At 73.9% G+C, this 57,671-nt stretch carries 37 protein-coding genes (2 of these 37 running past the window's edge); 24 read left to right on the top strand and 13 right to left on the bottom strand.

Features of this window, described 5'->3' with window-relative positions; all coding sequences use genetic code 11:
• Together AB0J55_RS03530 and AB0J55_RS03525 are read right to left on the bottom strand one after the other, a co-directional pair.
• Positions 1-3,285 carry the 5' portion of a condensation domain-containing protein gene (locus tag AB0J55_RS03530; RefSeq protein WP_364242199.1) on the bottom strand. 2,082 nt of this gene lie to the left of the window's left edge, so the window shows 3,285 of its 5,367 coding nt (coding positions 1-3,285); its start codon is at positions 3,283-3,285; its stop codon lies beyond the left edge, outside the window.
• A 13-nt stretch (positions 3,286-3,298) separates the two neighbouring features.
• A complete protein-coding gene (locus tag AB0J55_RS03525; RefSeq protein ID WP_364242196.1) occupies positions 3,299-11,263 on the bottom strand; it encodes an amino acid adenylation domain-containing protein in 7,965 nt (2,654 codons plus the stop codon).
• Between the two features lie 270 nt (positions 11,264-11,533).
• On the opposite strand from AB0J55_RS03525, the gene AB0J55_RS03520 reads away from it, so the two are divergent.
• From AB0J55_RS03520 to AB0J55_RS03505, 4 genes are read left to right on the top strand one after another with little or no spacing between them, the layout of a single operon-like run.
• Positions 11,534-11,818 carry a phosphopantetheine-binding protein gene (locus AB0J55_RS03520; RefSeq protein ID WP_364242194.1) on the top strand — a complete coding sequence of 95 codons (285 nt, stop codon included), beginning with the start codon at positions 11,534-11,536 and terminating at the stop codon, positions 11,816-11,818.
• Positions 11,815-12,918, top strand: a complete 1,104-nt coding sequence (locus tag AB0J55_RS03515; protein WP_364242192.1) for an acyl-CoA dehydrogenase family protein — start codon at positions 11,815-11,817, stop codon at positions 12,916-12,918. Before AB0J55_RS03520 ends, AB0J55_RS03515 begins: the two co-directional genes overlap by 4 nt.
• Positions 12,915-13,937 carry an HAD-IIIC family phosphatase gene (locus tag AB0J55_RS03510; protein WP_364242191.1) on the top strand — a complete coding sequence of 341 codons (1,023 nt, stop codon included), beginning with the start codon at positions 12,915-12,917 and terminating at the stop codon, positions 13,935-13,937. The genes AB0J55_RS03515 and AB0J55_RS03510 overlap by 4 nt, the downstream gene beginning before the upstream one ends.
• Positions 13,934-14,776, top strand: coding sequence for a 3-hydroxyacyl-CoA dehydrogenase family protein (locus AB0J55_RS03505; protein WP_364242188.1), 843 nt, complete (start codon positions 13,934-13,936; stop codon positions 14,774-14,776). Before AB0J55_RS03510 ends, AB0J55_RS03505 begins: the two co-directional genes overlap by 4 nt.
• On the opposite strand, the gene AB0J55_RS03500 is transcribed toward AB0J55_RS03505, so the two are convergent.
• Complete coding sequence (locus AB0J55_RS03500; RefSeq protein ID WP_364242186.1) at positions 14,761-15,591, bottom strand: PaaX family transcriptional regulator C-terminal domain-containing protein; 831 nt, start codon at positions 15,589-15,591, stop codon at positions 14,761-14,763. The two genes, AB0J55_RS03505 and AB0J55_RS03500, sit on opposite strands and share 16 nt — an antisense overlap.
• A 156-nt stretch (positions 15,592-15,747) precedes the next feature.
• Here AB0J55_RS03500 and AB0J55_RS03495 point away from each other — a divergent pair, with 156 nt between their 5' ends.
• From AB0J55_RS03495 to AB0J55_RS03485, 3 genes are all read left to right on the top strand, one after another.
• Entirely contained in the window at positions 15,748-17,058 is a 1,311-nt protein-coding gene (locus AB0J55_RS03495; RefSeq protein ID WP_364242184.1) for an MFS transporter, read from the top strand.
• A complete protein-coding gene (locus tag AB0J55_RS03490; protein WP_364242181.1) occupies positions 17,055-18,392 on the top strand; it encodes an alpha/beta hydrolase in 1,338 nt (445 codons plus the stop codon). The genes AB0J55_RS03495 and AB0J55_RS03490 overlap by 4 nt, the downstream gene beginning before the upstream one ends.
• A gap of 108 nt (positions 18,393-18,500) precedes the next feature.
• On the top strand, positions 18,501-19,100 hold the full coding sequence (locus tag AB0J55_RS03485; protein ID WP_364242179.1) for an NAD(P)H-binding protein: 600 nt from the start codon (positions 18,501-18,503) through the stop codon (positions 19,098-19,100).
• Here the strand turns inward: AB0J55_RS03485 and AB0J55_RS03480 are convergent.
• Positions 19,097-19,996 (bottom strand): LysR family transcriptional regulator, encoded by a 900-nt coding sequence (locus AB0J55_RS03480; protein WP_364242176.1) that lies wholly within the window; start codon positions 19,994-19,996, stop codon positions 19,097-19,099. The two genes, AB0J55_RS03485 and AB0J55_RS03480, sit on opposite strands and share 4 nt — an antisense overlap.
• Before the next feature lie 27 nt (positions 19,997-20,023).
• On the opposite strand from AB0J55_RS03480, the gene AB0J55_RS03475 reads away from it, so the two are divergent.
• On the top strand, positions 20,024-20,800 hold the full coding sequence (locus AB0J55_RS03475) for an inositol monophosphatase family protein (RefSeq protein ID WP_364242173.1): 777 nt from the start codon (positions 20,024-20,026) through the stop codon (positions 20,798-20,800).
• Positions 20,801-20,932: 132 nt separating this feature from the next.
• Here the strand turns inward: AB0J55_RS03475 and AB0J55_RS03470 are convergent, their stop codons facing one another.
• Complete coding sequence (locus AB0J55_RS03470) at positions 20,933-21,868, bottom strand: PHB depolymerase family esterase (RefSeq protein ID WP_364242170.1); 936 nt, start codon at positions 21,866-21,868, stop codon at positions 20,933-20,935.
• Between the two features lie 215 nt (positions 21,869-22,083).
• Between AB0J55_RS03470 and AB0J55_RS03465 the strand changes: the two genes are divergently transcribed.
• From AB0J55_RS03465 to AB0J55_RS03455, 3 genes are all read left to right on the top strand, one after another.
• A complete protein-coding gene (locus AB0J55_RS03465) occupies positions 22,084-22,905 on the top strand; it encodes a PaaX family transcriptional regulator C-terminal domain-containing protein (RefSeq protein ID WP_364242167.1) in 822 nt (273 codons plus the stop codon).
• Positions 22,906-22,985: 80 nt separating this feature from the next.
• A complete protein-coding gene (locus AB0J55_RS03460) occupies positions 22,986-24,428 on the top strand; it encodes a twin-arginine translocation signal domain-containing protein (protein ID WP_364242164.1) in 1,443 nt (480 codons plus the stop codon).
• 58 nt (positions 24,429-24,486) lie between these two features.
• Positions 24,487-25,506, top strand: coding sequence for an NAD(P)-dependent oxidoreductase (locus AB0J55_RS03455; protein WP_364242161.1), 1,020 nt, complete (start codon positions 24,487-24,489; stop codon positions 25,504-25,506).
• Here the strand turns inward: AB0J55_RS03455 and AB0J55_RS03450 are convergent.
• Genes AB0J55_RS03450 through AB0J55_RS03440 form a run of 3 tightly spaced genes read right to left on the bottom strand, consistent with a single transcriptional unit; the run spans position 25,428 to position 29,820 of the window.
• Complete coding sequence (locus AB0J55_RS03450) at positions 25,428-26,480, bottom strand: tryptophan 7-halogenase (protein ID WP_364242158.1); 1,053 nt, start codon at positions 26,478-26,480, stop codon at positions 25,428-25,430. The genes AB0J55_RS03455 and AB0J55_RS03450 overlap by 79 nt on opposite strands.
• Complete coding sequence (locus AB0J55_RS03445) at positions 26,470-26,604, bottom strand: hypothetical protein (RefSeq protein WP_364242155.1); 135 nt, start codon at positions 26,602-26,604, stop codon at positions 26,470-26,472. Before AB0J55_RS03445 ends, AB0J55_RS03450 begins: the two co-directional genes overlap by 11 nt.
• Before the next feature lie 3 nt (positions 26,605-26,607).
• Positions 26,608-29,820, bottom strand: a complete 3,213-nt coding sequence (locus AB0J55_RS03440) for a LodA/GoxA family CTQ-dependent oxidase (RefSeq protein ID WP_364242152.1) — start codon at positions 29,818-29,820, stop codon at positions 26,608-26,610.
• 333 nt (positions 29,821-30,153) lie between these two features.
• On the opposite strand from AB0J55_RS03440, the gene AB0J55_RS03435 reads away from it, so the two are divergent.
• From AB0J55_RS03435 to AB0J55_RS03420, 4 genes are read left to right on the top strand one after another with little or no spacing between them, the layout of a single operon-like run.
• Positions 30,154-31,746: a S8 family serine peptidase gene (locus tag AB0J55_RS03435; RefSeq protein WP_364242149.1), complete on the top strand. Its 1,593-nt coding sequence runs from the start codon at positions 30,154-30,156 to the stop codon at positions 31,744-31,746.
• Positions 31,743-32,336 (top strand): sigma-70 family RNA polymerase sigma factor, encoded by a 594-nt coding sequence (locus AB0J55_RS03430; protein WP_364242146.1) that lies wholly within the window; start codon positions 31,743-31,745, stop codon positions 32,334-32,336. The genes AB0J55_RS03435 and AB0J55_RS03430 overlap by 4 nt, the downstream gene beginning before the upstream one ends.
• Positions 32,333-32,797, top strand: coding sequence for a hypothetical protein (locus AB0J55_RS03425; protein WP_364242143.1), 465 nt, complete (start codon positions 32,333-32,335; stop codon positions 32,795-32,797). Before AB0J55_RS03430 ends, AB0J55_RS03425 begins: the two co-directional genes overlap by 4 nt.
• Entirely contained in the window at positions 32,794-35,337 is a 2,544-nt protein-coding gene (locus AB0J55_RS03420) for a CHAT domain-containing protein (protein WP_364242141.1), read from the top strand. Before AB0J55_RS03425 ends, AB0J55_RS03420 begins: the two co-directional genes overlap by 4 nt.
• 42 nt (positions 35,338-35,379) lie before the next feature.
• On the opposite strand, the gene AB0J55_RS03415 is transcribed toward AB0J55_RS03420, so the two are convergent.
• Positions 35,380-35,625 (bottom strand): ATP F0F1 synthase subunit C, encoded by a 246-nt coding sequence (locus AB0J55_RS03415; RefSeq protein WP_364242138.1) that lies wholly within the window; start codon positions 35,623-35,625, stop codon positions 35,380-35,382.
• 1,129 nt (positions 35,626-36,754) lie between these two features.
• Here AB0J55_RS03415 and AB0J55_RS03410 point away from each other — a divergent pair.
• From AB0J55_RS03410 to AB0J55_RS03370, 9 genes are all read left to right on the top strand, one after another.
• Entirely contained in the window at positions 36,755-37,441 is a 687-nt protein-coding gene (locus AB0J55_RS03410) for an AfsR/SARP family transcriptional regulator (RefSeq protein ID WP_364242135.1), read from the top strand.
• Between the two features lie 249 nt (positions 37,442-37,690).
• A complete protein-coding gene (locus tag AB0J55_RS03405) occupies positions 37,691-37,942 on the top strand; it encodes an acyl carrier protein (protein ID WP_364242132.1) in 252 nt (83 codons plus the stop codon).
• Between the two features lie 9 nt (positions 37,943-37,951).
• Positions 37,952-39,202: a beta-ketoacyl-[acyl-carrier-protein] synthase family protein gene (locus AB0J55_RS03400; protein ID WP_364242130.1), complete on the top strand. Its 1,251-nt coding sequence runs from the start codon at positions 37,952-37,954 to the stop codon at positions 39,200-39,202.
• A complete protein-coding gene (locus AB0J55_RS03395; RefSeq protein WP_364242127.1) occupies positions 39,199-40,308 on the top strand; it encodes a beta-ketoacyl synthase N-terminal-like domain-containing protein in 1,110 nt (369 codons plus the stop codon). The genes AB0J55_RS03400 and AB0J55_RS03395 overlap by 4 nt, the downstream gene beginning before the upstream one ends.
• Positions 40,305-41,045 carry a 3-oxoacyl-ACP reductase FabG gene (gene fabG, locus AB0J55_RS03390; protein WP_364242124.1) on the top strand — a complete coding sequence of 247 codons (741 nt, stop codon included), beginning with the start codon at positions 40,305-40,307 and terminating at the stop codon, positions 41,043-41,045. The genes AB0J55_RS03395 and fabG overlap by 4 nt, the downstream gene beginning before the upstream one ends.
• A 14-nt stretch (positions 41,046-41,059) precedes the next feature.
• Complete coding sequence (locus AB0J55_RS03385) at positions 41,060-42,433, top strand: hypothetical protein (RefSeq protein WP_364242121.1); 1,374 nt, start codon at positions 41,060-41,062, stop codon at positions 42,431-42,433.
• Positions 42,430-43,467, top strand: a complete 1,038-nt coding sequence (gene sbnB / locus AB0J55_RS03380) for a 2,3-diaminopropionate biosynthesis protein SbnB (RefSeq protein WP_364242118.1) — start codon at positions 42,430-42,432, stop codon at positions 43,465-43,467. Before AB0J55_RS03385 ends, sbnB begins: the two co-directional genes overlap by 4 nt.
• 13 nt (positions 43,468-43,480) lie before the next feature.
• A complete protein-coding gene (gene sbnA, locus AB0J55_RS03375; RefSeq protein WP_364242115.1) occupies positions 43,481-44,446 on the top strand; it encodes a 2,3-diaminopropionate biosynthesis protein SbnA in 966 nt (321 codons plus the stop codon).
• A 143-nt stretch (positions 44,447-44,589) separates the two neighbouring features.
• On the top strand, positions 44,590-45,909 hold the full coding sequence (locus AB0J55_RS03370) for an MMPL family transporter (RefSeq protein WP_364242113.1): 1,320 nt from the start codon (positions 44,590-44,592) through the stop codon (positions 45,907-45,909).
• Here AB0J55_RS03370 and AB0J55_RS03365 read toward each other — a convergent pair.
• The 4 genes from AB0J55_RS03365 to AB0J55_RS03350 form a co-directional block, all read right to left on the bottom strand.
• Positions 45,884-46,849 (bottom strand): ATP-binding cassette domain-containing protein, encoded by a 966-nt coding sequence (locus AB0J55_RS03365; RefSeq protein WP_364242110.1) that lies wholly within the window; start codon positions 46,847-46,849, stop codon positions 45,884-45,886. The genes AB0J55_RS03370 and AB0J55_RS03365 overlap by 26 nt on opposite strands.
• On the bottom strand, positions 46,849-47,052 hold the full coding sequence (locus AB0J55_RS03360; protein ID WP_364242107.1) for an MbtH family protein: 204 nt from the start codon (positions 47,050-47,052) through the stop codon (positions 46,849-46,851). Before AB0J55_RS03360 ends, AB0J55_RS03365 begins: the two co-directional genes overlap by 1 nt.
• A 77-nt stretch (positions 47,053-47,129) precedes the next feature.
• Positions 47,130-47,942: an ABC transporter permease gene (locus AB0J55_RS03355; protein WP_364242105.1), complete on the bottom strand. Its 813-nt coding sequence runs from the start codon at positions 47,940-47,942 to the stop codon at positions 47,130-47,132.
• Positions 47,939-57,671, bottom strand: the 3' portion of a protein-coding gene (locus tag AB0J55_RS03350; protein ID WP_364242102.1) for an amino acid adenylation domain-containing protein. The gene runs 386 nt beyond the window's last position; the window shows 9,733 of its 10,119 coding nt (coding positions 387-10,119); its start codon lies off the right edge, out of view; the stop codon is at positions 47,939-47,941. Before AB0J55_RS03350 ends, AB0J55_RS03355 begins: the two co-directional genes overlap by 4 nt.

Raw genomic sequence — 57,671 nt, 5'->3', positions numbered from 1 at the left:
CATGAGGTCGTGGGTGGCCGGGTGCGTCCGGCCCGAGGTGGCCACCGCGACGACGACGTCGGTGAACCCGGCCCAGCGGTGCAGCAGCGTGTCGACCAGGGCGAGCATGGTGACGAACGTCGTGACGCCGTGTTCGCGGCTGAACGCCCGCGCGGCCTCGGCGGCCGGTTCGGCCACGGTGAACTCGACGAGGTCGCCGTCGAAGATCTGGGCCGGCGGGCGCGGCCGGTCCAGCGGCAGCTGCGCGGTGGGCAGCCCGGCCAGCTGCGTGCGCCAGAACCGCAGGCCGCGCTCGAGGGTCTCCCCCGTCAGGCGCTCCCGTTGCCAGGCGGCGAAGTCGGCGAACTGGAAGGGCAGGTCCGGCAGCCCGGGCGCGCGGCCGGCCAGCCGGGCCTGGTAGAGCTCGGTGAAGTCGCGGAAGAACACCGCCGGGGACCAGCCGTCGAAGACGATGTGGTGGTAGGTCCACAGCAGGACGTGGTCGTCGGCGGCCAGGCGCAGCAGGGTGATCCGCACCAGCGGGCCGGTGGCCAGGTCGAACGGGCGCACGGCTTCGGCGTCGGCCAGCTCGTGCGCGTGCCGCTCGGCGTCGGGCCGCCCGCTCAGGTCGTGCACGACCAGCCGCGGCGGGGTTTCGGCGAGCCGGACGAAGGGGACGCCGTCGTCGTCGGGGATGCAGGTGCGCAGGACCTCGTGCCGGTCGGCGAGGTCCTGCACCGCGGCGGCGAGCGCGGTTTCGTCCAGGGGCCCGGACAGGCGGAGGTCGTGCGGGATGTTGTACAGCGCGGTGCCCGGGTTCAGCCGGTCCAGGAACCACAGCTGTTCCTGGCCGAACGACAGCGGCAGCGGGCCGCCGCGCGGGAGCACCGTGACGGCGGGGACCGCGCCGGACCGGCCACCCTCGGCGCGGGCCGCCTCGATGCGGGCGGCGAAGGCCCGCACGGTCGGGTGGGCGTACAGGTCGGCGAAGGTCAGCTCGACGCCGAAGTCGCGTTCCATGGTGCGCAGCGCGGTGATCGCCGCGATCGACGTCCCGCCGTGGGCGAAGTAGTCCGAGGCCGGGCCGAGCTCGTCTTCGCCGAGCGCGCGGGCCCAGACTTCGGCGACCCGGCGTTCGGTGTCCCCAGCGGCCACGACGACGGGCGGGGGTGCCGGGGCCCGGGTTTCGGCGGGCGGCGCCCCCGGCGGGCGGCACCAGCAGCGGACGCTTTCCAGCGGGTACGCCGGCGCCTCGATCCGCGGCACGGCGGCCCACGCGTAGTGGCGGTCCCAGTCGAGCCGGACGCCGAGCCGGTAGAGCGACGCCAGCTGCCGCAGGACCGCCCGCCGCCCGCCGCCGGCGACCAGGTCGACGCAGCCGAGCTCGGGTGCCAGGCGGCGCATGGTCCGGGACAGCACCCCGCCGGTGCCCAGCTCGACCAGCACCGCCCCGTCCCGGACGAACCCGCGCACCGCTTCGGCCAGCCGGGCGGCGTCGAGGCCGGGACCGACGGCCCGGTCCGCGGCGGCCGCCAGCCCGTCCACCAGGGACATTTCCCCGCGGGCGATCCGCACCGAGAGGTTGCCCGCGCCGGAGCCGACGAGGTGGGTGTCGGGCAGGCCGAGCGACCGGGCCAGCCGGTGGAGGGCGTGCTGCACGGCGACCAGCCGCGGCGCCGGCTCGGCGGGCAGCGGGTCGTCGCCGAGAACCGGCCACGCCGCGCACAGCTCGGCCCAGACCTCCGGCTCGACCCCGCCGTCGCCGGAGAACAGCAGCACCACCGGCGGGTCGTCGGCGACCGGGGTGTCCGGGACGGCGGCCGACCGCAGCGCCGCCGCGAGGCCGGCGGGCTCGCGGGCGACCACGGCGATCCGGAACGGGTGGTCGTCGCGGCCGCGGTTCATGGCGTGTCCGATCGCGCGGACGCCGTACCCGCTCTCCTCGGCGAAGGCGGCGAGCCGGTCGCGGTAGGCGGCGAGGGCCGAAGCCGATTTCGCCGACACCGTGACCAGAAGATCGGGCTCGTCCGGTCCGGCCGGCGCCGGGGCCGGCGGGGCCTGCTCGACGACGGCGTGCACGTTGGTCCCGGTCAGCCCGAACGAGCTCAGGCCCGCGCGCCGCGGCCCTTCGCCGTCCCACGGCCCGAACGCCGGGTTGACCCGCACCGGGCCGCCGAAGTCGATCAGCGGGTTGGGCGTCTCGAAGTGCGCGGTCGGGTAGCGGACGCCGCGCTGCACGCTGAGCAGGACCTTGACCAGCCCGGCGACCCCGGCGGCGTTGTCCAGGTGCCCGATGTTGCCCTTGATCGAGCCGATCGCGCAGTGCGGGGCGGTCACGCCGGCGTCGAGGAACGCCTGGCGCAGGGCTTCGACCTCGACGACGTCGCCGAGCGGGGTGGCCGAGCCGTGGCACTCGACGTACCCGACGGTGGCCGCGTCGACCCCGGCGTCCCGCCAGGCCGCGGTGATCACCTCGGTCTGGGCGGCCCGGCTCGGCGCGCTCATGCTGGCCATCCGGTAGCCGTTGTGGTTGACGGCGATGCCCTTCAGCACCGCGTGCACGTGGTCGCCGTCGGCGAGCGCGGCGGGCAGCGGCTTGAGCACGACGATCCCGCCGCCTTCGCCGCCGACCGCGCCGGTGGCCTTCTCGTCGAAGGGCCGGCACCGGCCCTCGGGCGACTCGACCCCGCGGACCGGGACGTGCCCGGCCTCGCGGATCGGCACCGGCCGCACGCTGATGCCGCCGGCCAGGGCCAGCTCCGCGGCCCCGCTGCGCAGCAGGGCGACGGCGTGGGCGATCGCGACCAGGCTGCCGCTGCAGGCGGTGTCGAGCACGAGCGCCGGCCCGGTGAAGTCGTGGCGGTAGCTGATCCGCGCCGCCAGCGCCGCCCCGATGATGCCCAGGATCTGCTGCGGATCTTCTTCTTCGAAGAGGTCTTCGTAGTCGCTGCGCGAGCTGCCGAGGACGACGGCGGTGCGTGAGCCCCGGAGGGCTTGCGGCGCGTAGCAGGCGTTCTCGAGGGCTTCGTGGGCCAGCTGCAGGATCAGCCGCTGGTGCGGGTCCATCCACGCCGCCTCGGCCGGCGGGACGCCGAAGAACCGGTGGTCGAACCGGTCGATCCGGTCGAGGTACCCCATCGGCAGGTAGCCGGGGCCGTCCGGGAAGCCGTTGTCCCGCAGCCGTTCCGGATCGGGCTGCCCGGTCACGTCCCGGCCCGCGGCGAGCAGGTCGTGCACCGCGTCCAGCCCGTGGGCGCCCGGGAGCAGGGCGGACACCCCGATGATCGCCACGTCGTCGTTGCGCACCGGCTCCGGCCTCCTAGAGCTCGTAGTCCTTCGGCGGGTTCAGGCCGCGGTCCACCGCCCGGCCCAGTGCTTCGACCGTGGGGTGCTCCAGCAGCAGGGCCAGCGCCCCGACCGTGGGGTTGTCGAACAGCGCCCGCGGGGGCAGCGCCGCGCCGAAATCCGCGCGCAGACGGGCGGTGACGCGCAGGCACAGCAGCGAATCGCCGCCGAGGGCGAAGAAGTCGTCGTCGACCCCGACCTGCTCGACGGCGAGCACCTCGGCCCAGATCCGGCTCAGGGTCCGCTCGGTCGCGGTGCGGGGCGCGAGGTAGGCCGGGTCGCCCGCGACCGGATCGGGCACCGGCACCGGCGGGCGATCCCGCGGGGGTGCGGCCTTCCCGGCCGGTTCGCGGAGGAGGTCCACGAGCTCGTCGCCCAGTGCTTCGACGGTGGCGGCGTCGAACAGCGCGGGGTCGTAGCCGAGGGCCGTGGTCAGGGGTTCGTCGTCGCGCGCGCTGCCGTGGGCGATCAGGACCAGGGGGTAGTTGGTGATCTCGACGGCGGCCAGGTCCGCCACGTGCAGCCCGCGTGCGGCCAGTGCGTCGCGGTCGAACGGGTAGTTCTCGAACACGACGATGCCGGCGAAGAGGCCGGTGGCCGCGGGCAGCCCGCTCCAGCGCCGCAGCGCGGCGAGGGAGACGTGCCCGAACCGGCGGGCCTCGGCCTGGTCGGCCTGCAGGCGCCGGAACCAGCCGGGCCGGTCTTCCGCCTCCGCGACGGTGACGCGGACCGGCACGGTGTTGACGAACATGCCGACGATCGCGTCCGCCCCGGGCAGTTCGGGCGGCCGGCCGGAGACGACGGCGCCGAAGCAGACGTCCGGGTCGCCGCCGTGCCGGGCGAGCAGCCGCGCCCACGAGCCCTGCACGACGGCGTTGACGGTCAGCCGGTGCCGCCGGGCGAAGGCGACCACGGCCTTCGTTTCCTCAGTGGACAATCGTCGCTCCACTGTGGACTGGGAGCGGGTCCGGTGGGCCCTGCCGGGTGGGCGGTCGTACGGCAGGCGGGTCGGCGTGAGCCCGGAAAGCACCTTCCGCCAGTGCGTTTCGGCCGCGGTGGCGTCCTGCCGGGTGAGCCACGCGACGTGGTCGGAGAAGGGCCGGCGCGGCCTGGCGGGCTGCCCGGAGAGGTGCGCGAGGACGTCGGTGAGCACCTCGAAGACGCTCCAGCCGTCCAGGATGACGTGGTGGAAGGTCCAGAGCACCCGGATCCGGGCGCCGGGCAGCCGGATCAGCGTCACCCGCAGCAAGGGCGGCACGGCCGGATCCAGACCGGCGTCCCGGTCGGCGGCGAGCAGGGCGGCTTCGCTGCCTTGGTGCGATCGCCAGTCGTGCACGGTCACCGGCAGCGTCACGGCCCGGTGCACCACCTGGACCGGCTCGCGCACCCCGGTCCAGCGGACGGCGGTGCGCAGGGCGGGGATCTCGGCGACGGCCCGCCGCCAGGCGCGTTCGAGGGCCGCGGGGTCGTCGGCGCCGGTCAGGGTGAAGCAGACCTGCTCGAGGTAGGTGCCCGGTTCGGACAGGCTGTGGAACAGCATGCCGGCCTGCATCGGGGTCAGCGGGTAGACGTCCTCGACGTTGCGGCCGTCGCCGAGGAGCCGGTCGAGTTCGGCCTGGTCGGTGGCGGCGAGCGGGAAGTCCGACGGGGTCCCGCCACCGGCAGCGGGGTCGGCGCAGTGGGCGACGATTTCGCCGAGTGCGCCCAGAACATCGGCGGCCAGGCTGGCGATGGTGGGTTCGTCGTGCACGCCCGGGGAGTAGGTCCATTCGAACTCGAGTTCGCCGTCGGCGGTGACGGCCGCGGTGATGTCCAGCCGGGCGGTGCCGGTGCGGTGCGGGGCGCGGGTCAGGCCGATCGCCGAGGGGGCCGAGCGGAACAGTTCGCGTTCCCCGTCGCCGAGGTCGAACCGGCCGAGGTAGTTGAACGCCGCCACCGGTCGCGGCTCCGGGATCTGCGCCTCCCCCAGGTACCGCAGCACCCCGTATCCCAGGCCGCGGTCCGGCGCCGCGCGCAGGGCCTCCTTCACCGCCTTGAGCACCGCGCCCCAGCCGCCCTCGCGCGGGACCTCCACCGGGCACGGGTACAGCGTCGTGAACCAGCCGACCGTCCGGGACAGGTCCACGTCTTCGAAGACGTCCTCGCGGCCGTGGCCTTCCAGCTCCAGCAGCACCCGCTGGTGCCCGGTCCACCCGGCGAGCACGCGGGCGAGGGCGCTCACCAGCAGGTCGTCGACGCGGGTGCGGTAGGCGGCGGGGCTTTCGCGCAGCAACGCCGCCGTCTTCTCCGCGCCGAGCCGGACGGTCACCGCGCGCGGGGGCCGCGGGTCGCCGTCGGGGCCGGCGCCGGGTCCCGAGGCCGCCCGGTTCCAGAACGGGAGCTGGTTCTCGAACGCGGCCGCGTGTCCGGCCAGCCGGCGCGCCCATTCGCCGAACGACGTGGTCCGGGGTGGCAGTTCCACCGGGCGTCCCGCGCGGGCCGCCCGGTACGCCGTGCGCAGGTCCGCCAGCAAGATCCGCCACGAAACGCCGTCCACGACCAGGTGGTGGGCGGCCAGGAGCAGGCGCGAGCCGTCCAGGATCGCCGTGAACAACGCGCCGCCGTCCAGGTCGAAGAAGTCCATTGTGGACATCGGGCCGGTGCGGAGCGACGGCGCCGCGTCCGTGTACTCCTGCCGCCATTCGCCCTCGACGCGCCGGAAGCGCAGCCGGAGCGCGTCGTGGTGGCGGACCAGCGCCTCGACCGCCGTGCGCAGCGCCGTGCGGTCGACGTCCGGGGCGAGCTCGGCCGCGACCCACTGGCTGAAGTGGCCGGGACGCTCGGTGATCGTCTCGAAGAACCAGTGCTGGATCGGCGACAGCGGCACCGGCCCCGGCGGCGGGGCGGCCTCGCGCACCGCCGGTTCCGCCCAGACCCCGGCCGCGGCCAGCTCCGCCGGGGTCTGGCGGAGGAAGACGTCCTTGGCGCTCAGGCGCAGCCCGAGCTGCCGGGCCCGCGCCACCACCTGGATGCCGAGGATCGAATCGCCGCCCAGCTCGAAGAAGTTGTCCGCCGCGCCGACGCGCTCGACGCCGAGGACCTCGGCCCACACCCGGGTCACCAGCTCCTCGGCCGGTCCGCGCGGGGCGGTGTGGGCGCGCGCGGCCCGCGGCGCGGGTAGCGCGCGGCGGTCGACTTTGCCTTGTGGCGTCAGCGGGAACCGGTCGAGCAGCACGAGCGCGCCGGGGACGAGGTGCCCCGGCAGGCTCTTGGCGAGGAACTCCCGCAGCGCGGCGGGCTCGACCGGGCGCCGCGGCACCACGTACCCGGCCAGCCGCTTGTGGCCGGGGGTGTCCTCCCGCGCCACCACGACGGCCTCGCCGACGTCCGGGTGCCGCCGCAGCGCCGCCTCGATCTCGCCCACCTCGATCCGGAAGCCGCGGATCTTGACCTGGTCGTCGGACCGGCCGAGGAAGTCCAGCACCCACTCCTCGCCGGCCCGCCAGCGCACGACGTCACCGGTGCGGTACAGCCGGGTGCCGTGCCCGAACGGGTCGGCCACGAACCGGTCGGCCGTCAGGCCGGGCCGGTCCAGGTACCCGCGGGCCAGGCCGCCGCCGCCGACGTAGAGCTCGCCGGGTACTCCGGCCGGCACCGGATCGAGGTGGCGGTCCAGCACCAGGCAGGTGGTCCCGGTGATCGGCCGCCCGATCGGCACCGGGCGGCCGGCGTCGCGGTCGCGGACGCGGTGGCAGGTGGTGAACGTGGTGTTTTCGGTGGGCCCGTAGCCGTTGACCAGCTCCAGGTCCGGGCACCGCCGCAGGACCCGGGCGCACTGCTGCGGCGAAAGGACGTCACCGCCGGAAACCAGCCGCCGCAGCCCGGCGAACACGCCGGGGTCGGCCGCGGCCACCTCGTGGAACATCCCCGCGGTCAGCCAGAGCGAGGTGACCCCCTCGGCCCGGACGAAGGCGCCGAGGGCGTCGACCGACGGCACGTCGTCGGTGTCGACGGCCAGCCGGGCGCCGGACAGCAGCGCACCCCAGATCTCCAGCGTCGAGGCGTCGAACGACAGCGGTGCGTACTGCGTCGCGACGTCGTCCGGGCCGAGCCGGGCGTGCGGGTCGGCGCACAGGCGGGTCACCGAACGGTGCTCGATCAGCACGCCCTTCGGCCGGCCCGACGACCCGGAGGTGTAGAGCACGCAGGCCAGGTTCTCCGGCCGGGCCCGCCGCGGCGGGGCGCCGCCGGGGCGGCCGGCTTCCCACCCTTCGTCCAGGGTCAGCACGGGGATGCCGCCGGGCACGCGGTCCCGCGCCGCCCGGGTGGTGAGCACGATCGTGGCGCCGGAATCCTCGAGCAGCAGGGCCAGCCGCTCGTCCGGGTACCGCGGGTCCAGCGGGACGTAGGCGGCGCCGGCCTTCAGGACGGCCAGCATGCCGGTGACCGCCTCGATGCCCCGGGGCACGCACAGGCCGATCCGCGCGTCCGGCCGGGCGCCGTGCGCGAGCAGGCCGTGCGCGAGCCGGTTCGCCCGGGTGTCGAGCTCGCGGTAGGTCAGGGCCGTGCCGGCGCAGGTCACCGCGAGGGCGTCCGGGCGCTCGCGGACGCGCTCGGCGAAGACGTCGAGGACGCCGAGACCGGGGCCGTCCGCGGCCGAGCGTCCCGCTTCGAGGAGCGCACGGCGTTGCGCCGGGGCCGGCCACGGCAGCCGGGACAGCGGCCGTCCGGGATCTTCGGCGATGCCTTCGAGCAGGACCAGGAGGTTTTCGGCCAGCCGCCGGATCGTGCCGGCGTCGAACAGTTCGGTGCTGTATTCGAAGGTCGCGCGCAGGCCGTCGGCCCGCGGCTCGAACTCGACCGTGAGGTCGAACTGCGCCGAGCGCCGGGGCAGGTCGAGCTCCTCGACCGCCAGGCCGCTGAGCTCCGGGGTGGCCGACGGCGCGTTCTGCAGCACCACCATGACGTTCACCAGTGGCGACCGGCTCGCGTCGCGGTCCGGGGCGAGCAGTTCGACCAGCCGGCCGAACGGGACGTCGTCGTGGGCCATCGCGTCGAGCACCGTCGAGCGGACTTCGCCGAGGAAGGCGGCGAAGTCCGGGTCGCCGTCGAGGCTGGACCGGAGCACGACTGTGTTGACGAAGAAGCCGATGAGCCCGGCCAGTTCGTCCCAGGAGCGCCCGGCGGTGACCGTGCCGAGCGCGATGTCGCGCTGGCCGGTGTAGCGCGCGAAGAGCACTTGGGTCGCCGCGATCAGCGTCATGAACAGCGTCGCGCCGTGCTCCCGCCCGAGGTCGGCCAGCCGGGCGGTGACGTCCGCGGGCACGGTGGACCGGTGTGTCGCGCCCGCCGTCCCGCGCACCGCGGGCCGGGGCCGGTCGGTGGGCAGCTCCAGCGCCGGCACCCCGGCCAGCTGGCGCTCCCAGTAGGCGATCCGGTCGTCGAGGCCGGACCCGGCGAGCTGTTCGCGTTGCCAGGCGGCGAAGTCGGCGTAGCGCAACGGCAGCGGCGGCAGCGCGGCCGCCGTGCCGCCGGCCGCGGCGGAGTACAGCCGGCCGAGCTCGTCCGCGAGCACGCCCATCGACCAGCCGTCGGTGACGATGTGGTGCAGCACCAGCACGAGCAGGTGGTGGTCCTCCCCCAGCTTCCACAGCGTCGCCCGGAACACCGGGCCGCGGGCGAGGTCGAACGGCCGCTGCACCTCGGCGAGCAGCTCCCGGTCGAGGTCTTCCGGGACGCGGACGTCCGGCCGGACCGCGACCGGCGGCCCGACGACCTGGACACCCCGGCCCCGCACGGCCGGGAACGTCGTCCGCAGCGGCTCGTGGCGCTCGGCCAGCGCGGTCAGGGCGCTGGCCAGCGCGCCGGCGGACAGCGGGCCGCGCAGCCGGAACCCGGCGCTGGTGTTGTACTCCGCGCCGCCCGGGCCGAGCTGGTCGAGGAACCAGAGCCGCTGCTGGCCGGACGACAACGGCAGCGCGGCCGCCGGTGCGGTGCGGGACGGCGCGGCCCCGGCGTGCGCGGCGGGGATGGCCGCCGCGAGCCCGGCGACCGTGCGGTGCTCGAACACGGCCCGGGCGGGCAGCGCCGTGCCCAGGCGCCGGTTGAGCGTGCCGGCCACCCGCATCGCGAGGATGGAGTCGCCGCCGAGCTCGACGAAGTCGTCCTGGACGCCGACGTGCGGCAGGCCGAGCGCTTCACGCCAGATCCCGGCGACCAGTTCCTCGGTGGCGTCCCGCGGCGCGGCGGTCGCCCGGCTGTCCGGTGCGGGCAGCGCATCGCGGTCGACCTTGCCGGCGGCGGTCAACGGCAGCGCGGCCAGTTCGACGAACCGCGCGGGCACGAGGTGGTCCGGCACCCGGTCGCGCAGGAACGCCCGCAGCCGCGCGGGTGGTGGCGCCGGCGCGGTCGCGGGTACGACGTAGGCGACCAGGTGGTCGGTGTCGCGGCCGTCCCGCCGCGCCACGACGGCCGCCGCGGCCAGCCCGGGGTGGCCGGCCAGGACGGACGCGGCTTCGGCGGGATCGACGCGGATGCCGCGGATCTTGACCTGGTCGTCGGCGCGGCCGAGGAAGTCGAGCAGCCCGTCGTCCCGGCGGCGCACCCGGTCGCCGGTGCGGTACATCCGCGAGCCGGGCGGCCCGGCGGGATCGGCGACGAACGCGGCGGCGGTCGCGCCCGGCCGGCCGAGGTAGCCGCGGGTGAGGCCGGCACCGGAAAGCCAGAGCTCCCCCGCCGCCACCGGCCGCAGGCAGTCGTCCAGCACCTGCGCCCGCGTCCCGGCGACGGGCCGCCCGAGCACGGCGTGCCCGTCGGGGACGGCCGGGCACACGAGACTGTCCACAGTGGTCTCGGTGGTGCCGTAGGCGTTGTGGACGGTGACCCCGGCGGCCGCGAGGGCGGCCCCGAGGTCCGCATCGACGGGCTCCCCACCGGTGACGACGACCCGAGGCCGAGCGGGGCCGTCGAGGAGCCCGGCGAGCAGCAGCATCCGCAGGTGCGAAGGGGTTTCGTCGAGCACATCGATCCGCGCGTCGCGGAGGGCGGCGACCGTGGCGCGCGGATCGAGCCGGCCGAGCACGTGCAGTTCGTGCCCGGCCAGCATCCAGAGCAGCGGAACCCAGGAGGCATCGAAGGAAAGCGCGGCGGTGTGCGCGACCCGCAGCCGCCGTCCGGCGGCCTGGGCGGCGGGGTCGAAGATCCGGGCGCGGTGGGAGGCGAAGAGGTGGAGCAGGCCGCGGTGGGTGCCGAGCACGCCCCGGGGCCGGCCGGTGGAGCCGGAGGTGTGGAGGACGTAGGCGAGGTTGTCGGGCCGGATCCGCGGCCGCGGCGGGCCGGGTGCGACGGAGGTGCGGTCAGGATTACCCGTCCCGGCCGGGCCTGGCGTCACGGAGCTGCTGTCGGAATTGTCCGGCCGCGGCGGGGCGTTGCCCCCGGCCACGTGGCCGGGTGTGGTTTCGCCGCCACCGGCCGGACTCGGTCCGGCCGAACCGGCGCCGGCTTTTTCGGGGCCGGGCGGAATGCCGCCATCGTCACCAACGCGGCCCGGCCGGCTCCCGCCACTGTCCCGCCGGGGCGCCGCGACGAACACCGGCTCGCACCCGTCCGGGAGCTCGCCCGCCAGCTCCGGCTGGGTCACCACCAGCGCGGCCCCCGCGTCGGCCAGCAACGCCGCCCGATGCGGGCGCGGGTGGCCGGGATCGAGCGGCACGTACGCGGCCCCCGCCTCGAGCACCGCGAACACCGCCACCACCAGGTCCGCTCCGCGTTCCACCAGCAGGCCGATCCGGCTCTCCGGTCCCGCTCCCCGCTCCGCCAGGCGGGCCGCCAGTTCGCCGGTGCGGGCCGCCAGTTCCGCGTAGCTCAACCGGTCCGGGCCGCTGACCACCGCGGTGGCGCCGGGGGTGCGGGCGGCCTGCTGCGCGAGCAGCTCACCCACTGTTCCCGGCGTGGCAGTCATCCCCAGCAGTCCCCAGTGCTCGATGCGCGATGCCGGAACGGATTTTCCCGCTTTTCCGGCGAGCGATCTTTGGATACTCGCAGCGGCCGACCGGCAGCGGCAAGCCGCCGAACGAGGGATCGCCGACATTATTGCGCGTGACCACAATGAAATTGATCGTCCACAACGGACAGACAAATCCGGCGAGCAAGCGATTACGCCGTTCGGCGCCGTCGGGCGCGCCGCCGGGCGTGTTAGCTTCGGGTGGGGGAATCCGGCGAGGGAGGGTGCGTGGCAGGCCAGCAGCCCGTGGGCGCGGAACCCACGGCCGAAACGATCCTGGCGGAACTGTCCGGTTTCTTCGCCACCGCGACGGCCGGCCACACCCCCGGCCCCGACGAAGACTACTTCGCCCTCGGGCTGGTGAACTCGCTGCTGGCCCTGGAACTGGTGGCGTACGTCGAACGCCGGTACGGGATCGAAGTCGGCGTGGAAGATCTCGACCTCGACAATTTCCGGACCATGAACCGGGTCGCCGGATTCGTGCTGCGGAAACGATCGGCCGGGATTCGGTGACCACAGTGGACTCCGCCGCGTTCGCCGATTCGGTGCGGCCGGACGCGGCGGGCTGGGACGCGCGCGGCGCGGTTCCGGCGGAAGTCGTCAAAGCCGTGGCGCACGCCGGTTTCCTGGCCGCCGACCTGCCCGCGGCCGCCGGCGGTGCCGGCCTCGGCCCGGCCGCGCTCGGCGAACTCTGCGCCGATTTCGGTGGCGTGTGCAGTTCCCTGCGCGCCCTGGTCACCGTCCAGGGCATGGTCGCCGCGGCCGTCCACCGCTGGGGCACCGCCGGCCAGCAGGCGCACTGGCTGCCCGCGCTCGCGCGCGGGGAAGTGCTGGCCGGGTTCGCCGCCACCGAACCCGGCGCCGGGAGCGACCTGTCCGCGGTCACCACGTCCGCGGTGCCCGAGGCCGGGCGGGTGCGCGTCCGCGGGCGCAAGCTCTGGGTCACCTTCGGGCAGGTCGCCGACGTCTTCCTGGTGCTCGCCGCGTGCGCGGGCCGTCCCGTCGCCGTGCTGGTCGAAGCCGGGCGGCCGGGCACCGCCGTCGAACCGGTGCGGGGTCAGCTGGGGATGCGCGCGGCCCGGCTCGCGCACGTCCGGTTCGACGACGTGACCGTCCCGGCGGAGAACCTGCTCGCCCCGCCGGGGTTCGGGCTGTCCCACGTCGTGGCGACGGCACTGGACCACGGGCGGTTCACCGTCGCCTGGGGCTGCGTCGGCCTGGCGGAGACGTGCCTGCGCACCGCCGCCGGCCACGCCGCGGACCGCGTCCAGGGCGGCACGCGGCTCGCCGATCACCAGGCGGTGCGCGCCCTGCTCGGCCGCAGCCTCGCCGACGTCACCGCCGCGCGCGGGCTGTGCGCCCGCGCGGCCGCCTTGCGCGAGAACGGCGATCCGGAAGCCGTCGCCGGGACGGTGCTGGCCAAGTACGTGGCGGCCAACAACGCCGCGGCCGTCGCCGACCGGGCCGGGCAGGTCCTCGGCGCGGCCGGCTGCGCCGAGGACAGCCCGGTGGGCCGGTTTTTCCGCGACGCCAAGGTCATGCGGATCATCGAAGGCGCCGACGAGGTCGCCGAACAGCAGCTCGGCGAGTACGCGTTGCGGTGGCGGCCGTGAAGACGGTCAAGTGCCTGGTCTGGGACCTCGACGACACGCTGTGGGACGGCGTCGTGCTCGAAGGCGACCGGCCACGCCCGTTCCCCGCCGCCCTCGACGCCCTGCACACGCTGGACCGCCGGGGAATCCTGCACGCCGTGGCGGGCCGGGGTGAGCTCGCGCGCGCCACCGGGCACCTCGCCGAACACGGCCTGACCGACCTGTTCTGCGCGTTCGAGGTCGGCTGGGGCGAGAAGTCCGCGTCGATCCGGCGGATCGCCGCGGACCTGAACATCGGCCTGGACACCATCGCCTTCGCCGACAACGACCCGGCCGAGCGCGCCGAGGTCGCCGCCGCGCTGCCGATGGTGCGCTGCTACCCCGCCGAGCGCGTCGGCGAACTCGCCGGGCTGGCCGACTTCCGGCCGGCCCAGGTCACCGACGAGGCACGCCACCGCCGTCACCGGTACCTGGCCGAACGGGACCGCGCCGCAGCGGAACGCGCGTTCCCCGGGCGGGCGGCGGAGTTCCTCGCCTCGCTCGGGCTCACGATGACCGTCCGGGCGGCCACCGAGGCCGACTTCGCCCGCGCGCACGAACTCACCCTCCGCACCCACCAGCTCAACACCACCGGCCGCACCCTCGACGCCGCGCAGCTGCGCGAGCTGTGCACGTCCGAAGACCACGAAGTGCTCGTCGCGGGCGTGACCGACCGGTTCGGCGCGCACGGCACCGTCGGGCTCGCCGTGCTGCGCGAAGCCGGGCAAGACGTCGTCCTGGAGCTGCTGCTGACGTCGTGCCGGGTGCTCAACCGCGGGATCGGCGCCGTCCTGCTCGGTCACCTCGTGCGGGACGTCCTCGCGCGCGGACGCCGGCCGGTCGCCCGGTTCGTCCCGACGGCCGCCAACCGGATCATGCTGGTGACGCTGCGGTTCGCCGGGTTCGAGCCCGGTGACGGGGACAGCCTGGTCTTCGACCCCCGGCGGCCGCTGCCGGCCCCGCCCGCGCACGTCCGGATCGTCGACGGGAGGAACCGGTGAAGATCGGGGTGGTGGGCGCGGGCGTGATGGGCACCGGGGTCGCCCAGTGTTTCGCCGCGGCCGGGCACGACGTCGTGGTCGCCGACCGCGACCCGGGGGCGCTCACCCGCGGCCCGGACCGCGTCCGCGCCGGCCTGCGGATGGCCGCGCTGCTGGGCGGCACCCGCCCGCCGGCCGGGGCCGCGGACCGGATCCGCTGGACCGGCCGGCTCGGCGACCTCGGCGGCAGCGAGTTCGTCGTGGAGTGCGCCGCGGAACGGCTGCCGGTGAAGGAAAGCCTGTTCGCCGAGCTGGACCGGTGCTGTCCGGCCGGGACGGTCCTCGCGTCCTGCACGTCCGCGGTCCCGATCGGCCGGCTCGCCGCCGCGACCGGCCGCGCGGACCGGGTGATCGGCACCCACTTCATGAACCCGGCCCCGCTGAAGGACACGGTGGAGGTGGTCCGCGCGGCGGCGACCGGCGACGAGACCGTCCGCACCACGACGGACCTGCTGGCGGCGATCGGCAAACGGGCGATCGTGGTCGCCGACGGCCCCGGCTTCGTCGCCAACCGGGTGCTGATGGCGACGATCAACGAGGCGATCGCGACGGTCGGCGACGGCATCGCCGATGCCGGCACGGTCGACCGGGTCTTCGAAAACTGCTTCGGCCACGCGATGGGCCCGCTGCGCACGGCCGACCTCATCGGTCTCGACGTCATCCTGGACACGCTGGTGGTGCTGCTGGAATGCACCGGGAACCCGATGTACCGCCCGTGTCCGCTGCTGGCCGAGCTCGTCGGCGCCGGCCGGCTGGGCCGCAAGACCGGCCACGGCCTGCACGCCTACCCGGCGGGCTGAACCGGCAGCAGCTCCAGCGTCCCGGCGGCCAGCGCGGCCGCCCCCTCGCGCAGGTCTTCGTCCAGCTTCCGGAACACCGTCTCGGCCTGGATGGCCGGCCAGTCCCGCGGCAGGTGCTCCGCCGGCAGGTGCGGGTCCCGCCGGACCACGTGCAGCCAGTCCGAATGCAGCACCAGCTGGCGCGTCAGGTCGTCGGGGAACGACGGCGTCCCTGCGTCCCACTTTTCCAGGAAGTCCTGGTAGCGCGAAGCGATCGTCGCCGTGTCGAACGCCTTGCCGACCAGGGCCGCCGCTTCCGTCGGCTCGGCCGGCTGCGCGGAGAAGACCGTGACGTGGCCGTCCAGGCCGAGCTGCTCGACGATCGCCGTGACGTCCCGGGTGCCGGGGGCGACCCACAACCCGTTCTGCAGCAGGCCGAACCCCGCCCAGGTCAGCTGGCGGCGGAGGTCGTGGCGGTCGCCGCGGCGGGTGTCGGGCAGGGAGAACGCGACCAGGGTCCAGCCGCCGTCGGCGGACCGGTTGACCGCTCCGGTCTCCCAGATGCGCCGGCGGCCGTCCTCGAGGACCGCGGCGAGGCGCTCGCTCAGGCCGAAGTAGACCTTCCGCCCGTGCCGGTGCCGGGTCAGCAACCCGGTGCCGGCCATGCGGGTCAGCGTCGACCGGACCGCCTCCTCCGAGACGCCGACCCTGGCGAACACGTCGATCACGCTGCCCGAGTAGATCGCCGCCGGGCGGCCGAGCAGGTGGATGCCCAGGAAGGTGAGCATGACGGACTTCGGGCGGGGCCCGGAGCCGGTCTCGTCGAGGTGCGCCACGAGCGTCAGCGTAACCCCGGCGGCGCCCACCTGATGTTGTGCAGAATATTGACGGCCGTCATGGCTCTGACTAACGTTGGGGCCCGTTCCCCCGTCGTCCGCCCCCGGACGAACCTGTTCCCCGCCGCAACGCCCCCATCGACGAGGGTGAGCCCCATGAGCACTCAGCTCCGCAGAGCGGTCGCGTCCAGCTTCCTCGGCAGCCTGATCGAGTACTACGACTTCCTCCTCTACGCCACGGCCAGTGCAGTGGTCTTCGGCAAGGTCTTCTTCGCCGACCTCGATCCGGCGCTGGCCACGGTGGCCAGTTTCGGCACGTTCACCACCGGCTACCTCGCCCGCCCGCTCGGCGGTCTGCTCTTCGGCCACTTCGGCGACCGCCTGGGCCGCAAGCGGATGCTCGTGCTGACCATGACCCTGATGGGTGTCGCGAGCTTCCTCATCGGCCTGCTCCCCGGCTACGACCGGATCGGTGCGGTCGCCCCGGTCGGCCTGGTCCTGCTCCGCGTCGTCCAGGGCATCGCGGTCGGCGGCGAGTGGGGCGGCGCCGTGCTGATGTCCGCCGAACACGCGCGGACGCGCCGCGGCCTGTGGGCCGGCTTCACCAACGCCGGCGCGCCGAGCGGCATGGTCCTCTCGACGCTCGTCATGTCCGGTACCGCCGCGGTCACCTCCGAGGCCGACTTCCTGGCGTGGGGCTGGCGGATCCCGTTCCTGCTCAGCATCGTCCTGCTCGCGGTCGGCCTGTTCGTGCGGTCGCGCGTCGAGGAAACCCCCGCGTTCCTGGCCGCCCGGACGGAACAACGACGGCGGATCCCGCTCTTCACCGTGCTGCGCGACCACCCGCGGGTGCTGCTGCTCGGCGTCGGCGTCGGGTTCGCCGCGTTCGTCGTCCAGGCCACGCTGACCACGTTCGTGCTCGCCTACGGCGTCCAGCACGGGCACCCGCGGCAGGAGGTGCTGAACGCGCTCACCCTGTCGTCGGCCTGCGCGGTGGCGGGCATCCTCCTGTGGTCCGCGCTGTCCGACCGGATCGGCCGCCGCCCGGTCGTGCTGGCGGGCGTGGTGGCGATGGCGGTGTTCGGGTTCGCGCTGTTCCCCATGGTGCGCAACGGAAGCGGGCTCCTGCTCGTGCTCGCGCTGGTGATCGGCCAGGGCGTCATCCACCCGATGATGTACGGCCCGCTCGCCGCGCTGTACTCGGAGCTGTTCGACACCGGGAACCGGTACACCGGCGCGTCGCTGGGTTACCAGCTCGCCGGGCTCGGCGCCGGGTTCGCCCCGCTGATCTTCGCCGAACTCCAGCGCGCCAACGGCCCGTCGACCACCCCCGTGTCCTGGACCATCGCCGCGTTCTGCCTGCTGTCCGCGGTCTGCGTCCTGGCACTGCGGGAAACCCACCGCCGCGAGCTCACCCCGGAGGCGACGGCCCCCGAACCCGTGCGACAGGAAGGAAACCGGGCATGAGGCTCCGCCGCCTCGGCGCACTCTTCGCGGCCACGCTGACCGCGTTCGGCCTCACCACCGCCGGCCCGGCGCACGCCGCCACCCCCACGCACTACACCGGGCAGCTGCCGGACGGTGCGAGCTGGGTGGCGGACGTGCCGCCGGCGTGGAACGGGACCGTCATCCTCTACAGCCACGGCTTCGGGCCGCTCGTGGCGCAGAACGCGCCGGACGCCGCGACCGGGCAGGCGCTGCTCGACGCCGGTTACGCGCTGGTCGGCTCGTCCTACAGCGGCCCGTCGTGGTGGGCCGTCGGCCCGGCCGTGCGGGACCAGTTCGCCTCGCTCGGCGAGCTCGTGCGGCGGATCGGCGAGCCCCGCCGCACCATCGCGTGGGGCACCTCGATGGGCGGGCTGGTCAGCGCGCTCGAAGCCGAGTCCGGCAACCGGCGGCTCGACGGCGTGCTCACCACGTGCGGCCTCGTCGCCGGTGCGCTGAACCTGAACGACTACCAGCTCGACGGCGAATACGCGCTCTCCCGCCTGCTCGCGCCCGCGCAGCCGGTGAAGCTCGTCCGGTACGCGAGCGCCGACGAGGCGAACGCGGCGGGCGCGGCGCTGACGAAGATCGTCGCCGACGCCCAGGGCACCGCGGCCGGCCGCGCCCGGACCGCCCTGGGAGCCGCGCTGATGAACACGCCGGCGTGGCTGACCGGTGCCGCCCCGCCCGGTCCCGCCGACTACGCGGGCCAGGAGCAGCAACAGCAGCTGGCGCTGACGCAGTTCGTGCTCGGCTTCGTCCTGTCCGGCCGCTACCAGATCGAGCTCGCCGCCGGCGGGAACAGCGCGGCCAACGCGGGCGTCGACTACCGCACGCTGCTGGCCGGCAGCCCGCTGGCCCGCCAGGTCCGGGCGCTGTACCGCGCGGCCGGTCTCGACCTCGACGCGGACCTCGCCCAGCTGACCCGCCACGCGGACGTCAAGGCCGATCCCGGCGCTGTCGCCACCCTCGCCCGCACTTCGACGGCGAACGGGCGGCTCCGCGTGCCCGAGCTGACCATCCACACGATCGCGGATCACCTGGTCCCGGTCGAACAGGAGAACTGGTACGCCCACCGGGTGCGCGCCGCGGGCCGGGAATCCCTGCTGCGCCAGGCTTTCGTGGACGCGGCCGGGCACTGCGCGTTCCGGCCGTCGGAAACCGTGGCCGCCCTGCACGCCCTCGAATCCCGCATCGAAACCGGCCACTGGCCCGACCTCCGGCCCGAGCGGCTCAACGCGGCCGCGGCCGCCCTCGGCGACCCCGGGCGCTACCTCCGGTACACCCCGGCGCCGCTGACCGGCGCCCGCCGCTGATCATGGGGCCGCGGTGCCCGGCACCGCGGCCCCACTTGCGTTTCGGTAAACCATTCGTTGACGACTCGGCATTTGAAGTAAACCGGCGGCGTCCCTAGCGTGGCCGGTATGCACCTCACGATCCTCGCGGCGACCGGCCGGACCGGACTCGCCCTCACCCGGGAAGCGGTGCGGCGCGGGCACACCGTGACCGCGATCGCCCGCGATCCCGCGCGCATCGCCGTTCCCGGAACGGCCGGGCTGCAGAAGGTGGCGGGAGACGTCGAAGACCCCGCGAACCTCGCGGCCGTCATCGGCCCGGACTCGGTGGTCCTGTCCGCGCTCGGCACGGACCGGGCCGGCGTCCTGTCGGCCGGCGCCAAGGCCGTCGTCGCGGCCGGACCGCGGCGGATCATCTGGCTCGGGGCCTACGGGACGGGCCCATCCGCGAGCCCGGCCTCCGAAGTGCTCGCGAAGGTACTGGGCGACCGGCTGGGCGACAAGGTCGAAGCCGACCGCACCGTCCTCGCGGCCGGCGGCACGGTGTTCCACGCCGGAATGCTCGCCGACGGCCCGGAAAGCCCGCATCGGCGCACGGTGGGCCTCGACGCGGCACCGCCCTTCGACCTCACCGCGACGATCAGCCGCGACACCGTCGCGGCAGCCATGCTCGACGAAGCCGAGACGCCCCGCTTCACCGGCACGGTGGCCGTGCCGGTGGCCGGTTAACCGGCGGTCACCTCGTCGAAGGCGGCCCTGACCTGCTCGCGGAGCCAGGCGTGCGCGGGGTCGGAGTCGTAACGCTGGTGCCAGGTGCAGCAGATCTCCGCCGCCGGCGACGCGGCCGGCAGCGGCCGGGTGATCAGGCCGAAACTGTCGACGAGCGGGCGGCCGAGGACTTCCGTGCAGCTGACCAGCACGTCGCTGCGGGCCGCCAGCTGCAGGGCGGCGGCGACGGTCGCCACCGCCGCGACCACCCGGCGGCGCAGGCCCTCGGCGGCCAGCACGTCGTCGATCGGCGCGGTGAGCCGGCCGCGGCGGGAGACCAGGACGTGCGGCGCTGCGGCGTAGGACCGCAGGTCGAGCCCGGCGGCGCACGGGTGCCCCGGCCGCATGGCCACCACGAGCGGATCGTGCCCGAGCACCGCCGACCGGAACTCGGGCAGGTCCGGCCGGCTCCCGCCGAGTTCCAGGTCGACGCGGCCCTGCCGCAGGTCGTCGGTGTCGGCGGAGTGCTCCGCCAGTACCCGCAGCTGCGCACCGGGCGCCTGGTCCTGGAGCCGGCCGACCAGCACCGGGACGACCGACGCGGTGAGGGCGTCGTGGCACTGGATCGTGAAGGTGCGGTCCAGTTCGGCGAGGTCCAGCTCGCGGGCCGGCCGCAGCACCGCGCGGGCCTGCCGCACCAGCCGGTGGACGTCCTCGCGCACCGAAAGGGCGTACGGCGTCGGGACCATCGTGTGCCCGGTGCGGACCAGGATGTCGTCCCCGGTCACCGCGCGCAGCCGGCCCAGGGTGCGGCTGACCGCGGGTGAGGACAGGTGCAGCCGCTCGGCCGCGCCCATCACGCTGCCCTCCTCCAGGAGGGCGTCGAGCACGGTGAGCAGGTTCAGGTCGAGTTGCACGAACGCAAGACAACCACAGGAGGATTCATGAGCCAGGAGCTGCTCGCCGCCACGACCGCCGCCGTCCGCGACGCCGGCGCCCGGATGCTGGCGCGCTACTCCCCCGCGTCCCGCCAGCCGGGTCTGCCGGAGTTGCTGGACAGCCTGCACGCCAACGACACGGCCGTCGCCGAGGGGCTGCGCCCGGCGCTGGCCGCGATCCGCCCGCAGGCGCGCTGGCTCGACGACGAGCACGGCTCGGGCCCGCTGCCGCCGGGTGAATGGTGGCTGGTCGACCCGGTCGGCGGCAACGTCAACGCCGTGCACGGGATGCCGGACTGGAACGTCGGGGTGAGCCTCGTCCGCGACGGGCGCCCGGTGCTGGCGGTGCTGTACTTCCCCGTGCTCGGCGAAATGTTCACGGCCCGCGAAGGCGGCGGGGCGTTCCTCGGCGGCGAGCGGCTGCAGGTGTCCGCCAAGACGTCGCTGGCCGGCGCGTTGACCGGCACCGGCCAGGCCCAGCCCGGCCACGACCCCGGGCTGCTGGAGCGGATGGGCACGTCGTTCACCGCGATGGCGGCGGTGGCCCTCCAGGTGCGGATTTCGGTGCCGGTGAGCCACCAGCTCGCCCAGGTCGCGGCGGGCCGGATGGACCTGCACTGGCAGTTCGACAACGTCCGGTCGCACGCGTCGGGGGTGCTGCTGGTGCAGGAGGCGGGCGGCGTCGTCACCGGGCTCGACGGCGAGCCGTGGGATCTCGCGGGCGGGAGCTACCTCGCCGCCGCCCCCGGGGTGCACGCGGCCGCGCTGGACGTCCTCGGCTGAGAGCGGACCGGGTTCCCGGCGGTGCCGGCGCGGCCACCACCGGGAACTGCCGAGCGGCGAACACCGTTCGATCGATTTCCCCGGTATTTCGGGAGCAATACTCGAAAGCGCTTTCTCCCGTCCAGTGTCCGGTCAGGACAGCCCGAAGAAAGCGATGGCCACGGCGGCCATCCCGGCCGCGGGCAGGCTGTGCCCGGCACCCTGGATGCTGTAGGCCTCGACCCGGACGCTGCCGGAGCCGTCGGCGTAGCGGCGCCGGTTCCAGCCGGCCTGCGGGGTGTCCTGGGACGTCGGCGTCTGGCTCAGCCCGGCCACGTTGGTCCACTGCTCGATTTCCTCCTGCAGCAGCGAATAGGGCACGAGCGTGTCCGCCGTGCCGTGCCACAGCTGGACGCGCGGGCGGGGACCGGTGTAGCCGGGGTAGGCCTGCCGGACCGCGTCACCCCACTGCTGGGGCGTGCGGTTCGCGCCACCGCTGCCGGTGCACTTGCTCGACCACGGCGGGAAGTCCGCGGCATTCGCGAAGCAGCTGAAGGGAACGCCCATGAACGCCGCGCCCGCCTTGAACACGTCGGGGTAGAGGGCCAGCATTTCGTTGGTCATCATGCCGCCGGAGGAGGAACCGGTGGCGAAGACGCGGTCCGGGTCGCCGCCGTACCGCTGCTCGGCGTAGGTCACCATCGACGCGATCGACACCGGATCGCTGCCGCCGCCGCGGCGCTTGGCCGCGTCGGACCACGTGTCGAAGCAGTTGCCGAACCCGGCCTGCTGCTGGGCGCTGGGATAGATGACGAGGAAGCCGTAGCGGTCGGCCAGCGAGGCGAACTCGCTGCCGGAGTAGAAGCCCGGCCCCGAACCACCGCAACCGTGCATGGCGACCACGATCGCGGGATGGGCCGGCCGGGTGTCCGGCACGTAGACGTGCATGCGCATCCCGCCCGGGTTGTTCCCGAAGCCGGTCACCTCCACCAGGGAGGCGGCCTCCGCCGTCGGCGGGACGGCCACTGCGGTCACCGCGGTCAGCAAGCCGGCCGCGAATGCCGTGAACGCCGTTCTGAATCCACTCATCGGTGACCTCCGTTCGGCGATCCCCCTCGCCGGTGACGTTAGGCAGACTGCCGACGACCGTCAACGAAACATCCATTATTTACGCGGTTCAGCCCAATCGTGGAATCGAAACTTTCGCTCGGGAGAACAAACCTTCGACATATTTCCGGCGATCGACGGCCGGATGACGAACGAGCCGCGGGGCGTTAAGTTGGCTTGCGGCGAGGAGGTGGCGCATGGCCGGAGCGGACGGCGAAGGCACCCCCGGCGTGCGGCCGGAGACCCTGCTGCTGACCCTGCTCGGCGACCACGTGCTGGACCGCGGGATCGCCGTGTCCACCGGCGGCGTCATCGCCGCGCTGGACCGCCTCGGCGTCGGCGAACACGCGACGCGGGCGACGCTGAGCCGGATGATCCGCCGCGACCTGCTCCGCACCCTCCGCCGGGGCCGCCAGGCGTTCCTGGGCCTCACCGGGCACGGCGCCGCGGTGCTGCGCGACGGGCAGCGCAAGCTCGACGGCGACATCGTCGACCGGCACTGGGACGGCCGGTGGACGCTGCTGACGTTTTCGGTGCCGGAGAGCAGGCGCGCGGACCGGCACGCCCTGCGCACCCGGCTGGACTGGTACGGGTTCGGGCTGCTGCGCAGCGGCCTGTGGGTCTCGACGTCGGCCGCCGACATCGCCCCGGCGCTGGCCGAACTCGACCTGCTCGACCACGCCGAGGTGTTCCGCGCCGAACCGTTCATGTGGACCGACCCCGCGCGGATCGCCCGGGAGGCGTGGGACCTCCCCCGGCTCGCGGCCGGGTACGAGCAGTTCCTCCGCGGCTGGACCGGCGGCGCCCACGGCGAACTCGACGAGCTGTCCCGGAGCATCCGGCTGGGCGCGGAGTGGCTGCTGCTCATCCGCCGCGATCCGGTGCTGCCGCCGGCACTGCTGCCCCCGGGCTGGCCGGGCACCCGCGCCGCGGCGTTGTTCCGCAGCCTGCGCCGGCGGTGGGCGCGCCCGGCGGGCAAGCTGGCCGCCGAGGTGCTGGAGTCGCTCGTCGACGAATGACCGGTCGGCGGTTGCAACGTGGCATGCCACGTTGCAAACTGGCCACAGCCCGATCCCGTCCCCACCCCCGGAGGTCACCGGTGACCGACATCGATCGACGCGACGTGCTGCGTGCCCTCACCGCGCTGGGGGTGACCGGCGTGACCGCGAGCCTGTTCGGCGGCACCGCGGAGGCGTCCGGCGAGAGCCCGCTGGACCTCGAGTTCTCGATTGCGAAGCAGTTCCGGCCGTTCGACCTGATCGCGCCGAAGTTCGTCCAGGTCGACACCACCGCCCGCCCGGGCGCGCTCGTCGAGACCGGCGTCCGGCCGAAAGCGCCGTACGGAACGGTGACCGTCGAGGTGCTCGACGCGGGCGCTCCCGTCGTCGCGGGGCTCGCCGGCCACGGGGTCTCGGTGCTCGGCACGTACGACCCCGCCGCGAAACAGGCGGGCATCGAAATCACCACGGCGGCCGGCACGACGGTGGTCAAGACCGCGCCGGCCGACCTGCCCGCGTCGTTCGGCTTCGCCGTGGTGGTGAACGAAAACGCCGTGACGGTGCTGGCCGACCGGGGCACCGGCTGGCGGCCGCTGCTGACCGAACGCGACCAGGTCCGCGCCCGGATCGACCTGCGGGACCCCGCGGTACTCGGAAAGCTGGGGTACGCCTACGGCCGCCGCGGCCCGGCCCGGCTGGGCCGGGTCCGGGCCGGCTACTTCGGCCAGGCCGGAGTCCGGGACCCGCACGTCGTGCAGTACGCCGACGGGCGCCCCTACATCCGGCACGGCAAGCTCTACCTGACGATGACGAACGCCGGCCTCGGGTTCTTCCAGCAGGCGCACTGGGCGGTGTGGACCCTCGACCTGGCCGACCCGGCCAAGCTCGAACAGGTGGCCACGCTGTTCTTCGCGCGGGACGGCGTCGTGCTCGGCGATCACGCGGGCCAGATCGTCGTCGACGACGACCGGTTCATCCTGCTGATGAGCTCGTGGGGCGACTTCGCCTTCACCGGCGTGCACGTGCGGCACACCGTCACCCGGGAGAACGTGCTCTCGGGCGTGCACGTGCTGCCCACCGAGCAGCTGGCGCTGCCCACGACGGTCAGTTCGTGGGACCCGGCCCTGACGAAGATCGGCGGCCGCTGGCACATCGCGTTCGTCGAAAGCCCGGCCCAGCAACCGGCTTTCGTGTTCCACCCGGCGCTGGCGGCCGCGCCGCGCGGCGCGGACTACGACCACGGCCTGACGCTGCTGGGCGCCGACCGCTCGGTCACCCAGACCGAGGGGACGATCCTGCAGCGGGTGGGCGGCCGGTGGTACCTGTTCGCCAGCGACGGGAACGCCCGCGAGTACCCGGTGTACGACCTGCAGCTGCGGAAACTCGGCACGCTGAACGCGCCGTACGGCACCAACATCCCGCACCCGATGCTCGTCCGGATCGGCCGCCGGTGGTGGCTGCCGACGTTCGACGGGACCCAGTACGCCGAGGACGTCCTCGGGTACGGCGGGCACGGGGACTTCATCCTGATGCAGTCGTCGTGACCCAGGTCACAGTCTGAGGGCGTCAACCTCGCCCGGGCGCTCCCCGTCCCTTCCGGTCATGAAGGTTCTCGTCGCGGGAGCGACCGGCGTGGTCGGCCGCCGCGTGGTCCCGCTGCTGGCCGCCGCCGGGCACGAGGTGCTGGCGCTGGCCCGCCCGGGCCGGGCCCCGCTGGTGCCGGCCGGCGCGGAGGTCCTGGTGGCCGACGCGCTCGACCGCGACGGCGTGCGGGCGGCGGTCCGGCGGGCGGCACCGGACACCGTGGTCAACCTGCTGACGGCGATCCCGGCCGAGCCGGACCCGAAGCACCTGGCCCGCGACCTGGCGGTCACCAACCGGCTGCGCACCGAGGGCACCCGCAACCTGGTGGAGGCGGCCGGCGACGCGCGCGTGATCAGCCAGGGGCTGGCGTACGGCTACCAGCCGGACGACGGGCCGGCGGGCGAAGACGCACCCCTGTGGCGGGCGGGCCCGCCCCCGCAGTTCGCGCCGGTGCTGGCGGCCCTGGTGGAGCTGGAGCGCCGGACTACCCGCGCCGGCGGCCTGGTCCTGCGCCTCGGTCACCTGTACGGCCCCGGCACGACCTTCGCCGTCGACGGGCGGTTCACCCGCCGGGTCCGGGCGGGCCGGGTCCCCTTGGCGGGCGGCGGCCACGCGGTGTTTTCCTTCACCCACGCAGACGACGCGGCGGCCGCCGTCGCGGCGGCGGTCGACCGCGACGTGGTGACCGGGGTGCTGAACATCGTCGACGACGAGCCGGCCGCGCTGCACGAGTGGCTGCCGGAGCTGGCCCGCCTGCTGGACGCCCCGGCACCGCGGAAGGTCCCGGCCGCACTCGCCCGGCTGGCGGTGGGCAGCTGGGGCGTGGCGTTCCTGAACCGCCTGCGCGGCGCGGACAACGCCCGAGCCCGCCTGCGCCTGGGCTGGCGGCCACGGTATCCCTCGGCGGCCGAAGGATTCGCCGCCGAGTTCGGCGCCGGCCCGGGCAGGCGACCGGGGGCTCAGGACACCTCCAGCCCCCGGTCCGCCGCGCGGTCCCGCCAGAACGCGTTCCCCGCGAACCGCGCCTCCCAGCCGTAGACCTCGCTCCGCACCGCCCGGTACCCGGCCGCCGCCGAGCGCACGAAGGTCCGGTAGGCCTCCCCCGGTTCCGCGGCCGCCCGGCTGCCGGACTCGAGTGCGAACGCCGCGCCGCCGGACGAAAGCGGGTCCACCGCCAAGGCCGCGTCGCCGACCGCGATCCAGCCCGGGCCCGACGCCGGTGCCAGGCTGTGGCTCGCCGCGCTCACCACGCGAAGCGGCCCGATCGGGGTCCCGACGGCGAGTTCCCGCGTCTTCGCGGTCGCCGACAGGGCCGCCGACCAGCCCGGTCCGGTGGCCAGCCCGGCCGCCGCCGAGAACCGGGCGTCGGCGAAGCGGGCCAGCAGCCGGCGGCCCTCCGGCAGCGGCGACGCGTACCACCAGCCGTCCGGGACCGCCTCCAGGAACGTGTCGCCCACCGGTGTGCCCGGCGGCACGGCGAACACCCTCGCCACGCAGACCAGCCGATCGAGACGCTCGCGGCGGGCCCCCAGCGACCGGGCGATCCGGGCCGGGCGGCCGGTCGCGTCGACCACCGTCTCCGCCCGCACCGGCGTGTCCGCGTCCACCACGAAGCCGCCCGGCACCCGCCGCACCCCGCGGACCGCCACCCCGCGCCGGACGTCGGCGCCCGCTTCGGCCGCGGCGTCCGCCAGCATCCGGTCGAAGCGGGCGCGGTCGGTGTGCCAGCCGTGGCCGTGCGGACTGAACACGAACGACCGCTCGGCCACCTCGGGACCGCCCCAGGCACTCGCCGTCTGGTACGACGGGACCGGCCCGGCCGCCACGAACCGGTCCCACACCCCCAGCGCGCGCAGCAGCGGGTTCACCGCGGGCGGCAGCGTCTCCCCCATCCGCAGCCCGTCGTAGCCCGACCGCTCGAACAGGACCACCGCGGCGCCGCGGCGGGCGAATCCGAGCGCGGCCACGGCGCCGGCCGGGCCGCCGCCGGCCACCGCGACGTCAACCTTCATCGCCGACCGTCCGCCGCAGCTCGGCCACCAGCCGGCGCACCTCGCCGGACGCCTCGGCGCCGACGTCCGGCGCAGTGTCGCGGCACAGCGCCTCCACGCACTTCAGGAACTCCCTGGGGTCCACCCCTTACTCGCTCCAATGCCGCATCAGCCGGTCGTTGCCCGCCAGGGTGAGCAGGACGCAGCGCAGCAGCGCGCACCATCGGCGGTCGTGCTCGGCCAGCGCCCCGCCGACGTCGCCCGGACCGCCGCGCGGCGGGGTGTCGCCGCCGCGCCAGACCCCGGCCCAGAGCGTGCGTTCGCGGGTGAAGAGGTGGCCGCGGCCGGTGCGGCCGCCCGCCCGGGCGCGGATCTGGTAGTCGCCGATCGTGTGCGCCACGAAGGATCCGGTGAACTCGTCGCCGTCCGGGGTCAAGGCCAGCGTGCTGACCGCGCCGCCGGGCCGGGTGATCTCCGCCCAGACCGTCGCGTCCGCGGTCAGCGGGATGCCGGAGTCGGCCAGCGCGGCCACCACCGTCACGGTGGCTCCGGGCTGGTGGCTGCTCTGCTGGGCCGATGCCGTGAACGAGACGTCCGACCACGCGTGCACGATCACCGAATAGCGCTGGAACCGGGCGGCGACCGGGTCCTGGCCGCCGTGGTCGTCCTGGCCGCCACGCCGGTCGTAGGCCAGCACCGCGTTCCACATGCCCTCGTGGGCGGGCCGCCCGGGGTCGGCGAGCAGCGGCAGCGGCAGGCGGTAGTAGGACACCTGGTCGGTGGCCACGAACGAGCCGCCCAGCGACCGGGCCAGCGCCGGATCGACCAGCCGGCCGTACGGCGTCTCCAGCAGGAACGTCAGGCCACGCCGGTTCTCGGCGGTCAGGATGACGTCGACCAGGTTGTCGGCGTCGCAGACGGAGAACGGCACCCGCAACGCCTGCCGGTAGCCGATGTGCCCGGCCGGGTCGAGCACCACCTCGGCGTTGCTCACGCCGGCGAGGATCTGCAGGAAGTACTTCTTGAGCAGGAACTGGTTGTCGCCGCCGAGCGCCGGCCCGGTGATCAGCAGGGAGCCGCCGTGGTTGCCGGACACCGTCTGCAGCGCGGCGGCGCTGGTGTTCGCGGCCGTGCCGAGCCCGACCGAGTACGTGGTTTCGTCGATTTCCGCGGCCACGTCGGCGATCCAGCGGGGGCGGTTCTCCACCCCGTCGGTGAGCACGACCAGCGACCGGACCTGGGTCGCGGCCGCCGCCAGGGTGCCCCGGCCGGTGAAGATGCCGTCCCCGATCGAGGTGTTGCCGCCGGGATTCAGGCCGGCGCCGTAGATCGCGCTGCGCAGGTCGCTGCGCGTGGTGTCGAACGGGTCGTCCGCCGCCCCCAGGGTGGTCAGGCCCCGCACCACGGCGGCGTCGTCGGCGAACGCCGTGAGCGAAAGGGCGTCGCCGGGCAGCATCACGTCCAGGAACGTGCTCGCCGCCTCGCGCAGGCTCTGCGCCTTGCTCCCCAGCCCGTCGCCGCGGTCCTCGCTCATGCTGCCGGACTTGTCGAGCACCAGCGCGGCGGCCGCGGTCTTGCGGGGTACGGAGTTCGCAGTGACCGGGATGGTCCACGTCTGCCCGGTTTCCGCGCACGACGCGGTGAGGCTGTCGGTGACGCTGTGCGCGGTGTTCGGGGCGGCGTACACGATCCACAGCCGCACGGTGGTGATCGCGGCCCCGGTCGGCGGCACGGTGACCGGCGTCGGGGTGTAGCGGGACAGGCTCGGGTCGGCGGGACCGGCGGTGAAGGTCAGCGTGACCGGCACCGGCGACCGGACCTCGAACACCACCGCGCGGGCCGCCTTGCGCGTGGTGCCGCCGGGTCCCTGGGGCACGTCCCGGAAGGTCAGCGACGGCGTGACGAGGTTGACCACGGCGTCGGCGCCGTCGCACCGGTCGGTCTCCACGAGGGCGGTGCCCTGGCGGGTCACGAACCCCAGCTTCGCCCACTGCCCCGCCACGAAGGCCGCGGTGCCGGGGACCGACCGGGCCCACGCCTTGCTGCCCGCCCCGGCGACGTCGACCTGGTTCGGCCGCGGCGCCGGCCACCAGTACGTGCTGCACGCGTAGAAGTCCGACTGCCACGGCACGGCCATCCGCGTGGTGAGGTCGCCGGGCGCCACCTTCGCGTGGTCCAGCCGGAACGACGGGACGCCGCCGTTGCTCACCACCGGCAGGTACCGCGCGGTGTCGGTGAGGATCACCCCGGCCTCGATGCCGGGGAAGAACGCGCCGCCGACGCAGTTCTCCAGCGCCGCCTTGTCGAGTCCGCCCGGGGTGATGTCCGCGTCCGGTGGCGGGCTCTGCCCCCACGCCGGGTCCCAGTCGGCGGTCACCGTGCCGGCCGCCCACTTCTGCACCATCGCGAGCTGGGTGCCGGTCAGGTTCTGGTCCCACTGCCCGTTGTTCGACGTCGAGTACTGCCGCGGCATGTGGGCGGGCCCGGGCGGGGCGACCAGCCGGTCGTACACCCACTGCGCGCCCGCCATCGGATGGCTGAACGCGTGGTGGCCCTTGGCGTCGGAGTTCACCGCGGCCGAGTCGAGCGCCGACTGCAGCACCGGGTAGATGTCGTCGGTGTAGGACGGGGTCGCGGGCGGGGTCAGCAGCCCGGCGGCGGCGTGGGCGTCGTAGACCGCGTCCCACAGCCGGATCGTGTTGTCGACCGGCGGCGCGAACTTCGGCGGCGCGACGACCACCCAGGAGCCGAGCGCGGTGAACGTCTGGCCGCCGATCGTGACCGTCGCGGTCACCGGGCCGTCCGCCACGTCGTCGTGCCAGCCGTCGTTGTCGGCGAAGTGCTGGAGCGCGGTGCCGGCCGGGGCGCCGGCGTTGCCGAGGCCGCCCAGCACCAGCAGGTGCCCGTCGTCGTCGGTGCGGACCTCGCCCAGCGGCACGGTGACCGCCGCGCCGCCGGGCACCTCGAACGTGCCGGAATCCAGCACCACGCGCTGGTCCGGCCCGGTGAGCGTGCGGGCGCCGGGGTCGATCACCAGCTTGTCCCGTGCGGCGCCGGTGACGCCGCTGTTGCGCGGTCCCGGGTGGTCGAAGCCGTCCGCGGCGGCCTTGCGGTTGACCAGGTGCACGGTCCACTCGATGGCCGCGTCGGCCGCGGTCAGCTCGGTCGCCACGCCGTTGTCGTAGCCGAAGACCCGGAACCGGGCGGCCTGCCGCTTGATCCGGCACCGGTCGTCCTTGTACCCGCCCGGCGGCGCCGACCGGTCCCACCGCCGCTCCGGCCCGACGAAGAACTCCGTGTCGCTGTTGCCGACCCGCGCGATGCCGATCGCCGGGTGGATGCGGACTTCCGTGATCGCCATGGCGGCCCTTCCCTCGGTGTGCGTACCTGGCGGTGAAGTGGGGGCCGGGCGCCGCCGGATACGTCCGCGCGCATTTGTCCCACCACATTCGCGGACGAAAACATTTGGCACACCGAAGTCATTCGACAATCATTGATCACCTGATTTCCGATTCTTTACACCGGTCGGGTGAGCGCGATTACTACTTCTGACAACCGTGTTATTCTCGATACCGAGCCAGGTTTACCGCTTTGTGACCGGGGACGCGTATCCGGCGGAGCGTGCACCGGCCTTCCCGGGGTGGCAGCGGCTTCGGCAGCAAGGCCGGCCGCACCGGCTCGAGGGGAGCGACGCATGGAGGTCCGATTCGATCCGCCGGAAGGACGCGGGACGGGAGAGCTGGGCTCGCCCGGGTTCGTGCCCGCGATTTCCCCGGAACTGCTGGAGCGGCACGGCGCCCGCGTGCTCGACCCCGGCCTGGACGTCGTCGAGGGGTGGCCCGCGCCGGGAGCCCGGTACCGGCCGACGGTCTACCGGCCGGGCGTGCTGCTGATTCCGGTCGAAATCTGGACCGGGAAAGGCGGCGCGATCGACAACGTGCTCAGTGAGATCCGATTGCGCGCGGAACCCCCGGAAAGCCTGCCGGAGCGGGCACCGGTCCGCATTGCGCTCCGGCCACAGGGGCCCGGCGTCGCCGTGACCGTCGATTCCTGGCTCGCCCTGCAGCACCTGAGGGCCTCCGTTCCGCCGCCCCGCGGCGACGGTGGCCCGTACGAAGCCGCCGACGGCTCCGGGCTCACCACCGACGACGTGGCCCGGATTTCGCTGGAACACCTGATCGCCACCACCGACGACATGGTGCTCAAGCCGTGGGCGATCAGCGACACGCCGGGTTCCGGTTCGATGCGGTCCTCGTCCCGCGGGCGGCTCCCGGCGGTCCTGCCCGGCGCGCCGCCGTGCCGGCCGTCCGCCGCCCGCCGTCCGGTGATCGCCGTCGTGGACAGCGGCCACGCCGACCACCCGCTGCTGTCCTGCTACGTGCCCGGCCCCAACACCGTCTTCGCCGACGAGTTCGTCACCGTGTCGCCGGACATCCAGGCGGAGATCGTGAAGAACCGCCCCGCCGGCGAGACACCGGCCTTCCGGCTCATCGACGGCTACCGGGACACGCCGGAGCCCACCGAACCGCTCGTCGGCGCGCTCGAGGACGCCTACGGGCACGGCACGTTCATCGCCGGCCTGATCCGCCAGGCGGCGCCCCGCGCCCGCGTGCTCGCGATCCGCGCGGTGCACAGCGACAAGATCGGCTACTCGGGCGACGCGCTGACGGCGCTGACCGAAATCCTGCGCCAGGTGACCGAGGCGCAGGACGACGGCTGTCCCGGGAAGATGATCGACATCGTGTCGTTCTCGGCGGGCTACTACGACGAATGGGAGGAAACCTCCGAGTTCGTCGAGGTCGTCGGCGAACTCGTCCGGCGCGGGGTGGTGTTCGTGGCCGCCGCGGGCAACGAGTCGACCGCGCGGCCGTTCCTCCCCGCGTGGCTGGCCACCCGGCCCGCCGACCCGCAGGGCGGTCCCCCGGTGATCGCGGTCGGGGCGCTGAACCCGGACGGCAGTAAAGCCTTGTTCTCGAACGAAAACAGGTCGGTGAAGGTGTGGGCCAGCGGCGTCAACGTGGTGAGCACCTTCCCCGCGGGTGACGGTTCGGAGACGCCGGAACGGGTGGTCCCGAACCTCGGCCGGGCCTCGCTGGACCCCGACCGGTTCACCGGCGAGTACGCCATGTGGAGCGGCACGTCGTTCGCGACGCCGCTGGTCGCCGCCGAAGTCGCGAACCGGCTCCTCCGCATCGGGGAGAAGAAGGCGAAGCTGGCCCTGACCGAAGTGGACCTCAAAACCACCGTCAAGCGCGCCCGCGCGGCGCTCCCGGAGTTGTTGCCATGAGCACAGCCGAGGCCGGCCGGTCGCCGGCGCACCCCCTCGACCACGACCGGGTGGCCGCGGTCTTCACCGCCGCCCGCGCCGGGGACCAGGGGGCGTTCGACGAGCTGGTCGGCCTGCTGACCCCGCTGCTGTGGCACGTCGCCCGCGCACAGGGCGTCGACCGGGAGCACAGCGGCGACGTCGTCCAGACGGTGTGGCTGCGCCTGCTCGGCTCGCTCGAGGAGATCCGCTCCCCCGTCGCCCTGACCAGCTGGCTGATCACCGTGACCAAGCGCCAGGCGTGGCGGGCCAAGGCGCAGTACCGGGCCGAACAGCCGGTCGACGAGCGGTGGTTCCCCGCCCTGGAGGACCCGGCACCCGGCCCGGAACACCACGTGCTGGCCGAGGACCGCCGGGCGGTGCTGTGGGCGGCGGTCAACCGGCTGCCCGAGCGGTGCCGCCGGCTCCTGCGCATCGTCGCGTTCGTGCCGCGGCCGGACTACGACCAGGTCAGTGCGGCGCTCGGGATGAAGAAGGGCAGCATCGGCCCGACCAGGGGCCGGTGCCTGAGCCGGCTGCGGTCCCTGCTCGCGGACGGGGACTGGCCGTGACCGGGCGCCCGCGGGCCGCCGCGGACGAGAAGGAGCTGCTGGCCGAACTGCGGCAGCTGTGGACGGACGCCGATCCGGTGCCGCCGTCGCTGGTCGAGCGGGTCTGTTTTGCGGTGCGGCTGGCGAACCTGGAGGCCGAGCTGACGTCGGTGCCCGTCCTGCTGGAGGTCGCCTCCGCGCGCGGCGACGGGTCCGGCCGCGTGCTGACGTTCGAACGGGACGGATTCGCCGTGCTGGTCAACGTGACCGCCGGCGAAACCGGCACGGTCCGGGTGGACGGCTGGCTCGCCCCGCCGGCCGCCCACGACGTCGAGCTCCTGACGACGGCCGGCCGGCGGACCGCCCGGTGCGACGGCGAGGGGCGCTTCGTGATCGAAGGCGCGCGCCGCGGCCCGGCGCGATTGGCGGTCCGGCCCGCCGGCGCCGGGCGGCCGATGACGACCCCGGTCATCGAGCTGTGACGGCCGAAGCGGCTCCGGACCCCGGCGAGCAGGTCCGGGCCCTGCAGCAGCGGGCGGTCGAGGCGACCAACAACGGGCAGCCGCTGGCCGGGCGGCGGCTGCTGCTCACCGCGCTGCGCCTGCTCGGGTGGTCCTCGCCCGACGCGCCCCCGGGGCCGGGCCCGGACCGGCTGGCCGTGCGGGTGCTGACCAGCCTGGCCGGGGTGGAGGTCGTGCTGGGCCACAGCGAGCACGGCTTCCACCTGCTCGACACGGCCGAGGCCGCGGTGGCGCCGGAAGACCGCGGGGTCCTGCTGCAGCAGCGGGGCCTGCTGCTGGTCCTGGTCGGCCGGATGGGCGAAGCGCTGCCGTACCTCGACGACGCCGTTCCCCTGCTGCGGCGTGCCGGCGAGGAAGTCGTCCTGGCGCGAACGCTGCTCAACCGGGCGCTGCTGCACCAGATCGCCGGGCGGGTGCGGCCGGCGATGGCCGATCTCGGCCAGTGCGCGGAGCTCGGGAGCCGGCACGCCTCCGAACGGGCGCTCGTCGCCAAGGCCCGGCACGGCCGGGGGCAGTGCCGCGTCCTCACCGGAGATATCCCGGGCGCGCTGCGGGACTTCGACGCCGCCGGCGCGGTCTACGCCGAGCTGTGCGCGGAGATGCTGGGCCCGCTGGGTGTCGACAAAGCGAGGGCGTTGCTCGCCGCCGGGCTGCCGAGCGAAGCCGCCATCGAGCTCGACGCGGCGCTCGGCCTGTTCGCCGTCTCCCGCCTCGACCAGGAGCACGCCGAAGCGGAGCTCACGCGGGCCCGCGCGGCGCTGGCGACCGGGCGGCCCGCGCAGGCGCGGGAGTGGGCGGCGCGGGCGCGGGCGCACTTCCGGCGGCGGGGCAACGAAACCTGGGCCGCGGTGGCCACGCTCACCGTCCTGCGGGCGGACTTCGCGGCCGGGCGCCGGATGGCCGCGGTGGCGGCGGCCACCGAGGCGCTCGCCGACCGGCTGACCGCCCTCGGGCTGCGCAACGACGCCGAAGCCGCGGCGCTGCTGTCGGCGCGGGCGAACATCGCCCGGCACGAGGTCGGCCGTGCCGGGGACCAGCTGGCGAAACGGCTCGGCGCCGGCGCTCCCCTGACGTCGCACCTGGTGCGCAGCCTGGCCCGGACCGAGCTGGCCATGGCCACCGGCGACCGCCGGGGCGCGTTCGCGAACGCCCGCGCCGGGCTGGACCGCCTCGACGCGCACCGCGTCCGGTTCGGCAGCTTCGACCTGCAGACGGGGGCGGCCTCGCTCGGCGACGAGCTCGCCAGGGCCGGGCTGGCCGCGGCGCTGGGCACGGCGGACCCCCGGGTCGTCTTCCGGTGGCTGGAGCGGTCGCGGGCCCGGGCGTTCCAGGTCCCGGCCGTGCGGGCGCCGGCCGACGAGCGCACCCTCGACGCCGTCGCCGAGCTCCGCCACCTCGCGCACGAGGCCCGCACGGCCGAGCTGGCCGGGCAGCCGGCGACGCAGGCGCGGCGGCGGTGCCTGGCGCTGGAACGGGCGATCCGGGCCCGGGACTGGCAGACCGGCGGCGCGGCCGGCTACCACGCCGGGGCGTCGTTCGCGGACGTCGCCGCCGAGCTGGACCGGGCCGGCAGCGTGCTGCTGAGCTTCCTGACCGACCGGACCGGCTTCAAGGCGCTGGTGCTCGTCCGGGGGCGCGCGGCACTGGTCGCGCTGGGCGACCCGGCGACGGTCGCCGAAGCGCTGGCGCGGCTGCACAGCGACCTCGACACGCTGTGCGGGCGCCGGCTGCCGCACGCCATCGACCAGGTCGTGCGGACGTCGCTGGGCCGGCAGCTCGCCGTCCTGACCGAGCAACTGCTGGCCCCCCTCACCGACACGATCGGCGACGCGGAGGTCGTCATCGTGCCGAACGCGCCGCTGTCGACGGTGCCGTGGGGTCTGCTGCCCCCGCTGCGCGGCAGGCCGGTGACGGTGAGCCCGTCGCCGTCGGCCTGGCACGCGGCCCGGCGCGGCTCGGACGGCGCCGCCGCCGGCCACGTCCTGGTCGTCGCGGGCCCCGCCCTCGACCACGCGCCCGCCGAGGCGAGCCGGATTTCCGCGGTGTACCCGGAAGGGACCCTCCTGACGGGGTCGCGCGCCACGGTGGCGGCCACCCTCGGCGCCCTCGGGGACGCGGCGATCGTGCACTTCGCGGCGCACGGCCACCACGAACCCGAGAACGTCCTGTTCTCCCGCCTGGACCTGGCGGACGGCCCGCTGATGGCCTACGACGTCCACCAGCTCGAGACGGCGCCGCGGCACGTGGTCCTGTCGGCCTGCGACGTCGGCCGTTCGGTGGTCCGCCCGGGCGACGAGTTCCTCGGGTTCACCGCGGCGCTGCTGTATTCGGGCAGCCACACGGTGGTGTCGAGCGTCGCCCGCGTCGACGATCAGGCGGCGGTCGAGGTGATGGACGCCTACCACCGGGCCCTGGCCCGCGGGGTGCGGGCGCCGCGGGCGCTGGCCGACGCGACCCGGGGTGAGCCGCTGACGCCGTTCGTGTGCTTCGGCGGCGCGTGACGGTCCCCCGGGTCACCCTCCACATCGGACACACCGGCTCGCTCAGGAAAGCGAGGCGATGAAATAGATGACGATGCCGATCAGGGCGAGCACCTCGGTCAGCACGAACGTCGAATACCCGATCGTCTGCAGTTTCCCGCTCGCTTCCGGTTGGCGCGCACTCCCGTTGATGACGGCGGCGAAGATCAGGCCGACGCCGATTCCCGGGCCGATCGCGCCCAGACCGTAGCCGATGGCCGCGAGGCCGGGGTTGATGTTGGCCGCCTGGGCCAGGACGGTGTCGCTCATGGGCATTCCCCTTCACATCGGTCCACGCGCACGCTCGCGTGGAGCAGCGGTTCGTGTGTCACCGGACAAGGGATCAGGGCTGGGCGAAGGCGTCGGAAATCGGCGGCTGTCGTCGAAGCGGGCAGATCTCGTCGGGAAGGGAAGCGACCGGCCGGTAATCGAGGGATCCGGTCGACACCAGGATATCACGTCGAATCCGTCGCCGCCGGGGAAATCCGGGGACGAGACGCCGGCGCGGATCCGGGAGCCATCCATATCTGTCCATTGTGGTCGGTCAAGGTTCCCGCCGGCGCGGGCCCGCGCGGGCACACACCGCGATCATCCGTGCGCTCACCGCAATCGGACTCAGGGTCGAATCCCGGCGGGCACTCCACCTCGTCGACGAGTTCCCGGACGAGGCCGTCGACTACGTCCGCGAGCTGTTCGCCGAGTCCGGCCGCACGCCTTTGCCGGAGCGACCCGAGCTCTTCTCCCGGAGACCGCCCGAGCCGAATGCGACCGGGCCGCCACCGCAACCGCCGACAATAGAACCTGAATAATATTCAGACTAATAACAGTCGCCTATACCACAGCGCCGATTTCACCCGTAACTCACTCCGGAATGGCGTTTCCGGCGCCGAATGCCCGCCCGCCCCGCGCCCCCGCCGCCAGGCTCCGGCACAGCAGCGCCGCGCACGCCCAGCGGCCCGCACCCAAGGGGGTCGTCCGCGAGCGCAACCAAGTGATCACCCTGCGGCTACGGCGTAATGAGGTCCCACCGGACCGGGCAAGCGCGACAGCGGCCGCGACCGCTCGACCTGCACGGATCTCAAACCGCTGTCGGAGTGCTGGCACCACCATTAATGGTGGAGCTAACACCACCATGCCGGACGATGTCCGAATACATCCATACCCAACTCGTCCACCTGGTGAAACTACTCACGAGTTCGCCGATTCACTGGTCCGAACGGAGGTACCTAAGCCACCGGCCCTCTGCCACTATCTCCGAAAAATACATCGTCGGGTGATCCGGCCTGGGTAAAGTCATCGGGTCAGCCGAATCTGGGGGTAGGTACTAGTGCAAATCGAACTGCTGGGCGCCTTGGAAATAAGATCCGGTGGGAGAATTCACGCAATACGCGCCAAGAAAGTGCGGACATTACTGGCGATGCTGGCGCTGTCGCCGGGACGTCCGGTGTCCTACGAGCAACTCGCGGACGAACTGTGGGGCCCGCGGTCGCTCGCCAACTCGCGCAACGCGCTGCAGGCGAACATCGCGCGGCTGCGGCGGCTGTTCAAGCCGATCACGGACGCGACCGGGGAGGAAATCGTCCGGACCACCTACAGCGGCTACCAGCTGGAGGTGCCCGCCGAGTCGATCGACTCGCACCGGTTCCTCGAGCTCGCGCGGCGCGGCACCGCCCTGGTGGGCTCCGCGCCGCACGAAGCCGTCGGCATCCTCCGGGATGCCCTGATGCAGTGGCGGGGGCCGGCCCTGATGGACGTCCAGGAAGGGGTGCGGTGCCGGGCGGCGGCCACCCACCTCAACGAACGGCGGCTCGCGGTCCAGGAGGACCTGATCGCCGCCCGGCTGGCCGTCGGCGAGCAGCACGACATCGTGCACGAGCTGCGGCTGCTGACGACCGAAAACCCGGGCCGGGAGCGCCTCAGCGAGCTGCTGATGCTCGCGCTCTACCGTTCCGGGCAGCAGAGCGAAGCGCTGTCGGTCTTCCACCACACCAGCAAGTGGCTCGGCGCCGAGCTCGGCCTCTCGCCCGGCCGGGCGCTGAAACAGCTGTACCAGGCCATTCTGGTCCAGGACTGCATGCTCGACTGAACCGCAGGGACGGCGCCTCCACCGGCCGTCCCTGCTGTCGCACCGCTCGGGCGCCCCTTCGCTCCGGGCCCATCCCCCTCCTTTCCCCGCGTGCTTCCGTGATCGCTGGGCGTGATCATGACGCACCGGGATGACCGACCGCTGACAGCTCACCGACGGGCGCCTTCGTCAGCGTTCGGTCAGAGTGCGGTCATCTCCCCTGGCTAGTTTCCGGCGAGGCCGAAGTTCGCCCGAAACCCAGGAGTCGTCATGACAGCGGCAGTGTCCGAGCGCAGGGAACAGATCCGCGCGATCGTCCGCGAGCACCTCGAACTCGAGGACAACGAGCTTTCCGAGACGAGCAACTTCATCGAGGACCACGAAGCCGACTCGCTCACGCTGATGGACGTGCTCGCGGCGCTGGAGAAGAAGTTCGGCGTCACGATCGACCAGGCGCAGTTCCGCCGGATGACCGATCTGAACAGCGCCTACGACGTCGTCGCGGAATCCGCCGGCTGGTAAGGGAATCCGATGAGCGAACATTCCACCGCACCCGGACGCCGGGTGGTGATCACCGGCTGCGGGGTGGTTTCCAGCCTGGGCACAGGCATCGAGGAGTTCACCGCGGCGCTGCGCGCGGGGCGCAGCAACGTCCGGCCCATCAGCGTCTTCGACACGACCGGCTTCGAGCACAACAACGGCTGTGAGGTCATCGGTTTCGAGCCCGAACGCTGGATCGAGAACGTCGACATCGACTCGCTCGGCCGCGCCAGCCGGTTCTCCACCGCCGCCGCGCGGCTCGCGGTCGCGGACTCCGGCATCGACCTCGACGTGCTGCGCGAGGCGCGCTGCCTGCTGTCGGTCGGCACGACCGACGGCGAGTCGCACGAGCTGGACAGCATGGTCTCGCTGGAGATCGACGGCGGCCCGGAGGCGATGAGCCCGCGGCTGGCCCGGCGCACGTCGGCCGGCCGGCTCGCCACCTCGATCGCCCACGAGCTGCGGCTGTCCAATGTGGAGGTCGGCAGCATCGCGACGGCCTGCTCGGCGGGCAACTACGCGATCGGCCACTCGTTCGACGCGATCCGGCTCGGCGAAGCCGACTTCGCGTTGTGCGGCGGCGCGGACGCCGTCTGCCGCAAGACGTTCACCTCCTTCTACCGGCTGCGCAGCATCGCGCCGGACTACTGCCGCCCGTTCGACAAGAACCGGCTGGGCATCCTGACCGGCGAGGGCGCCGGCATCCTGATGCTGGAGAGCCTGGAGTCGGCGCTCGCCCGCGGCGCCCGGATCTACGGCGAAGTCCTCGGCTACGGCCTGTCCTGCGACGCCCACCACCCGGTCGCCCCGCACCAGGGCGGCATCGCCCGCTGCATGGAGCTGGCACTGGAGAACGCCGGCGTCAAGCCCGCGGAGGTCGACCTGATCTCGGCGCACGGCACCGGCACCCACGCCAACGACAAGACCGAGGCCGCGGCGATCCGCGAGCTCTTCGGCGAGGACACCCCGCGCGTGGTGTCGATGAAGTCGATGCTCGGCCACTCGATGGGCGCGGCGAGCGCGCTGGCCGCCATCGGCTGCTCGGTCGCCATCACCGAGGGTTTCATCCCGCCGACCATCAACCACATCGAGACCGACCCCGAGTGTGCCGTCGACTGCGTGCCCAACGTGGCCGTCGAGGCGGACCTGCGGATCGTGCAGAACAACGGCTGGGCGTTCGGCGGCAACAACTCGGTCGTGCTGATCGGCCGCTACGACGGCCCGCGGGAGGCGGTCGCATGAGCACCGCAACCCCGGCCGCGCCGGTCATCTCCGCCTGGACGGCGATCTCGCCGTTCGGGCACGACCGCGCCTCCTTCGCCGACGGCGTCCGCACCCGGACGTCCCCGGTGTCCGCAGTGGACACCGGGCGCTGGGAGCGGGGCCCCGGCGACACCGCGGCGACCGTCCCGGGCTTCGAACCGCGGGAGTTCCTCGGTTCCAAGGGCACCCGGGCGATGAACCGCGTCAGCGGGCTCGCCGTCGCGGCGGCGAAGCACCTGCTCGCCGACATCGGCGTCGAGCCGGGTGACGACCGCGACGACATCGGGTTCGTGCTGGGCACCACGACCGGCAGCGTCCAGAGCATGATGGACCTGACCCGGGCGTCGCTCACCGGCGACAAACCCGACCACGTCGAACCGGCCGCGGTCCCCGGCTGCGTGATGAACTGCGCCGCCGGGCAGGCCGCGATCTGGCACGGGCTCAAGGGTCCGAACGCGACGATCGCCGCGGGCCGGACCACCGGCCCGCACGCGCTGAACTACGCGCGGCGGCTGCTGCGGACCGGCCGGGCGACCCGGGTGCTCTGCGGGGCCGCCGAGGAGTACTCCCCCGCCCGCGCCTGGGTCGAGCACCACCGCCGGGGTGGCGGCGACAGCGTGGTCATCGGCGAAGGCTGCGCGATGTTCCTGCTGGAACCCGCGGACCTGCGGCCGCCCGGCCGCCGCGTGCTCGGCACCCTGGAGGGGTTCGAGTCCCGGGTGTGCCTGGACGGCGACCTCGCCGGCGCCGTCACCGTCGCCGTCCGCGCGCTGCTCGCCGCGGCCGGGGTCGCACCCGGGCAGGTGTGGGCGGCGACCGGCAGCGGCTTCACCGATTCCCGCGGCGAAGCGGTCGAGACGGCCGCGCTGCGGAACCTGTTCGGCGACGCCGCCGTCGACCGGGTGCCGTCCGCGGACCTGCTCGGCGACACGGCGTCGGCGAGCGCGATGTTCCAGCTCGCCGCCGTCCTGAGTGTCGCCGAGTCCGCCGAGCGGGCCGGCGCCGACCACACGGTCGTCACCACGTGCGACGACGACGGTGCGGTGGCGTGCACGCTGCTGCGGCTCGGCGAGCCGGTCCGATGAGCGACCCGAAGGTCGCCCTCGTCAGCGGCGGTTCCCGCGGCATCGGCCGGGCGGTCGTGCTGCGCCTCGCCGAGAACGGCCACGACATCGCGTTCTGCTACCGCTCGGACGAGCAAGCCGCCGACGTACTCGCCAAGGAGGTGCACGAGCTCGGGCGGCGCGCGGTCGCGACGAAGGTCGACGTCACCGACCGGGAAGCCGCGGCCGAGTGGGTGGCCCGCACGGCCGCCGGCCTCGGTGTCCCGGACGCCGTCGTGACGTCCGCGGGCATCACCCGCGACGGCGCGTTCGTGACGATGACCGGAGACCGCTGGACCGACGTGCTGCGGACCAACCTCGACGGCGTCTACAACGTCTGCCAGCCGGCCGTGTTCCTGATGCTCAAGCAGCGCCGCGGCAGCGTGGTCGCGCTGTCCTCGGTGTCCGGCGTGCACGGCAACCCGACGCAGGTGAACTACTCGGCGTCCAAGAGCGGGGTCATCGGGTTCACCAAGGCGCTGGCCAAGGAGGTCGGCCGGTTCGGCATCCGGGTCAACTCGGTCGCGCCGGGCCTGATCGAGACCGACATGACCGCGCAGATGACGGACAAGGCCCGCGAGAAGCTGCGCGCGGCCGTCCCGCTGGGCCGGTTCGGCACCGCCGAGGAGGTCGCCGACCTGGTGTCCTACCTGGTCTCCGACCGCGCGGCCTACATCACCGGAAGCGTTTTCGAGATCGACGGCGGCCTGGTCGTCTGAGGGGAAGGTCCGCCATGGACACCGAGAGCCCGAACTTCATCGCGCGGCTCAAGACCGCCGCGCTCGGCTCGGCCGAGCACCCGTTCGTCTTCCTCGGCAACTTCGAGGTCGAGGAGGTGTGGGCCGCCGACGAGCTCGGCCTGCCGCGGGTGTCCGCGGCGGGCAGCACCGCGGTGGTCAACAGCATGGACGAGTTCGCGCTGCTGCTGGGCGGCAAGGGCGACCACGTCGTGCTGAAGCACGCACCCGACCCGGACTATCGCCGCTACCTGCTCGACCTCGGCTTCGAGCTGCCGGAAGTGCACGTCGTGGCGGCGCCGGACCCGGCGCGCAACGTCACCCAGGACGCGCTCGCCGACGCGGCCCTCGTCGCCACGCTCGCGGAGCTCGCCACCGACGGCGCGCACCTGCTCCCCCACGGTGCCTCGGTGGTCGAGGAGGAGCTGGCGGCACGGACCGGCGTGCCGCTGGCCACTCCGCCCGCCGCGCTCTGCAAGGCCGTCAACAGCAAGGTCTACAGCCGGCAGCTGGCCGACGAGCTCGGGCTGCGGCAGCCGCCCGGCTGGATCTGCGACACGCCCGCCCAGCTGGCCGACGCGGTCCCGGAGGCGGCCAAGGTGCTCGCCGAGGGCGGCACGGTGGTGGTGAAGGAGGCGTTCGGCGTCTCGGGGAAGGGCATCTCCGTCGTCACGAGCGAACAGCGGCTGCTGCGCCTGCAGCGGATGGTCGAGCGGTCCGCGCGGAAGGCGGGCCGCGAACGGATCGCGCTGGTCACCGAGACGTGGGTCGACAAGCGGGCCGACCTGAACTACCAGTTCACGGTGGGCCGGGACGGCTCGGTGCGGTTCGACTTCGTCAAGGAGGCCATCACCGAGAACGGCGTCCACAAGGGACACCGGATGCCGCCGCGCCTCGACGAGGCCCAGCACGGCGTGCTCCGGCACGCGGCGGACGCGCTCGGGGCCCGCCTGGCCCGGGACGGCTACTACGGTGTCGTCGGGGTCGACGCGCTGGTCGAGCCGGACGGCGGGATCTTCCCGGTGCTGGAGATCAACGCGCGCAACAACATGTCCACCTACCAGGTGCCGCTGCAGGAGCGGTTCGTGCCCGCCGGTGCCGTCGCGATGGCGCGGCACTACCCGGTGCGCCTCACCGCCCCGCTCCCCTTCGCGCGGCTGGGTGAGACGCTCGGCGACCTGCTGTTCGCCGGGTCCGGGAGCGGGCTGCTCGTCAACAATTTCGCCACCGTCAACGCCGGTGCCGGCCTCGCGGCCGCGGGCGAAGCGTTCGCCGGGCGCCTGTACGGCGTGCTCGTCGGCCCGTCGGTGGCGGAGCTCGACGACCTGGACCACACCATCACCGAGCGCCTCAGGAGGCTTTCCGCATGAGCACGAGCACGTCCGTCCCGGAGTTCGCCGTCATCTCCGGGGCGCAGGTCCACGATGTCCTGGCGGGTCAGGAAAAACTCGTCATCGACCTCATCGAGTCGGCCTACCGCCTGCACGGCGAGGGCGACACGATCAACCCGCCGTCCTACTTCCTGCGCTTCCCCGACCGGCCGTCCTCCCGGATCATCGCGCTGCCGGCGTCGGTCGGCGGGGACATCGCGGTCGACGGCCTCAAGTGGATCTCAAGCTTCCCGGAGAACGTCGAAAGCGGGTTGCCGCGGGCGTCGGCGATCCTCGTGCTGAACGACCCGGCGACCGGCTATCCGCTGGCCTGCCTGGAGAGCTCCATCATCAGCGCCACCCGCACCGCCGCGTCGGCCGCGCTCGCCGCCGACTGGCTGACCCGGGACCGGGCGCGGCCGGCCCGGCTCGGCATCGTCGGCACCGGCCTGATCGCGCGGTACATCCACACCTACCTGGCCGCCGGGGGCTGGAACTTCGACGACGTCGGCGTGTTCGACCTGAACCAGGCGCACGCCCAAGGGTTCAGCGGGTACCTGGGCGCGGCCGGGGAGCCGTCGGTCACCGTGCACGAAACCGCCGAGGAGCTGATCCGCGGGAGCGACCTGGTCGTGTTCGCGACCGTCGCCGGGGAGCCGCATGTCCACGACCCGGCCTGGTTCGCGCACAACCCGCTGGTCCTGCACGTCTCGCTGCGCGACCTGGCGCCGGAGGTGATCCTGGCCGGCACCAACGTCGTCGACGACGTCGAGCACTGCCTCAAGGCGAACACGTCGGTGCACCTGGCCGAGCAGCAGACCGGCGGCCGGGACTTCCTGACCGGGACGCTGTACGACGTCATCTCCGGCACGGCCACCCTGCCGGAGGACCGGCCGCTGATCTTCTCGCCGTTCGGGCTCGGCGTGCTCGACCTCGCCGTCGGCAAGTACGTCTACGACCAGCTGCACGCTTCCGGGGACCTGCGGACCGTGGACGGGTTCTTCTTCGAACTCGACCGGTACGGCAAGCGCTGAGGAGGAGCCCGGCGTGCCGATCATCACCGCTCCGCAGGACTTCAACACCGACGACCTGTTCGTCGACCTCCGCCGGTTCGCCGGCCGGCCGCTCTTCCTCAAGTGCGAGGGCTTCAACTTCGCCGGGTCGATCAAGGTCAAGGCCGCCCGGTCGATGGTCGCCGCGGCCGAGCGCCGCGGCGACCTCCGGCCCGGCTCGACGCTGGTGGAGAGCTCGTCCGGCAACCTCGGCGTCGCGCTGAGCCTCGTCGCCGCCAGCTCGGGCTACCGGTTCGTCTGCGTCACCGACTCGCGGTGCACGCTCGGCGCCCGGCAGCTGATGGAAACCCTCGGCGCCGAGGTCCGCATCGTCACCGAACCGCACCCGGAACACGGGCTGCTGGGCGCGCGCATCGACCTCGTGCGGCGGCTGTGCGCCGAGCGCGGGTACGTCTGGCTCAACCAGTACGAAAACGCCGGGAACTGGCGCGCCCACTACGAAACGACCGGCCCGCAGATCGCCGGGGCCTTCCCGGACGCCGCCGTCGTCTTCATCGGCGCGGGCACCACCGGGACGCTCATGGGGTGTGCCCGGTACCTGCACGAGCACCGGCCCGGCACCCGGGTGGTCGCGATCGACACGGTCGGCTCGGTCACCTTCGGCACGCCCCCGGCCCGCCGGATGATCCCCGGGCTGGGCACCGGGATCCGGCCGCCGATGCTCGACCTCACCCACGTCGACGACGTCGTGCACGTGGAAGAGGCGGACACCGTGCGCACCTGCCGGGCGCTGACCCGCGAAGGGTTCTGCTTCGGCGGCTCGACCGGCACCGTCGTGAGCGGCGCCCTGACGTGGCTGGCCGCGCACGAGGAAACCGGGACGGCGGTGGCGATCGCGCCCGACCTCGGCGACCGCTACCTCGACACCGTCTACCACGACCAGTGGGTCGCCGATCTCTACGGCGAGGACCTGCTCGATGAGCACGTTCGCAGTTTGTGATTCACCACACACGGGCTAGCACCACCGCGGATCCGGGACTCACACCCCGTGAACGAACGGTCACGGTTCACTAGACTCGAACACATGCGCGGATAGGAACGGCCGCGAACGCCGCATGCCCATCGGGTCGAACGGGGACGATCGTGAAGCCTTCGCTCGCCGTGCGCGCCTCCTGCTGGTCCGCCGGCCACGCCAGCGCGGTCATCGCCCTCTGGCTGGTGTTCGTGGGCGTGACCGAGCTGCCGGGGTTCGCCGGCGGGCACCGGCTGGGCGACGGCTCCCTCGCCGGCCCCGACGTGGCGGCGAACTGGTGGCCGGTGGTCGCCGCACCCGTGGCGGTGCTGCTGAGCGTGCCGTTCTCCCGGCTGCTGCTGCTCGTGTCCGCGCTGTTCACCGGCGTGGTCACGGCGGCGTCGGCGGCGATGCTGAACACGGTGTCCGAATCCGTCGCGATGTCCCCGCTCACCGGCGACGCGGCGCTGCTGGTCGTCATCACGGTTTCGGTCCAGCACATGCTGTTCGCCTTCTGCCGGCGGCGGGAGGCCTTGGCCGGCGGGAACGACCCGGCGCGGGCCGCGCGGATCGTCGCGAGCACGGCGGGCAACGCCGCCCTCGTCTCGGGCAGCGGCGTGGCCGCGTCACTGGCCGCGGTGGCGCTGGCCGGCAGCGCGGACCTGATGCCGCTGGCCACCGCGGTGCTCGTCGCGGTGCTGGTGTCGACCGTCGCCACGCTGAGCCTGCTGCCCGCGTTGAACGACCGGGTGCTCACCTCGCCGAAGGCGCTCCCGCCGCAGCCGCCCGCGCGGTGGAAGGTCAGTGACCTGCCCCGGTTCGTGCGGCCCACGGCGATCGCGGCCGGCGTGCTCACCCTCGGCGCCGCGGCGGTCTACGGGTCGCTGCGCGTGTTCTCCGCCGGCTGTCCGGGGTGCCGTCCCCTGGTCCAGGACATGGACGCCGGTGGTGTGGTGACGTTGCTGGCCGTGCTGGGCGTGGCCACGCTCGTCGTCTACCGGCGCCCGGTGGTGGCGCTGGCGACGTTCCTGCTGAACGGGGTCGCGGCGCTCGCCGGGCTGGGGATGCTGGCCCTGCTGGTCGACCCGCTGCCCGGCTGGGCCCCGATGGTCCTGGTGATCGTGCTGCTCGTGCCGGCCAACCACCTGCAGGTGTACCTCCTGCACCGGCTGCGGAGCGAAACCCTGGCCGGGATGTCCCGCCGCAACACGGTGGCACACGCGTGCCGCCGGGCCTGGTCGGCATCCGGCGGCGCGCTGCTGGTGACGGTGGTGATGTGGCTGGTCTGGGGCCTGACGGGAAGCGGGGACGTCCGCGAGTTCGCCCTGGCGACGGCGGCGATCCTGGTGGCCGACACCGTGCTCGTCCGGTTCCTCCTGCTCCCGCGGCTGGCGGTGCTCGGAGGCCGGACGAACTGGTGGCGGATCAGGGGCCCGAAGGGCGCCCGGTGAGGTCGAGGAACACTTCGTCGAGCGTCGGGCGCCGCAGGGCGAAGTCCGTGTACTCGACGCCGGCGTCGCGAAGGGCCGCCGCCGCGGCCGCGACCCCTCCCGCCGTGTCGGGCAGCTCGACCGCGATGCTCTTCTTGCGCTCGTCGACGGTCACCGGCGAGCCCGTGACGCCCGACAGCGCCGAAACCGCCGGCCGGAGCCACTTCTGCTCGGCGACCGCGACCTCGAGCCGCTCCGCGCCGATCTTGCGCTTGAGCTCGTCGGCGGTGCCCTCGGCGATCACGCGGCCGTGGTCGATCACCACGATGTGGTCGGCGAGATAGTCCGCCTCCTCGAGGTACTGCGTGGTCAGCAGCACCGTCACCCCCTCGTCGACCAGGCCCCGCACGATCCCCCACAGCGTGCTGCGGCTGGCCGGGTCGAGGCCGGTCGTCGGCTCGTCGAGGAACAGCACCGACGGGCGGCCGATCAGGCAGGTCGCCAGGTCGAGCCGGCGCCGCATGCCGCCCGAGTACGTCCCGACCGCGCGGTCGGCCGCCGCGGTCAGGTCGAAGCGCTCCAGCAGTTCGGTGGCCCGCTGCCGGGCCCCGCGGCGGCCGAGGTGCAGCAGCGTGCCGAGCAGGTGCAGGTTCTGGCGCCCGGTCAGCAGTTCGTCCACCGCGGCGTACTGGCCGACGAGGCCGATCCGGCGCTGCACCTCCTTCGCCTGCGTGGCGACGTCGAAGCCCGCGACCCGCGCGGTGCCGCCGTCCGGGCGCAGCAGCGTCGCGAGGATCCGGACGGTGGTGGTCTTGCCCGCGCCGTTGGGGCCGAGCAGGCCCAGCACCGAACCCGCGGGCACCCGCAGGTCGATGCCGGCCAGTGCCTCGTGGCTGCCGAATCCCTTGCGCAGCCCGGTGACTTCGATGGCCGCTTCGCGGTCGAGCTCGCCGCTCGCCATCAGCCCGCGTCCCGCAGGCTCTTCGGGCGCAGGTCCGTCCACGTCGCCTCGACGTGGGCGAGCGCGTCCGCCCGGGAACTCTCCTCCAGCGCGACCGTCCAGCCCGCCGGCACCGCGGCGAACACCGGCCAGAGGCTGCGTTCCTCCTCGGCGTTGACCAGCACGAGGAACCGGCCGTTCTCATCGTCGAATGGACTCGTCACTTCACATCTCCGTCTGTGTCGGCTGGCTTGCTGTCATGGTGTTCGGATCGGCTGACGGCCCGCTGACCGCCACCTGACTACGCGATCGTGCGGTACTTGCGGAAGCTCAGTCCCCCGGCCAGGACCAGCGTGACGACCAGGGTGATCGCCACGACCACGCCCGGGTGCTGGGCCGGGAAGCCGGTCTCGTCGACCGGCGTGCCCCACAGGCGGCGGACCGCGGTGGTCACCGAGCTGACCGGGTTCCACTCCGCGACCGGCCGCAGCCACGCCGGCAGCCGGTCGGTCGACATGAAGGCGTTGGAGAGGAAGGAAAGGCCGAGCGTCGCCACCGCGCCGATGCCGTCGATGGCCTCCGGGTTGCGCAGCGACAGGCCGAGCAGGATGCCGACCCAGATCATCGCGTAGAGGAACACGACGAGCAGGGCGAGGCCGCCCAGCAGCGGCAGGAACCCGGTGTGCACCCGGCCGCCGACGAGCAGGCCCGACGCCACGGTGATGGCCAGGGCGATCAGGCCGACCAGGAAGTCGCCGAGGGAATGCCCGATCAGCACGGCCGGCCGGACGATCGGCAGCGAGCGGAACCGGTCGGTCAGGCCGCCGTTGAGGTCGGTGGCCACGGCGATCGCGGTGGGCGCGATGCCGGCCAGGCCGACCTGCATCAGCGCGGCCGGGAACAGGAACTCCGGGTAGCTGCCGCTGCCCGGCACGATCACCGCGTCCTTGAACACGTACCCGATCGCCAGCATGGTGATCAGCGGGTTCAGCGTGACCGCGAGCAGGCGGCCCGGGACGTTGCGCAGGTGGGTGAGGCGGCGCCCGGCGAGCGCCAGCACCTCGACCACGGCGTCGGACAACCGCCGGGAACCGGCCGGGGCAATCACACTCATTCGTCCTCCTCGGAAGAGCCGTCCAGTTCGGCGGCGACGATCCGGCCGATGGCGGCCTGGGCTTGCGGGTGCATCATGAATTCGTGCCCGCAGTCGATGCGGTGCGTCTCGATCGCGCCGTCGACGTAGGGCGACCACTGGCCCGGCCGCGCGGCGAGGTCGTCTTCGGTCCGCCCCTCGGCGGCCAGGAACAGCAGCAGGCGTCCCGAGAACCGGGCGGGCTCGTAGCGGAGGGCGAGCTCACCGTTGTTGGCCATCACGTCGAGCACCCGGGACATCCGGTCCTCGCCGATCCCGGCCAGCCGCGACCCGCCGCGGCTCAGGACGCCGAGGACGTCCGCTGGGGACAGCTCGGCGTTCTCGTCCGCTTCGTAACCAAGGTGTTCCAGGAAGCTGACCAGCAGCTCCTGCTTCGTCGGCGGCGTCTGGTCTTCCGCGTCGACCGGGAAGCTGTCCAGCACGAACAGGCTGTCCACCCGCTCGCCCGCTTCCTGCAGCTGCACGGCGATTTCGTGCGCCAGCAGGCCGCCGAACGACCAGCCGAGCAGGTGGTACGGGCCCGACGGCTGGATCTCGCGGATCCGGGCGGCGTACTCCTCGGCGACGTCCTCGACGCTGACCGGCAGCTCGCCGCCGGAGCCGACGTTCGGCGACTGCAGGCCGTACAGCGGCCGGCCGGGGTCGAGGTGCTGGACGAGCCCGAGGTACGGCAGGCTCAGCCCGAGTCCGGCGTGCACGCAGAACAGCGGCTCGCGGTCACCGTCCGGCCGGATCGGCAGCACCGGGGCGAACGGGTCGAGCACCTCGCCGGTGTCGTCGCCGGACGCGGCCAGCGCGGCCAGGTGCTCGACGGTCCCGTGCGTCAGGACGTCCGCGACGGTGAACCGCAGGCCGGCGTTGCGGGCCAGCGCGACCAGCCGCACCGAGAGCAGGCTGTTGCCGCCCAGGGCGAAGAAGTCCGCGTCGACGTCGACCTCGGGCAGGCCGAGCGTCTCGGCGAAGGCCAGCCGCAGGACCTCCTCGGCCGGCGTGCCTCCTTGGGCCGGCGTCGCCGGTGCGGGCAGCTTCGCGTGGTCGAGCTCGCCCGCGGCCGTCAGCGGGATGGCGTCGATCTCGACGATCGCCGACGGCACCGCGAAGTCCGGCAGTTCCCGTGTCAGGTGCTCGCGGAGGTCTCCGGTGTCGCCGCGGGGCACGACGTAGGCGACGATCCGGTCGTCGCGGACGACGACTTCGGCCGCCGCGACGCCCGGGTGCCCCAGCAGCGCGGCCTCGACCTCGACCGGCCGGACGGCGAACCCGCGGACCCGCACGGCCGCGGCCACCGGTTCCAGGCGGCCGTCGAGCCGGCGGCGGGCCAGGTCGCCGGTGCGGTACATCCGCGCCCCGGGCACGAACGGGTCCGCGACGAACCGCACAGCGGTGTCGCCGGGCCGGTCCGCGTAGCCGCGGGCGAGGGCCGGGCCGGCGAGCCAGAGCTCACCGTGGGCGCCCGGCGGGACGGGCCGGAGTGTCTCGTCGAGGACGTAGGCGTGAGCCGGGGTGCCGGGTCCGACTTCGGCGCCGGCGCGGTGGAGCCGTTCGGTGAGGGGAGCGGCGAGCGGCTCGCCGGTGACGATCAGCCGCACTCCGGCGAGGGCGTGTTCGTGCCGGGCCGCGAGGGCCCGGACCTGGTGCCCGGTGGCGAACAGGACGGCGGGGAGTTCGCCTTCGAGCAGCCGAGCGAGTGCGGTGGCGTCGCCGGTTCCGGCCTCGGCGAAGTGCACCGAGCCCTCGGCGGCCAGCGCGGCGAGCACGGCGGGGATCGCGCCGGGCAGCTCGGGAACGATCACGCGGCTGCCGTCCGGAATGGACTCCCGGAGGGCGGCGACGGACTCGGCGAGGGCGCGGCGGGTGAGGATGGTGCCGTCGGGGAGGTGGGCGGCCGCGTGGCCGGGAGCCACCGGGGCCCTGCCTTCGGACAGCGCCCGGCCGCTCTGCGAGCGACCAGCCTCCGCCCCGGGAGCCGGCGCCGGGAGGCTGGGCGAGCCACCGGCCTCCGCGCCGTGAGCGACCGGAGCTCCAGCACCGGTAGCCACACGGCCGCTCTGCGAGCGGCCGATCTCGGCCCCAGGAGCGGCCGGAGTCCCGGCAGCCGGTCGGCCGCGCTCCGAGCGGCCGACCTCCGCATCGGGCGCCGCCGCTGCGGTGTCCGGGGCAGCGACCTCGATCACCACGCCGGGCTCCTCCGCCGGGTCGGCCAGCCGGTACGCCGCTCCCGCCTGCAGTGCGGCGAGGACGTGGACCACCCGCTCCGCCGGTGACTCCGCGGCGATCGTCACCGTCCACTCCGGACCCACTCCGGCCGCCGCCAGCTTGCGGGCCTCCGTTGTCACGCGGCGGCGCAGCTGGGCGTGGCTGAGCCGGCCGTCCGCCCCGATCAACGCCGGGGCGCGGGTGTTCCGCAGCGCGGGCAGCTCCGCCGGCTCCCCGGCGGGCGGCGGCGCGAGCCGGCCGAGCTCGGCCGGGGTCTGCAGCTCGATCCGGCTCAACGGCAGCTCCGGGTCCTCCGCCACCGCCGCCAGCAGCCGGTTCAGCCGCTCGGCCAGCAGCTCTGCCGTCTCGGGGGTGAACAGGTCGGCGCAGTACTCGATGCTGCCTTCCAGGCCGCCGTCGCCGGGGCGCTCGCCGAGCTGGAACGTCAGGTCGAACTTGAACTTCGCGCCCGTCGCCGGCAGGATCTCCGGCCGCACCCGCAGGCCGCCGATCTCGAACCGCGGGTCCGGGACCTCGTAGTACGACAGCATGACCTGGAACAACGGCTGCCGGGACAGCGACCGCGCGGGCCGGGCCAGCTCGAGCAGCAGCTCGAACGGCAGGTCCTGGTGCGCGTACGCCTCCAGGTCGGTGTCGCGCACCCGGGCGACGAGCTGCGCGAACGTCGGGTTGCGGCCGGTGTCGGTGCGCAGGACCAGAGTGTTCACGAAGAACCCGACGAGGTCGTTCGTCACCTCCTCCGACCGGCCCGCGACGAGGCTGCCCAGCGGGATGTCCGTGCCCGCGCCGTGCTTGGTGAGCAGCGCGGCCACCGCCGCCTGCACCACCATGAAGACGCTGGCGCCGGACCGGCGGGCCAGCGCGGTCAGTCCCTTGTGGACCGACGGGGGCACCTCGAAGCCGGCCGAGCCGCCGCGGAAGGCGGTGGCGCCCCGGCGCGGGAGGTCGGCGGGCAGCCGCAGCTCGTCGGGGACGCCGTCGAGCGCGTCGCGCCAGTACTCCCACTGCCGCTCCGCCGCCTGCCGGTCGTCGAGCAGCTCGCGCTGCCAGACCGCGTAGTCGGCGTACTGCGCGGGCAGCTCCGCCCAGCCGGGCGCGGCTCCCCGCACCCGCGCGTCGTACGCGGTGGCCAGGTCGCGGGCCAGCACGTCGACCGACCAGCCGTCGCCGGCGATGTGGTGCAGGACGAGCAGCAGCACGTGCTCGTCCCCGGTGTCGTACAGGGTGGCGCGCAGCGGGCGGTCGGTGGCGAGGTCGAAGCCGTGGCTCGCCGCGGCTTCCAGCGTCGCGGTGAGCCCGTCCTCGGCGACCGCCGCCGTGACCAGCAGGCCCGGGGCGGCCGGGAGCACCTGCTGGTACGGGACGCCGTCGACGTCGGGGAAGACCGTGCGCAGGATTTCGTGCCGCTCGACGACGTCGTCGAGCGCGGCCGCCAGCGCGGCCCGGTCGAGATCCCCGCCGAGCCGGACGGCCAGGGGGATGTTGTACCCGGCGCCTTCGAGCCGGTTCAGGAACCACATCCGGGTCTGCGCGTGGGACAGCGGGATCCGGTCCGGCCGCTCGAGCTTCCGGAAGCCGGCGCCCGCCTGGCCCGCCGAGACGAGCCGGCCCGCGAGCCGGCTGACGGTCCGCGCCTCGAACAGGTCCCGGATGGACAGTGCGGCGGCCAAAGCGGACCGGACGCGGCTCACGACGGAGTTCGCCAGCAGGGAATGCCCGCCGATGACGAAGAAGTCGTCGTCGATGCCGACCTCGGGCACGCCGAGCACGTCGGCCCAGATTTCGCACAACGTGGCTTCGACCGGCGTGCGCGGCCCGCGGACGGCCGCGCCGGTGTCCTGTTCCGGGGCCGGCAGCGCCTTGCGGTCGATCTTGCCGTGCGCGGTCAGCGGGAAGCGGTCGAGGACGAGGTAGGCGCCCGGGACCATGTACGCCGGCAGCTGCGCGGTCGCGTGCTCGCGCAGTTCTTCGGCGGTCGCCGAACCGGTGAGGTACCCGACCAGCCGCCGCTCGTTGCCCGTGCCGTGCACCGTGACGACCGCTTCGCCGACCGCGGGGTGCGCGGCGAGGCAGGCTTCGATCTCGCCGAGTTCGATGCGGTGGCCGCGGATCTTCACCTGGAAGTCCCGCCGCTCCACGAACTCCAGCTGACCGTCCGCGCGCATCCGGACGCGGTCGCCGGTCCGGTACATCCGGGTCCCGGGCTCGCCGAAGGGATCCGCGACGAACACCGCCGCGGTCTTGGCGGGATCGCCGACGTACCCCCGGCCGACGACCAGCCCGCCGACGAACAGCTCGCCCACCACCCCGGGCGGCACCGGGCGCAGCTCGTCACCCAGCACGTACAGCCGGGAATTCCGCACCGCGCGGCCGATCGGCACCACCGCGGGGCCGGACCGGATCACCGCGTGTGTCACATCGTCCGAGCACTCCGTCGGCCCGTAGGCGTTCACCAGCGGCACCTCCGGGAACCGGGCGAACCACCGCGCGCACAGGTCCGGCGGCAGCGCCTCACCGGTCACCACCAGCCAGCGCAGGCCCGAGACATCCGGCTGTCCGGCCAGATCCCAGGAATCCAGCGCCGCCCGCAGCAACGACGGCACGACCTCCAGCACCGAAACACCCTCGGCCCGGATCAACCCGAACAACGCGTCCGGGTCGGCCGCGACAATCCGCGACACCACCCGGACCCGGCCACCGACCAGCAGCGGCGCCAGCATCTGCCACACCGAAACGTCGAACGTCACCGGCGCGTTCTGCACCACCACATCCGACGACGTCAGCCCGAGGTCCTCCACCTTCGCCAGCAGGTGGTTGACCATCCCCCGGCGGTGCACCATCGCCCCCTTCGGGCGGCCCGTCGAACCCGACGTGAAGATCACGTACCCCAGGTCCAGACCGGCGTCGCCGCGGGACACCGGCGCCCACTCCGCGTCTTCGGCGTCATCCAGCACGACGATTTCGGTACCGCCGCCGGCGATCTCGGCCGCCAGGTCCTCGAAGCCCGCACCCACCACGATGGACGCGGCGCCGGAATCCGCCAGCAGCCCGGCCAGCCGGGCCACCGGCAGCGTCGGGTCCAAGGGCACGTAGGCCGACCCGGACCACAGCACGCCCAGCACGGCCGTCACGAAGCCCACCCCGGGATCGGCCAGCACCCCGACCACACCCCGGGACGGAAGCCGGCGGGACAACGCACTCGCCCGGCCGGCCAGCGACCGGTAGGAAACCCAGTCGCCGCCGTCGGCCACCGCGGCCGCGTCCGGTGAGGCCAGCGCGATGTCGCAGACTCGCGACACCACGTCGGGACCGACCGGCCCGGTGGCCCCGGCGCCGCGCTCCGGCTCGGCGGGCGAGACCACGTCCACCCGCCCGAGGGCCACCGAGGAATCGGCGAGCGTGGTGTCGAGCAGGTGCCGGAACATGCGGGTGACCAGGCCGACGCGCTCCTCGTCGAACGCCTCGGGGGCGTAGTCGAAGCGGAACGCCAGCTCCCGGCCCGGGTTCACGACCAGGCTCAGCGGGTAGTGGCGGGAGTCCTCGGTGACGGCGTCGAGCACCCGCACGTCGGCACCCAGGACCACCTCGGTGCCCTCGTCGTCCGCGGGCACGTTCTCGAACACGATGGCGGTGTCGAACAGCTCGCCGGTGCCGGCCAGGGCGGGCACGTCGTGCTGCACCTCGGCCAGGCCGACGTGCTGGTAGGCCGACATGGTGGCCTGCTGGTCGCGCAGGGAGACCAGCAGCTCGTCGAGCGTGCCCGCCGGGTCGAGGTCCGCCCGGACCGGCACGGTGTTGATGAACATCCCGACCATCGTCTCCACCCCCGGCAGCTCCGCCGGGCGCCCGGAGGTGACCGAGCCGAAGACGACGTCCCGCCGTCCGGTGAGCCGGCCGACCAGGACCGCCCAGCACGCCTGCACGACGGTGTTCAGGGTGAGCTCGTGCCGCCGGCCCCACGCCACCAGCTCGGCGGTCTCGTCCCGGGTCAGCACCAGCTCGGCCGACGCCGGCACCGCCGTCAGGTGACCGTCGAGCTCCGGCGCCACCTTCGTCGGCTCGGAGAGGCCGTCGAGCACGTCGCGCCAGGCCCGCCGGGCTTCCTGCTCGTCCTGGCGGCCGAGCCAGGCGAGGTAGTTCCGGAACGGCGCCACCTCGGGCAGCGCCGCCGCCGGGCCCTGCGCGTACAGGGTGGCCAGTTCGCGGATGAGGATCGGCACCGACCAGCCGTCGGTGGCGATGTGGTGGGCGGTCCAGAGGAACCGGTAGCGGCCGGCCGCGATCTTGATCAGGGTGAACCGGACCAGCGGCGGGTGCGCGAGGTCGAACCGGCGCTCCCGGTCCTCGGCCGCCAGCCGGCCCAGCCGCTCCTCGCGCTCGGGCCCGGGCAGCACGGAGAGGTCGATCTCGGCCCACGGCAGGGCGACCTCGGCGGCGATCAGCTGCACGGCGTCGCCGCCGCGACGGTGCCGGAAGTAGGCGCGCAGGGTCGCGTACCGGCGCAGCAGCGCCGCGCACGCCTGGCGCAGGGCTTCGACGTCGAGCGGGCCGGCGAGGTCCGCGGTGGCCTGCACGGTGTAGACGTCGACGCCGTCGGGGTCGAACTCCGAGTGGAACAGCAACCCCTGCTGCAGTGCGGAAAGCGGCCACGCGTCCTCGATCCGGCCGCCCTCGGGGGCCAGTTCGCGCAGTTCGTCGCCGGTCAGCTCGACCAGCGGCCCGTCGGCCACGGCGACGACGTCGGCACCCGGCTCGCGGACCGAGACCTGCTCGGCGATGGCGGCCGGCGTCCGCCGCTCGAGGATGTCCCGCGGGGTGAGCTCGATACCCGCCGTGCGGGCGCGGCCGGCGACCTGGATCGCGCTGATGCTGTCGCCGCCGAGGGCGAAGAAGTTGTCGTCGATGTACACCCGCGGCACCGAAAGGACCTCGGCGAGGATGTCGCAGACGACGGTTTCGACGGTGTTGCGGGGGCGGCGCCCGACGACCTCGGCCCGGAAGTCCGGGGCGGGCAGCGCCTCGCGGTCGACTTTGCCGTGTTCGGTCAGCGGCAGTTCGCCGAGCACGACCAGCGCCGACGGCACCATGTAGTCCGGCAGCAGCTGCTGGGCGGTGCTGCGCACGGCACCGGCGTCGATCGGGCCTTCGCCGTCGACACCGATGAGGTAGCCGGCGAGCCGTTTGCCGCCGTCGGCGTCGGTGAGCACCCGCACGACGGCGTCCAGCACCCCGGGCACGGACCGCAGGACGCTCTCGATCTCGCCGAGCTCGATGCGGTGGCCGCGGATCTTCACCTGGAAGTCCCGCCGCTCCACGAATTCCAGCTGACCGTCGGGACGCATCCGGACCCGGTCACCGGTGCGGTACATCCGCGCGCCCCGGCCGCCGAACGGGTCCGCGACGAACACCGCCGCGGTCTTGGCCGGGTCGCCGACATAGCCGCGGCCCACGACCAGCCCGCCGACGAACAGCTCGCCGACCGCGCCGGCGGGCACCGGGCGCAGCTCGTCACCCAGCACGTACAGCCGGGAATTCCGGACCGCGTGGCCGATCGGCACCACGTCGACGGCGGACCGGATCACCGCGTGCGTCACGTCGTCCGAGCACTCCGTCGGCCCGTAGGCGTTCACCAGCGGCACGTCCGGGTACCGCGCGGACCAGCGCGCGGTGAGGTCCGGTGGCAGCGCCTCGCCCGTCACGACGAGCCAGCGCAGTCCCGAGACATCGACGGACCGCCCGGCCAGGTCCCAGGAGTCCAGGGCCGCCCGCAGCAGCGACGGCACGACCTCCAGCACCGAAACACCCTCGGCCCGGATCAACCCGAACAACGCGTCCGGGTCGGCCGCGACCGCCCGGGAAACCACCCGGACCCGGCCGCCCACCAGCAGCGGCGCGAGCATCTGCCACACCGAAACGTCGAACGTCACCGGGGCGTTCTGCACCACGAGGTCCGACGACGCCAGGCCGAGGTCCTCCACCTTGGCGAGGAGGTGGTTGACCATCCCCCGGCGGTGCACCATCGCGCCCTTCGGACGGCCCGTCGAACCCGACGTGAAAATCACGTACCCCAGGTCCAGCCCCGCGTCGCCGCGGTGAACCGGCGCCCATTCCGCGTCTTCGGCGTCATCCAGCACGACGATCCCGGCCCCGGTGGCCGCCACCACGGAAGCCGCCAGCTCCTCGTACCCGGCCCCCACCACCACAGCGGTCGCGCCCGCGTCGGCGAGCAACCCGGCCAGGCGGGCCACCGGCATCCCGGCGTCCAGCGGCACGAAGGCGGACCCCGACCAGAGCACACCCAGCACGGCCGCCACGAACCCGGCGCCCGGCTCGGCCAGCACCCCGACCACACCCCGGGACGGAAGCCGGCGGGACAGTGCGCTCGCGCGGCCGGCCAGGGACGCGTAGGACACCCAGTCGCCGCCGTCGGCCACCGCGGGCGCGTCCGGCGAGGCCAGCGCGATGTCGCACACCCGCGACACCACATCGGCCCCCACCTCCCCGGCGGCGCCGACCCCGGCCGCCAGCAGCTCGCCGAGTTCGTCGGCCGACACGACGTCGACCGAGCCCAGGACCGCCGAAGCGTCGGCCTCGGCGAGGCGGCCGACGAACCCGGCGAGCCGCTCCAGGTGGGCCGAGACGCCCTCGGCGTCGTACAGGTCGGGGTTGCCGTTCAGGTGGATCTCGATGATGTCCTCGGTGACGTCGAGGACGGTCAGCGACAGGTCGTTGGTGATGCCGGTCGACAGGTTCATCACGCGCGTGTGGCAGTCGCCGAGCCGCAGGCCGGGCTCGGGCGGCAGCACGTTGACGAACGGGCCGCCGAACGGGCGGCGCTCGTCGCTGCGCACGCCGATGTCCCGGCGGATCTGGTTCACGTGGTAGCGCTGGTGCTTCAGCGTCGCGGCGAGCTCGCCCGACGCCTGGGACAGCAGCTCGGCGATCGTCGTCTGCGGCTCGACGATCATCCGCAGCGGCAGGTAGTTCGCGACCATGCCCGGGGTCGCCCGCGAGCGCACGCCCGCACGCGCCGCGACCGGGACGGTCAGCAGCAGGTCCTTGATGCCCGAAAGCCGTTGCGTGTAGGCCGCCATCGCGGCGATGAAGAACGTCGGCAGCGTCACCTTCGCCGCCGCGGCCGCCTCGCGCACGGCCTTCGCCGTCTCCGCGGGCAGCACCATCGTGCGGCGCAGGAAGCCGCGGGCCGGCGCCGGTTCCTTGCCGGACAGGCTGACCAGGTCGGGCGTGGTGTCGAAGTGCCGGCTCCAGAACGCCTTGTCGCGCAGCCGGTGCGGGGAGTCCTGGTAGGCGAGGTCGGCGTCGAGCAGCAGCCGGAACGGCGGCAGGGCGCTGCGTCCCGGGTCCTCGCCGTTCAGCAGGGCGTTGTAGAGCTCCCCCAGCCGGCGGTGGCAGATCGCCGCGCTGAACCCGTCGCCGATGAGGTGGTGCGTGGTGAGGTACCAGAAGTGCCGC

Origin of the sequence: Amycolatopsis sp. NPDC049688, from assembly GCF_040674975.1 — a bacterium.
Lineage (GTDB): Bacteria > Actinomycetota > Actinomycetes > Mycobacteriales > Pseudonocardiaceae > Amycolatopsis.
The sequence above is the reverse complement of the archived record's forward strand: the minus strand, read 5'-3'. Positions and strand labels throughout refer to the sequence as shown.

Coding starts and splice junctions, on each gene's coding strand:
- fabG (WP_364242124.1), top strand. CDS start 40,305: ATGAGCGACCCGAAGGTCGCCCTCGTCAGCGGCGGTTCCCGCGGCATC.
- AB0J55_RS03465 (WP_364242167.1), top strand. CDS start 22,084: ATGGCCGGAGCGGACGGCGAAGGCACCCCCGGCGTGCGGCCGGAGACC.
- AB0J55_RS03415 (WP_364242138.1), bottom strand. CDS start 35,625: ATGAGCGACACCGTCCTGGCCCAGGCGGCCAACATCAACCCCGGCCTC.
- AB0J55_RS03475 (WP_364242173.1), top strand. CDS start 20,024: ATGAGCCAGGAGCTGCTCGCCGCCACGACCGCCGCCGTCCGCGACGCC.
- AB0J55_RS03385 (WP_364242121.1), top strand. CDS start 41,060: ATGGACACCGAGAGCCCGAACTTCATCGCGCGGCTCAAGACCGCCGCG.
- AB0J55_RS03355 (WP_364242105.1), bottom strand. CDS start 47,942: ATGAGTGTGATTGCCCCGGCCGGTTCCCGGCGGTTGTCCGACGCCGTG.
- AB0J55_RS03485 (WP_364242179.1), top strand. CDS start 18,501: ATGCACCTCACGATCCTCGCGGCGACCGGCCGGACCGGACTCGCCCTC.
- AB0J55_RS03365 (WP_364242110.1), bottom strand. CDS start 46,849: ATGGCGAGCGGCGAGCTCGACCGCGAAGCGGCCATCGAAGTCACCGGG.
- AB0J55_RS03435 (WP_364242149.1), top strand. CDS start 30,154: ATGGAGGTCCGATTCGATCCGCCGGAAGGACGCGGGACGGGAGAGCTG.
- AB0J55_RS03395 (WP_364242127.1), top strand. CDS start 39,199: ATGAGCACCGCAACCCCGGCCGCGCCGGTCATCTCCGCCTGGACGGCG.
- AB0J55_RS03400 (WP_364242130.1), top strand. CDS start 37,952: ATGAGCGAACATTCCACCGCACCCGGACGCCGGGTGGTGATCACCGGC.
- AB0J55_RS03440 (WP_364242152.1), bottom strand. CDS start 29,820: ATGGCGATCACGGAAGTCCGCATCCACCCGGCGATCGGCATCGCGCGG.
- AB0J55_RS03450 (WP_364242158.1), bottom strand. CDS start 26,480: ATGAAGGTTGACGTCGCGGTGGCCGGCGGCGGCCCGGCCGGCGCCGTG.
- AB0J55_RS03405 (WP_364242132.1), top strand. CDS start 37,691: ATGACAGCGGCAGTGTCCGAGCGCAGGGAACAGATCCGCGCGATCGTC.
- AB0J55_RS03455 (WP_364242161.1), top strand. CDS start 24,487: ATGAAGGTTCTCGTCGCGGGAGCGACCGGCGTGGTCGGCCGCCGCGTG.
- sbnB (WP_364242118.1), top strand. CDS start 42,430: ATGAGCACGAGCACGTCCGTCCCGGAGTTCGCCGTCATCTCCGGGGCG.
- AB0J55_RS03525 (WP_364242196.1), bottom strand. CDS start 11,263: ATGACTGCCACGCCGGGAACAGTGGGTGAGCTGCTCGCGCAGCAGGCC.
- AB0J55_RS03430 (WP_364242146.1), top strand. CDS start 31,743: ATGAGCACAGCCGAGGCCGGCCGGTCGCCGGCGCACCCCCTCGACCAC.
- AB0J55_RS03490 (WP_364242181.1), top strand. CDS start 17,055: ATGAGGCTCCGCCGCCTCGGCGCACTCTTCGCGGCCACGCTGACCGCG.
- AB0J55_RS03495 (WP_364242184.1), top strand. CDS start 15,748: ATGAGCACTCAGCTCCGCAGAGCGGTCGCGTCCAGCTTCCTCGGCAGC.
- AB0J55_RS03470 (WP_364242170.1), bottom strand. CDS start 21,868: ATGAGTGGATTCAGAACGGCGTTCACGGCATTCGCGGCCGGCTTGCTG.